Here is a 57,671-nt window from a genome sequence, read left to right on the forward strand (position 1 = left end):
AACCAGGAGTAGCGGTCGTAGTAGCGCCGCCCCTGCACCACGTCACCGGACGCGTCGAGGACCACCCGGTAGATGGCGGGGTACTCGACCGTCTTGCCGCCGATGACGGCCGTGTTGTGGGCCCCGTACATCACGGTGTCGCCGCCGGCCGCGAGACGCTGAGGGATGAACCCGAGCTGCGGCACCAGCCCGAGGGTGGCCGTGATGGAGCTCCTGATGTTCTCCTTGCCGTGGATGAGGGGGCTCGCGGCTTCCCAGAGCGTCGCGTCCTCGGCGAACATCACGGCGTACGCCTCGGCTCGCTGGGTGACGTCGCCGGTGGGCATGGAGCCGAACCGGGTCTGCCGGTCGATGAAGGTCCGCGCCTGAGGGGAGATCGAGCCCTCGATCACCGGTTCGTCCGCCTGCCGGGCCCAGGAGGGGCCGGCGAATGAGGTGAGAGCCAGGGCGGTCAGCAGGGCGGCGGCCAGGAGCCGCTTCTTGTTGGTCATGGTTGTCGTTTCTCTCGGGCGCCTGAGCTCAGGCGGCGGTCGTGACCGTGCCGGGTGGGTCCGCGTCCTCCGTCAGGAGGACGCGGAGCGGTGCCGGGCCGCTGCGGCCGGGCCGCTGGGGCCCGGCCGTCCAGGGCGGGGGCCGTTGGCCCGGCCCGCCCGTATCGCCTCAGGCCGCGGCCGGCACCCGGTCGAGGAAGCCGAGCACCTGGCTGATGAGGCCGTCGTCGATCACGACGACGTCGAAGCCGATGACGAGCGGCTCCGCGCCCTCGGCGCCGAGGTGCCAGGTGAAGCGGGCGATGTCGTGGTGGGCGTCGACGGACCCGCCCAGGCTGAAGCGCAGCCCCGCGAACTGCTGCTGCACCGCCGCGATGGTGGCGTCCAGGCTGTCGCGGCCCCGCACCGCCGCCATGGGGTCGGTGTAGGTGGCGTTCTCGGCGAACACCTGCGCGACGAGGTTCCGCCGCGCCTGCGCGTCGGTCTCGTTCCACGCCGCCAGATAGCGCTCGACCAGTTCCTTGACGTCACTCATTGACCTGTCTCCTTCATGATCACTTCCCGCGGCCCGTCCATGGCCTCAGACGGGTAAGGCGCGGGTGAATCGGGTGTTTCGGACGTCCATAAGCGTGGCCGTCCGGGGCCCGGGGAACAACGTCAAGTCCGGCACCATGGCATAACGTGGCGCTAATCAATCGAGGGGAAGCACCGCGGCCGGGCCCACCCGCCGGGCAGGAACCCGGTGCCGTACGAGGATCTCCCGGCGGCCCGAGACCTCCGCCCGGCCCGGTGATCGTTCCTGGTCACGGCGCCGGCGTGCCGGGACCAGGGCCTCGCCTCGCCGCGTCAGGAGAAATTGTCCACCCCGGTGAGCTCGCCGGACAGGGCCCACAGCCGGGACGCGGAACCGGGGTCGATCGCCCACGGCTTGACGCCGCCGACGAGCATGTCGTCGGTGGTCGCGGGCTCGGCGATGTCGCAGTCCTGGCAGTAGGCGCCGCCGTACTCGTCGAGCAGGGGTGAGGTGGCCGCCCACACAGCCGTCGCCGCGCCCTGCGCCGGGGTCTTGAAGCCGTAGGCCCGGCGGCCGTCCGGAGTGATCCACCCCTGGGCGATCTGCTGCTCGCGGGGAATGCGCCGTTGCAGCGGGGTGAGGATGCTGCCGGGATGCACCGCGAACGCGCGCACGCCATCGGCCGCGCCGAGGGCGTCGAGCCGGACGGCCAACAGGGCGTTGGCCGTCTTGGACTGCCCGTAGGCGAGCCAGTGGTCATAGCCGTGGCGGAAGTGCGGGTCGTCCCAGCGGATGTCCGACAGGAAGTGCCCGGAGGAGGCGACGGACACCACCCGCGCCCCGGTCGGGGCCAGGGCCGGGCGCAGCCGGTTGACCAGGGCGTAGTGCCCGAGGTGGTTGATGGCGAAGTGCGCTTCCCAGCCAGGGCCGATGGGGGTGTTCGGGTGGGCCATGACACCCGCGTTGGCGATGACGATGTCGAGGGGCCGGCCGGTCTCCAGGAACCGGTCGCTGAACGCCCGGATGTCGCCGGGGTCCGCCAGGTCGAGTTCCCGCACCTCCGTACGGGGAATGCCGCGCAGCGCCTCCGCCGCCACGTCGGGGCGGCGCGCGGGCACGATGACGTACGCCCCGGCCCGGGCCAGCGCGCGCGTGGCCTCCAGCCCGAGACCCGAGTAGCCGCCGGTGATCAGGACGTTCTTGCCGGACAGGTCGATGCCGGCCAGGACGTCGTCCGCGGTGCTGCGCGCGGTGAAACCGGAGCCGATCTTGTGTTGCGTGATTGCCATGCGCCCGACGTTAGAATCTAGAGTGTGATCTAGGTCAAGCTAGGGCGGTGCGGCATGGGCAGGGGCGCGGACGGCCTTTCCATCGGTGACGTCGCGAAGGCGACCGGCCTGGGCGTGCACGCCTTGCGCTTCTTCGAACGTGAGGAGCTCTTCCTCCGGGAGATTCCGCGTACGGCCGGAGGGCGGCGCGTCTACGGGCCGGCGGACGTGGAGTGGCTGCTGTTGTGCAACCGGCTGCGAGAGTCCGGCATGCCCATCGCCACCCTGAAGAGGTTCGCCCGGCTGGTCCGATCCGGCCCGGGCAACGAGGCGGAGCGGCTCGCGCTCCTGGAGGAGCACGAAAGAACCGTGCGGGACAGGATCGCCGAGCTGACGGCCAGCCTGGAGATCATCCATGGCAAGGTCGTCACCTATCGCAAGCACGTCGAGGAGGGAACCGCGGCCGGTCTCTGGTCACCGGCACCGACCGCGTGACCATGGCCGAGAGCCCGGGGCGGCGCGGCCTTCCGCCGGCCCGCCTCATGCAGATCACGTGTGATGAGCCGCAGGTGCCGCCAGCCGGGATGACGGGCGGCGCGTGGCCGGCGCGGCACTGACGGCCGGCCGCGCCACCGGGAGCAGCCGATGGCCACCCTTGATCGTCAGGCTCGCCACGACATCGTCTCGGTGATGACGCGCATGTACAGCGGCGTCGGCAGAGCCCAGGCTACGGCGCCGCGCAGGAACGAGGTCACCGGGTGGGCGGCCTGGGGGTCCAACCCCCCGGCCTGAGCGGAGACCCGGACCAGGCGCTGCGTGCGCGGGAGGCGCACCCCCGACCGAGCCGGCGTCGCGACCGTGCGACGGCCCGGCGGCGCTTTCGCCAGGGACAGGCACACCGGCCACCTCTCTTGTTCATAACCCCTGCGTTATCGGCAGGTCCGCGAAGTGTGCGTTGATCCGGACCGGCGCCGTCCACAAGGGTTGGTGCTGGCCACCGGCTGCCCGGGCACCGCGTTCGCGGATGCGGGCAGGCCGGTGTGAGCCGAACCTGCCGAATCTCCTCTCTGGAAGGAATCAGTCATGCGTGCACGAATGACCAACCCCGCCTACGTGCTGCCCGACGGCATGAAGGGCATCGGCGCGATCTTCAAGGCGGTCAACGAGGGCGGCATCTCCCATGAGGTGCAGGAGCTCGTGGGCCTGCGGGCCAGCCAGATCAACGGCTGCGGCGCCTGCGTGCACGCCCACAGCCAGGCCCTGGTCAAGGCCGGGGAGAGCGTCGAGCGGATCTCCGCCGTGGCCGCCTGGCGGGAGGCGCCGTTCTTCACCGACGCCGAGCGGGCCGCGCTGGAGCTGACCGAGGCGGTCACCCGGCTGGCGGACCGTTCCGGCGAGGCGGTGAACGACGAGCTGTGGGACCTGGTCGCCGACCACTACGACGAGAAGCAGATCTCCGCGCTGCTCCTGCTCATCGGCGTGACCAACCTGTTCAACCGGCTCAACGCCGCCATCAAGGAGCCCGCCGGCGCCACCTGGACGTGACCTGGACCGACGCGCCGGGCATGGCCGCGACGTTCGCCGCGCACGACAGGTTGCGCGGCGAACTGACCTACCTGGAACGCCTCACCGCCCGGGGCGATCGGAACCCGCCACGCCACGCCCTGGCCCACCGGACGGACAGGGCCCCCGCCGATCCCGACCATTGGAGCACCACACCATGACCACCATCGCACTGATCACCGGCGCCACCCGAGGCATCGGACGCGCCACCGCCGAGGTCCTCGCCGAGAACGGCGTCACCGCGATCATCGGCGCGCGCGACACCGTACGGGGCAAGGAGGCCGCCGGGCCGCTCGGCCTGCCGTACGTGCGGATCGACGTCACCGACGCCGACAGCGTCCGGGAGGCGGCCGCGTGGATCGAGCGGGAGTACGGCCGGCTCGACATCCTCATCAACAACGCCGGGATCACCATCCCCGACGGCCTGCCCAGCGTCACCACGACCGAGGAGGCCAGGAGGGTCTACGAGACCAACGTGTTCGGCGTCATCGAGGTCACCAACGCGATGCTGCCGCTGCTGCGCCGCTCGCCGGCCGGGCGGATCGTGAACGTCTCCAGCGAGCGCGGCTCGCTCGGCCGTGCCCTGGACCAGGGGCATCCGCTGTGGCCGATGCTCAACCTGGCCTACACCTCCGCCAAGGCCGCCCTCAACATGATCACCGTGTCCTACGCCAAGGAGCTGTGGGACACCCCGATCAAGGTCAACGCCGTCGACCCGGGCTGGGTCAGAACCGACATCAATCACAACACCGGCTTCAAGAGCCCCGAGGAGGGCGCCGCGCCGATCGTGGCCATGGCACTGGTCGGCCCGGACGGCCCCACCGCCGCCTTCGTCCGGCACGAGGGCCCTCTCCCCTGGTAGCGACCGGGTAGCGACTGCGGACACGGATCGCCGCCGCTCCCTCGCAGGCGGCAGGAACCCGGCGGCCATGGCTCGTGCCAGCCATCAGGTAGGCAGCCCAGGCAATGGGGCGCATCAAGTCAAAGAGAACGAAAGCCAGGACTGGGCCCTTGATCCCCACGTCAAGGCGCCTCGGGTCCACCCGGTGATCAATCGGGATGACGACCCGGGGATCGAACGGGGTGAGCGTCAAAGACGATGCGCCCCGGTCGGCCCGCGAGCGCGACATCGACCCCTCTTGCCTGGGCCACTCGACCAGCCACCAAGCGACACCCTTCGTGCTGTAGATCCAGTATCTCGAGCCGGGTTCTTCCGTTAACAAAAGGATCTTTACAGAAGGTCACTCCACATGTGATGATCACTCCGTTTTGCCACAACTGTTCGAAAGGCTCGAGTGAACCCATCACGAACGCCGTCCGGTTTATCCAGCCGGACGCGCCGCCACGCGGCCCTGATCGCGGCCCTGACCATGCCGCTCTCCCTCATGAGCGCACCCGCGACCGCCCAGGCCTCCACGCCACCCCCCACCACTCCCGCTCCCCCTCCCACGACGCAGCCGGGCACCCCCGCCACACCCACCGGCAAGGCGCTGGCGCAGGCCAAGAAGGAAAACCGACGCGTCGAGATCGAGTCCCTGCACTCAGAAACCACCACCTACTACGCCAACCCCGACGGCAAGACGCTCCGGATGGAGCTGAATCTGGAGCCGGTCCGGGTCAAGGACGGTGACGGTTTCACCCCGATCGACACCACGCTCGTCGAAACCGGCGGCGCCATCAAGCCCAAGGCGATCAAGGGCGATCTGACGCTGTCGGCAGGCGGCGACACCACGGCGATCACAACCAAGAACGCCAAGGCCACCGCCCGCGTCGAGGCCTCCGGCAAGCTGCCCAAGCCGGCCCTCAAGGGCAACACCGCCACCTACGCCTCGGCGTACGGCAAGGACACCGACCTGGTCGTCACCGCCACCCCCACCGGGTTCCGCCAGCAGATCGTCATCCGGCAGCGCCCGGCCGGGCCGGTGTCCTTCCGCATCCCCATGCAACCTCCCAAAGGCCTGTCTCTGGAGCGGAACGACAAGGGGCGGCCGGCGCTGAAGACCGAGGACGGCACGACGTTCCTCGACATCCGGCCGGCACCGCTGCTGGACGCGGTCGCCGCCGACCCCGCCGGTGACCTGGAGGCCGCCAAGGTCGGCAGGGCGGCCGTCGCGCTGGACGGATCGGACCTGGTGTACAGCCCGGACCCGGCCTTCCTCGCCGACCCGGCGACGACGTACCCGGTGACCATGGCCGCCGTCGACGACGACTGGTACGAGTGCGAGATCGACACGCCGTCCAGCACGTACTGCCCCGGCGGGGTGAGCGCGCCGTACGACGGCGAGCCGATGGACACCTTCGTCAACAACGCGGACTATCCCGACAGCTGGTCCAACTTCAACCTCGACCGGATCCTGGTCGGCAAGTCCAACAGCGGCAGCGTGCGCTGGCGCAGCTACATCCAGTTCCCGCTGCCCGCCAAGAGCGACCCGTTCTGGGGTTCGTCGATCCAGAACGCGGACCTGACGCTGTGGAACCACCTGTCCAACGACTGCGGACTGTACGTCGGATCGGGCATCACCGCCCGGCGCGTCATCTCCGACTGGGACGAGCTGGAGATGACGTGGTCCAACCAGCCGTCGGTCACCAGCCTGGGCGCGGACACCGAGTACGGCGGCTACAACAGCGCCAACTGCTCCGGCTCGTACGACTACGAGTGGGATCTCATCCATTCGGTCAACGGAATCGTGCAGGCATGGGCGGACGGCGAGCCGAACTACGGCATCCAGCTCACCGCTGGCAACGAATCCGACATCACGAACTGGCGCCGCTACCGCACCCGCGAGTCCACCTACCCCTACCCGGCACACGCCCCCCGACTCAGCGTGGACTTCGAGCCGCCGGTGCCGCCGCGCCAGGAGACGGTCGTCATCGCCGTGCCGGAGCCCTTGGACACCGTACCCACCGACTACGACCAGGCGGTCGCCATGTCGACCCGTGCGGGGACGACGGTGGAGGAGTTCGCGACGATCGACGTACCCGACGCGGCAGTCGACGGCACTCTCGCGAACCACAACGGGATGGCGGACACGGTCGGCACCGACAAGTTCACGCCGGACGACCCGAACGCTCCGGAGCCGGATGACACCAGCGGCGGTGACGGCGAGGACGTGCTGGCACCGCGGGTCCTGACCCACGAGCCCGCTGCCGGCGCGACCGAGGTCCCACTCGACGCGGTGGTGCGGGTGACGTTCACCGAGCCCGTAGGCAACGTGGAAGTCACCGTGCGGGCCGCCGATGGCACGACCGTCTCGGGTGCCCTGGCCTACAGCGAAGACGACAAGATCGTGACGTTCACTCCGGCTCAGCCGTTGGCGCCGGGGACTGCCTACTCGGCGGAGGTCGCCCAGGCGATCGACGACGCGGAGAACACGATGGAGCCGTACTCGTGGTCCTTCCGGACAGTCGACCAGGCAGCCGCCCGCTGGACGTTCGACGACGGAGACGGCCGTACGGCCGCCGACACCTCAGGCAAGGGCCACGACGCGAGCCTGAACGACACGGCGGCGTGGACCTCCGGCAAGAGCGGGAGCGCGATCTCCAACGTGCCGTCGCAGGCGCGCACCGCCGCCTCCGCGGCGGCGGTCAAGCAGGGCAAGGCGGTCGAGGTCGCTGGCGAGACGACCGCGACCAGCATCACCTACGCCCAGCCGGACGGGAAGACGTTCAAGACCGAGGTCGCAGCCGGCCCGGTACGGGCCAGGCAGGGCAGCGGCTGGGTGCCGATCGACACCACCCTGACAGACCAGGGCGGCAAGCTGCGGCCGAAGATCCTCGTCGAGGGCGCGGTCGTCGAGTTCTCCGCCGGTGGTACGGATCCGTTCGTGAAGATGACGGCGGACAGGATGTCGTACGCGCTGCGCTGGCCGACGCCACTGCCGAAGCCGACGGTCAAGGGCAGCGTGGCTACCTACACCGACGCCGCGGGCGTGGGTGCCGATCTGGTGGTGACAGCGGTGCCGGCCGGGTTCCGGCATGAGGTGGTGCTGCGCCAGCGGCCCGCCAAGCAGGTGGAGCTGCGGATCGGCGTCGAGAACGAGGGCCTGACCCTGACCGAGGGCAAGGGCGGCCGGCTGCTGCTGAAGGGCAAGGACAAGAAGCTGGTCGCCGCGGGGACGCGACCGATCGTCGCGGACGGCACCGCCAAGGGCAAGTTCCCGCTGGCCAAGCGCGGGGAGGCCGGCAGCGATGTGGTCTCCATGGGCGGCCGTACGGAGCTGGTGGTCAGGCCGGACCAGAAGTTCCTGGCCGATGCCGGCACCACCTATCCGGTGCGGGTGGCCGCGGCGGTCACGCTGCCGCTCAACGCCGACGTCGATGTCAGCACCTTGGACTCGGATGTCTCCCCCGCATACCCGGACAACCAGTACATGTTGGCTGGCACCATGACGGGCGGCACCAAGGCTCGGGTGCACCTGCACTTTGACACCACGGGCCTGCAAGGCAGCACGGTGACCGACGCCACGCTGTCGATGAACACCATCGACAGCCACAACTGCGGCGCCGCGCTCGCCAACGGCATCCAGGTCGCCCGCCTCACCGGCGCCTGGAACCCGGACAACATGTACTGGGCCAACAAGCCCGCCCTCACCACCGAGGACGCCTCCACCAACTTCAAGGGCGTCAACTCCGACTGCGCCACCTACCCGGACACCATGGACTGGAACGTCACCGGCATCGCCCAGGACTGGGCCGCCGGCGCCGCCAACCACGGCCTGGTGCTCAAGTCGCCCGGCGAGGCGAACATCAACAACTACCGGGTGTTCACCTCCTCCGAGGACACCGACTTCAACGTTCCGCCGAAGCTGACCATCACCACCAGCGGACCGACCTCGCAACCGGCCGTCTCCGCCCCGGCCATCACACCGGCACAGACGGTGGACGGCGTCACGGTGACCAACTCACTCACCCCCCAGCTGGCCGCAACCGTCGCCGACCCCGCAGGCGGCAACCTGACCGGCGAGTTCGAGGTCGAGCACGACCCGGCCGCCACCGGGCAGGGCAGCGGCCAGATCTGGACCGGCGCCTCGCAAGCGGTCACCTCCGGCGGCCAGGCCACCATCAGCGTGCCTGCCGGGAAGCTGACCGACGCCTGGAAGATTCGCTGGCGGGCCCGCGCGGCCTCATCCACCGCCGCCTCGGCGTGGACGGACTGGCAGGCCGCCACCGTGGACGTGCCCAACCCGACCGTCGACGCTTTCCAGGTCACCCCCTCCCAGATAATCAACGGTGCCACCGTGGCCAGCAGCCTGACCCCGGCCCTGCGCGCCACGGTCACCGACCCCACCGCGCAGCCGCTGCGGGCCGAGTTCGAGCTCGAGCACGATCCGGCCGCTCCCTCGGGGCAGGGCACCGGCCAGATCTGGACGGGCGGCCTCGACAACGTCGCCTCCGGCACCCAGGCCACGGCCACCATTCCCGCCGGGAAGCTCGCCGACGGGTGGAAGGTGCGCTGGCGCGTCCGCGCGGTGAACACCGTCACCACGGTCGGCTCGCCGTGGTCGGACTGGCAGGCCGTGACCGTGGAAGTGCCGGACCCGGTCTCCGAACCGGCTGTGGGCGCGCTGCAGGTCAGCCCGTCCGAGCAGGTGGACGGCACCACCGTCACCCTCACCCGCACCCCAACGCTGCTCACCCAGGTGAGCGACCCGGCCGGCACGCCGCTGCGCGCCGAGGCCGAGATCGAGCACGACCCGGCCGCACCCGACGGCCAGGGCACCGGCCAGATCTGGTCCGGGGCCGCGGACAACGTCCCGGCCGGCACCCGGGCGAGCATCGCCGTCCCGGCGAACACTCTCACCGACGGCTGGAAGGTGCGCTGGCGGGCCCGCGCGGTCTCCGCCACCACCGCCTCCCCCTGGTCGGACTGGCAAACCTTCACCGTCAGCCTGCCCAAGCCCACCGCCACCGGCCTGACCATCACCCCATCGAAGGTGGTGGACGGCGTGACGGTGACCGACACGCTCACCCCCACGCTGCAGGCCACCCTCACCCACCCCACCGGCCAGGTGCTGCGGGCCGAGGCTGAGATCGAACACGACCCGGCCGCAACCGGGCACGGCCCCGGCCAGATCTGGACCGGCGCCGTGGACAACGTCGCCTCCGGCAGCCAAGCCTTGGTCACCGTCCCCGACGACAAGCTGGCCGACGGCTGGAAGGTCCGCTGGCGGCTGCGCGCGGTCGCCGGCGACACCTCCTCGGCCTGGTCGGACTGGCAGCACGTGACCGTGGACCTCGTCCAGCCGGGCGAGGAGCCCCTGGCCCAGACGGCCGGCGCGGTGATCCGCACCGACCAGAGCTTCACCACCGCCGCCTGGCTGCGCTGGAGCGACAAGGACGGCGACTACACCGTCCTCGAACAGAAGGGCACCCACCAGGCACCCTTCCGGCTCGGCAACACCGCCGAACACGGTCTGGCGTTCACCTTCACCAACTCCGACACCGCGGACGCGAGGGTCGAGGGAGTCCGGTCGGGGGTGGAGCCGCCGGTCGATGAGTGGTTCCACCTGGTGGGCGTGCACGACGCCGCCACCCGGACGGCCACCTTGTACCTGAACGGAGCACAGGTCGGGACCGCGCAGCTGTCCTTCCCCGCCTGGGACGCCCAGACCCCGTTGCGGATCGGCGCGGCGATGGCCGGAAGCATCGACGAGGTCGAACTCTATCAGAGGCCACTTTCGGCAGCCGGAGTCGCCGGCCTGGTCGCCCAGCCCCAGACGACCCAGGCGCCGGCTGCGCCATCCGCGAAGGCGAGTCCGGCCCGTACCACTCCCGCCACGACCACGGGCACCTCGTCCGTCGCCAGCGACGACGGCTTCTACAGGCGGGTCAAGCTGGAGGACTGTCTGGCCCTGGACGACAACTACGACGGGGACACGGCCGACACCTACGTAACCTGGATGAAGGGAGAGTACGCTTTCGGCCAGTCCCGGATCCATGAATCTACCTACAACTATTGCTGGTCGTCCTATATCTACGTCCTGGAGTTCGCCGAAAACCCGTTCACGGGCGGAATGGTGAGGTCCGCGAAGCGGTCGTTGCTCAAGAAGGCGAAGACGAGGAACGGGCAGGCGGTCGAGATCGAGGACGACGACGCGTTCCGGTTCCGCGCCACCTGGGTCATGCACACCTATCTCGGTGGCACCGGAGGAAAGGAGTTCTCCCAGGGGCAGCTGTCGGCGACGTCGTTCAAGGTGTTCACCCGGCTCGACCAGTTCGCGGTCGTCGGCAGCGACGGTGGCGTGAAGGTGCCGTCGGGTGACCTGAGCGGGATCGAGATCGCGTCCCACCCCGGCCAGGGCATGGGCGCATGCCGTTACCAGAGCGGGCCGAGAAAGGAGCGGGACGTCTCCGCATGGCATGACGCCCCCGATGCTGAATTCCTGTTCGGGTGGCCGGACGGGATCGCCAAGGACCAGGTCCACCGATGCGAGGTCGGCGTCGTCGCCTTCATCCCGGGCGAGGACGCGGGAACGGGCCTGGCCATTCCGCTCTGGAACCGGAAACTCGTCGACACCCGCTACATTCTCGAACAGGACAAGATTCTCCGGCACGGCTCGGGAATTCCCGTCAGCGACTGGGACGGTTATCCCTACACAGAGCTGGTACCTGAGGTCCAGTGCGACTGGCAAAAGCTCGGAGGGCCCAGAACCCCCACCCGAATCGGGGGCTGCATCATCCCCTCTGTCCCCCGGGTGCTCGTGATGTCCAAGAGCAGGAACGCGGACTTCGTCGAAGTCATCAATCACATCGAGAAGGCGCTCAAGCAGCACAGCAATGCGGGCACCTCCCCGCCGAAACGACCCGGCCACGACTGGACCAAGCCCGAGCTGCCGCCCGCGAAGATCAGCATCGTGACTCCCGTGAACAAGGTGATCCCCGGAGACTGGTCAAATATCTCCAGCAAGCCGCTGACCAAGGTGAATACGAACGACGCGGGTATCAACCGAAGGCAGTTCTCCGGACTCCGGTTCATCACGGACAAGGGCGCCACCAACCAGAAACGCTGGCCGGACGTCGATGACGACGTCGAGGTGCCGGCACGAGAGCTCAGAGGAGTGAATTACTGCAAGTACTACTTTTTCGACACGTACGCGGTAACGACGAGATGGCTCCACGGGGTTCCGCAGGCGGGCTGGATTCATTGTGACGAATATCCGTTCGCGTCGACCAAGGAAGGCGCCGGCAAGCAGGACGGCAACTACTCCATTCAAGCGGTTGCTAAAGACGACAATCTCCTCCACGGGGACGCTCTCAATAGATTCTATTCCGACTACCGGGTCGTGCCCGGGGAAGAGTTCTGGGTCAAAGTCGTGAGCTAGTTAGGCCCGCGGGGTGGGGGGTGATCGTATGATCGTCCCCACCCCATGCCGTTGAGAAAGCCAAAGGAGCAAGACGATGGACATGACGCGGGCACTGCCCACCGAGAGCCAGTGGGACCTGCTGGACGAGTACGCCTTGAACGCCCGCTTCGATGCGGCATGGATCGACACGGAGGACATCGAGGAGATCGCCGGGCGTTTCCGTGCAGATCCGAGCTCCGGAATTCCTTGCGATCTCAGCACAGCATTCCAACTGGCCTACGAGAACCAGCAAGACAGTCTCGTGTGGATCGGGACGCACTCCCCGGGCTGGTCCGTCGCGATCACCATGGACGGTAGTTTCACACTCCGGGAGGGGGCGAGCTCGCAAGGAAGACTCATCATCAGTTATTGGCACATGGCCGAACTGGGTGAGACCGGCGATGAGGGAATGATCTATTACCACGATGGAGAGTTCCTGGGCATGGTCGGGGTGCAGGGGTTCCAGGAATACGCGCGCGATCTGGACTCGTACACCGGCTTCCAGGAGGAGGTGGAGAATTACCTCATACTCGCAGGGCGGATCACGGGCCGTTTCCTTGACCGGGACTGGTTCGCGGCGCAGCGGGTCCTCTACCGCATTCCGAAGGGCGCCTGGCCTCGCTGGTGAGTCTTTCCCACATGTACATGTAGCCTGGTTTAGACGAAGGGTCCGAACGCAGCACGTGGCCGACGGAATTGGTAACAGAGATGAGGCGCCGAGCCAGGACCCCGCAGACTCGGCGACGAATAGGGCGACCAAGAAGACGTCGCGCGGACTCGTGGGCGCCACGCCGGCCAATGGTTGCTCGACGGTTGCTCGTACCGTTCAATCTGCCATTGAACTGGGCCGCGTCACGGATTCTGATTCTATATCGCCGTACTGAAATCGGCGCAAGTGGCACATCATGGCAATAGTCAAGGACGCATGGCCGCTCGACGCTGGCTCTGTCTCCGTCCTGGCGCGCGGCCCACAAGTCGGCCTTGAGCTGCAGATAGCGCAGCCGAACCTGCATCTGCTCAATTTCCTGCGCCACCCGCTCGGCGTTCCTCAGGAACAGGAACAGATCCCGCATCTCGGCCGCGTTATCCTCAGCACCATCCAGGTAGCGGAGGTAGGCGCGCATGTCCTGCACGCTCATCCCGGCAGCTCGCAGGCAGCTCAGTGTCTCGATCGTCTCGACGGCCCTGCTGTCATAGCGCCGGTGGCCGCTGCTCTCGTCCCGGGGTACTGGCCCGATCAGGGCCGATCTTCTCGTAGTAACGCAGCGTCGGTTCCGACAGGCCACTCACCCGAGAAACGTCCTGAATCGACACCGCGGAGACGGTTGCGTTCTTCCCCGTCGTTGCCATGTCCACAGCCTGCATCACCTCAAGCGCTTCAAGTCAAACGCCCCGTCCGGCGCGTGGGGGTCACTCCTGGAGTGATGCGCCCGGCGGGCTGGACCGGCGACAGCCACCGTTGAACGTGGCCGGGGATAGCCGTGTCATTCGGCGGCGAGGAGGAGGGCCTGCTGGGGAGCGAGCCGGACGTAGCCGGTCCGGGGCCGGTCGGGAGTAACGGACGGGTCGTCCGTGTCGAACACCGCCGGGGCCGGCAGGTCCAGCCCGGCCACCGGGGTGTCGCGCAGGTTCACCACGGCCCAGAGCGTTCCCCGGCGGTAGGCGGTCACCGGTGCGGCGAGCCTGGCTCTGCTCACGTCGTCGGTGGCGGCCGGCACGTGCGTCAGCCGGCGTCTGGTGGCCAGCAGCCGGGCGAGGGTGTTCAGGTGGGATGCGGGGTCGTCCTGCTGGGCCGCCACGGTCTCGTCGTCACCGCGTGCGCCGTCGGGAAGCCAGGGGTGCCCTGTGGTGAAGCCCAGCCCCGGGCCGGGGCGCCAGGGCATGGGGGTGCGCGCGGCGTCGCGGCTCTCCTCCGGCTGCGCGGCGCCCAGCGGGTCGGCGCCGGCGCCGGGGGGCACGTACCCGTCGCCCAGGCCGAGCTCCTCGCCCTGGTAGAGCCAGAAGGTCCCCGGCAGCAACGCCATCAGGACGTGCAGCGCGAGGGAGCGGCGCCGCCCTCGTGGCCCGCCGCCGAACCGGGTGACGGCGCGGGAACGATCGTGGTTGCCCTGCACCCAGGACAGCCGCGGCGACGCCAGCACAGCGGCTTCGATCATGGTGTCGATGCGGTCGGGGTCCCAGTCGGTCTCCACCAGCCCGAACCAGAACGACGAGTGCAGCCGCTCGCCCTGCACGAAGCGCGCGAGTGCCTGGGGATCGAGCTCGTAGACCTCGCCGACCAGGAAGGCGTCGTGCCGGTCGGCGATCCGCCGCCACCGCTCGTGCACGACGTGCACCTCCGGCTGGTGGATGTCATGGCGATGCTCCTGGCGGCGCCAGTCCAGGGTCACCCCTCGCGCCGGCAGGATCCGGCCTGCGGGCAGCGGCGGGTTGTCCCGCAGGTCCGCGTCCTTGACGAGGTAGCCGGCGGTGTCGATGCGGAAGCCGTCCAGCCCGCGGCTCAGCCAGTGCTCGGCGATCGCGTCGATCTCGGCCGCCAGCGCCGGGTTGCGCCAGTTCAGGTCGGGCTGTTCGGGACGGAACAGGTGCAGGTAGTACTGGCCGGTCGCCGGGCTGAACGTCCAGGCCGGCCCGCCGAAATGGGACAGCCAGTTGTTGGGCGGGCCGCCGTCCGGGGCCGGGTCGCGCCAGATGTAGTAGTCGCGGTACGGGTCATCCACGCCGGAGGAGGCGGCGACGAACCACGGGTGGGCGTCGCTGGTGTGGTTGACCACCAGGTCGCCGATCACCCGCATCCCCCGCCGGTGCGCCTGCGCCAGCAGCCCGTCGAGGGCCGCCTGACCGCCGAACGACGGATCCACTTCCCGGTAGTCGGCGACGTCGTAGCCGTGATCGCGCATCGGTGACCGGAAGAACGGGGTCAGCCACACCACCTCCACCCCGAGCCGCTCCAGGTGATCCAGCCGCGCGCTCACTCCGGCCAGGTCCCCCCAGCCGTCGCCGTCGCCGTCGGCGAACGACGGAAGGTACACCTGGTAACCCACGGCGTCGCGCCACCACGGCCGCACCCGCGAGCGCTGGAGCAGGTGGGCCAGCCGGTCGAGGCCGGGCAGGGACAGGTCGCCGTCCAGCCCCCGCAGTGCCACGGCCGGCATGCCCGCCGCCCGGCCGGCGGCCAGGCCCGGCTCGGAGTCCTCCACCACCAGGCAGGCGGGCGGTGCGACGCGCAGGCGGCGCGCGGCCTCCAGGTAGCCTTCGGGATCGGGTTTGCCCGCCCGCACGTCGTCGATCGTCAGCAGGACGGGCGGATCGATCCCCGCCGCGTGCAGGCGTGCCTTGGCCAGCCGGCCGTCGGCGCTGGTCACCACGGCCCACGGCAGCCCGAGCCGGTCCAGCGTGGCGAGCAGGAGGTGCGCGCCGGGCGCGGCCGTGACGTCCGCCAGGTCCTCGTACTGCAGGGCGTGCTGCCGCCGGGCCGCCGCCCTGACGGCCTCGTCGTCCAGGGCGGGAAACAGCCGCCGCACCGTATGAGCGGCCGGGCTGCCGTGGGCGATGGCCAGCACCGGGCCGGGGTCGAGGCCGTACTCCCCGGCCCAGACCGTCCAGGCCCGCTCCACTGCGGCGTCGGAGTCCACAAGAGTGCCGTCCATGTCCAGCAGGACCGCCCCGATCGCCGCGAGATCCGTTCGCACAGCGCCCCCTTCGATTAAACTCGTCCACCGAGCATAAACGAAGGGGGACGACACATGGCAACCCCCCTGACCGGACCGGATCGGCGCGTGCCACCCATCTCCGCCGGCGCGGCGCCCTGGCCGTGCTGCGGGAGATGCGCCGCGAACCGGGCGTGACCAGGGCGGCCGGCACGCGGTACCTCGGCCGAGCGCCTCGCCGTCTCCCCGGCGGGACCGGCCCGGACCGTACCGGACTGTGGTCAGCGGGGTGGGTCGGTGATCGCGTCGCCCAGGCTGGCGCGCTTGAGGTCCAGCGTGCTCAGGTCACATCCGCGCAGGTCGACAGCGGCCAGGTCGCACTCGCGGAAGGAGGTGTGGCGGAGGAGCGCGCCGGTGAAGGCCGCGCCGGTCAAGGTCGCCGGCTGGATCATCGCACTGCCGAGCCGGGTGAAGGCGATGGCGCCGTTGACCATCTCGCTGTAGCCGAACCCCGCCTCGGTGAGGTCGGCGCCGGCCAGGTTGGCGCCGGTCAGGTCGGCGCCGGAGAAGACGGCGCCTCGTGCGGAGACGCGCGACAGATCCGCGCCCGCCAGGTTGGCACCGGCGAAGACCATCTTGTCCAGGTTCAGCCCGCGCAGATCGGCGCCGGAAAGATCGAGTTCCTCCTCCGCGTTGTCGGCGCGCCACTGGTTGAAGACGAACGGCCCCTGCCTCAGGAGGCCGATGACGTCCGCCGCTCCCTCCGCCGCCGCCACGCCGGCCTCACCGTCGAGACGCCCTCTTCGCCCGGAGGCTTCGGTGGTTCCGGCGTCGAGGGCGGCGACGTCCCGCCTCGCCCCGGCGAGCTCCGCCGCGAGTCGCTCGTCGTACGGATACATCTCCGCCAGCGCCTCCGTCATCGCGAGGCGAGTGCCCAGCAGCCTGCGCGCGTTGTCCAGATCGCCGTCGCTCTCGGCCAGGCCCGCCAGGCGCCGGAAGGCCAAGCCGGCGTCCACGGCCGTTTCCGGGGTCAGGTTCGCCTGGAAGAGCCGCGTACGGATCGCCAGGCACTCGGCCCAGATGTCGTACTCCTTGTCCTTGTGCTCCGGCAGGCCGAGCGCGCGGTACACCTCGCCGAGGTGCTGCAGCGAGCCGGCGAGCCGCTGGTCCGCCTCCATGAGGGTCGGGTGCTCGGCCGCGAGCTCACGGTAGATGTCCACGGCGATCGTGAGCACGGCCTCGGCCGCCTCCGGACGGCCGTCGGCGAACCGGGCCCGGCCGCACGTGTCGTGCGCGGCGCCGAGGCAGAACCTGGCCTCGTCGCGCTGGGGGTGGGTGGCGGCCCATTCCCGTACGGCGGGCAACGATCGTTCGGCCACCTGCCGCGCGGCGCGCGGGAAGCCGTGCCGGATCAGCATGTCGACCAGGAGATCGCGAATGTCACGTTCGTAGGCGGCCGGCACCTGCGGCGCGATCTCTCCCAGGAGCGCCATCCCCGCGTACTCGAAGTCCGGCTCCAGGCTCCTGGCGACGGCGAGGGCGAAGTCCAGCAGGTCGCCCAGCCCGTTCACCGCCACCAGGTGCCGGCAGACCGCGACGTAGTCCTCGAACGTGCCATCGCCGCGTGTCCGGCTGTAGTGCATGTTCATGGCGCGTTCGTGGCGGCCGGCGATCTCCGCGCCCTGGTGCGGTGCCAGCATCTCCGCGATCCAGCGATCGGCGAAGTAGACGGTCTCCCCGTCCCACCCCTCCCATGCGGTGAGCAGTCCGAGCCGGGCCAGCCGGGCGGCGTCGGCCTGCACGCTCTTGAGCGCCGACCGCCTGGGCTCCGGGCGCTCCCTGCGGCTCGGTTCGCGGGTGTCGCAGGCGACGGCCAGGTCGTACGCGGTGACGGGGACGGTGGAGATCGCGGCCTGCAGCAGGGTCTCCCGCTGTCGCCCGGTCAGCTCCGCCATGATCAGATCGAGCGGTACGGCCCCCTGCGTCACGGCCGCGAGCCGCGCTCTCGCGCCCTCGGGGTCCGCCGACAGCCAGGCGTCGACGAGCTGCAGGGACCGTGGACGCGCCCCGGTCGCGCGGACCACCCGCGCGCGGGTGGCCGGGTCCACCCTGGACAGGAAGGGCAGTCCGGCCGCCGGCTCGGCTCCCGCGGCGAGGTCCGGGAGGTCGAGCCGCAGGACACCGAGCCGGTTGCCCGTGGCCGGCGGCGGCAGCGGCGTCCGGCTGGTCACCAGCACCCGGCCCCGATCGGCGGCCTGGCACAGCCGCTCGAACGCCTCGCCGAAGCCGGGATCGAGGTAGCCGGTGCCGTCGAGGTTCTGGCTCAGGTCGTCGAAGAGCAGCACGAGGGGGTAGCTGTTCAGCAGCCGGCAGATCATCTCGAACGTGGCATCGTCCGACGGGGCCAGGTCAAGAGCCTCCAGCATGCGCGCGTGCTCCGGGGCGAGGTCTCCGCCCCCGTCCGACAAGGCGTCCGTGACACCCCGGAACAGCGTGCGCGGAGACCATCTGCCCACCATGGCGGCCACCGCCCAGCCGTCGGCCCGCAGCCGCCCGAGCACCTGGCGGGCCAGGGCGCTCTTGCCCATCCCCGCTTCCCCGGTGATGACGATCCCGGCCGGGCCTGCGGCCAGCAGGGTCAGCGCGGCGCGCAGGTCCGGCTCTCTGACCAGCGCAGGCGATCCGAGGCGCCGCACCTCCGGGCTCATGTCCGCTTTCGTATTCACCATCGTCCTCCTGCGGGCACGACGAAATTCGACCGATCAAGCCCCCGAATCCGGGCGAGCGTACTTGATCGTCAGCGGTTCTCCGGGGCGATGTCCGAAATCAGCCGAGGCGAGGGCCGAGGCCGCCGGCCGGTGCGGAGGAGGCCCGGCTGTCCGGCGTCGATCGCGGCACGCGGCCGCCGGTGCCGGTGGCCGGCGAGGTTGCATCCAGCTCCCCCGTACGCCATAGTTGGGTTTGCCCAACCAACCTTCAGGAAATGGTGTGCGGATGGAACACGTGCCGGCCGGCAACGACGTCCCGGCTCGCCGGCAGCGCGAGGCCGTCGACGAAGTGGCGGCGGCGCTGGCCACGGTGGGCAACTGGATGTTCTCCCCGGCCACGCGGCGCAGGATCATGGCGTCCTCGGGGCTGGAGCTGTCCTTGGGCGACTACACCCTGCTGGCCCAGGTGTCGCTGCACGCGCCGGTGCGGCTGTCGGTCCTGGCGGAGCTGATGGAGGTGGACAAGTCCACCCTGTCGCCTCCGGCCAAACGTCTGGAGGCACGCGGCTTCATCGAGCGGCGGCCCGATCCGGCCGACGCCCGGGCCCAGCTGGTGAGCGTCACGCGAGCCGGGAAGCTCGCCATCGGCAAGCTCTGGAAGGCTCGCGCGACCGCCATCGCCGGCCTGCTGGCCGGCTGGGAGGCGGCCGACATCGAGCAACTGGCCGCGAGCCTCGGCGCGCTCAGCGAAGCGATCAAGAACGGGCCATGAGCCCATCACGGTGATGGGTCACGCGCCCATCACCGTGATGTCGTCCATCCTCGCCGGGACGTGGCACCGCGGCCGCGGACAGCCCCGGCCCCGGTCCACTCCCGCGTCGTGCCATGCCGTCCCCGGCGCAGTGCCGTGCCCGGCGCAGTGCCGCACGCCCAGGTCGTCGCGCGTACCCAACGCCGCTCTTCAGCAAGGAAGTGATGTCACATGCGTGCCGTTGTGCTGCACGAATTCGGGCCGCCGGCCCACCTGCGCGTCGCCGACGTACCCACGCCGAGGCCGGCGGCGGGTGAGGTCGCGGTGCGGGTGGCCGCGGCCGGCGTCCAGTTTCTGGAGACGCAGGTCCGCGCGGGGACGATGCGCGGCGCGCTCGGCGGCGCGCCGTTGCCGGTGATCCTCGGCAAGGAGATCGCCGGAGTGGTCGCCGAGGTCGGTCCCGAGGGCGATCCCGCCCTGCTCGGCGCGCGGGTCCTGGGCAGCACCACGGGCTTGGGCGGGTACGCCGAGACCGCCATCGCCCCGGCCGGCTCCCTCATTCCGGTCGGCGACGCCGTCGGACTGCCCGAGGCCGTCGCACTCTACCGGTACGGCGCCACGGCCCAGGGCCTGGTCAGGGCGGCTCGTGTGGCTGCCGGTGACCGGGTCTTGGTGCTGGCGGCCGCGGGCGCCGTCGGCACGGTCCTGGTGCAGTTGCTCAAGCGGTCCGGGGCGACGGTCGTCGCGGCGGCGCGCGGCGAGCACAAGCTCGCCCTGCTCGGCAGGCTGGGCGCCGACCACGTGGTGGACTACTCGCTTTCCGGCTGGACGGGCCGGGCCCGTGACGCCGCGGGCGGCTCGGTGGACGTCGTCCTCGACCATGTCGGCGGAGCGCTCGGCCGCGAATCGTTCGAGCTGCTCACCCCGGGCTCCGGGCGCCAGATCGTGTTCGGCCTCTCCAGCGGTACGCCGCTGCAGGTCCAGCCCATGGAGCTCATCGGCCGGGGCCTGACCTTGACCGGGTTCAGCACGGGTCACCTCTGGAGCAGGCCCGCCCTCGCCCGTGACCTGGTCACCGAGGTCCTGGAACTGGCCGCGGCGGGACGGCTCACACCGGTGATCGGCCAACGCTTCCCGCTGGAACGGGCGGCCGACGCGCACGCCGCCATCGAGGCGCGCGACACGGTCGGCAAGACCCTGCTCATCCCCTGACCGAACTGCTCGTGACCCCGCTACCCGTTGGCGGGAAGCGCCGAGCGCAAGCGCCCGATCGTCCGCGAGATCTCGGCACAGCCGATGAGGTCGTACCCGTACTTCCGTTCGCGCCGATCTCGGAACCGCTCACCGGGATCCGATGCACTCCCCGTCACGTGATCAGCCTGCCAGAGCCCGTCCCGGACCGGAACCGACACCCGTCTCACCCGACCCGAGCTATCGGGGAAGGGCGGGCTCATCCTCCGTCCAGCCCGAGTCCACGATCGACCAGTAGTCCAGCATCCTGCCGGGGGTCTGCCACTTCTCGCTGGCCGGGCCCGGTTCGAGCTGGATGTCGCGGCTGCCCAGCAGCTTTCCGGTGCGCTGGTCGAAGAGCACCTGCCGCTCGATCGTGCCGCGCCGTCGGCGCTCTCGAACGGGGCCGCGAGGGCGACCGCGGCGCGTCCGAGCGGGTCTGTGACGGCGCCCAGGCGCTGCACGCCGGGATGGTCGGTGATCAGGCGCATGAGACCGGCTCGTACCTTGGGCGGGACGGGTGTGTTCGCGAGCAGGGAGAAGACCTGGTCGAGCACGCTCTTGGGCTCCTCGCAGCGCTTCGGCGCGCCGGTGCGGCCGAGCGAGAGCGCCGCGAAGGCGGTGCGCTGGTGCGTGTACCAGTAGCGGCCCTCCTGTTGCAGCGCCGCCTGGGCGGCGGGCAGGGCGGCGATGGCCTTGCGGTCGTGGGGACGTCGGTCACCTGTTGTTGTCCGGAACCCGGCGCCGCCTTCCCCCGAATTCTCGCGCAGCCCGTACGGAAGCGATCAGCGCGGCCCGGATCTCCACCGGACGAATCGGGCCAGGGCTGGTGAGCCTGCGCATCCGGCGCCAAGCACTGCGGGCGGATGCGGACCGGAAACACCAGCGGACGGCACAGCCGTCCGCCTCCTCCGGGCCGGCGAATCCCGCGACAGGTCCTAGGACCAAGGACGCCGCCGGCCTCGGCCGGGAGCCCGATGAGCGCCCGGGGCATCGGCGCGAGCATGGTGTCTCTTGAAGTGAGCGGTGGAGGCATCATGGGCGTGGAACAGGTGGACTGGGTCGAGATCCCGGCCGGAGTGCTGCAGCGGGGCACACCCGCCGAGGAGGTGGCGGCGGTCGCGCGGCGGTACGCGGCCACCGGGGTGCCGGTGGAGTGGTACCGGAAGGAGGCCCCGCGCACCGCGATCCACGTCCCGGCGTTCCGGATCGCCCGCACCCCGGTCACCGCCGGCCAGTGGGCGCTCTTCGCCCGGGCCACCGGCAGGCCGGCGCCACAGGCGCCGGCGGACCATCCCGTCATCGGTGTCGCCTGGCAGGATGCGGCGGACTATTGCCGGTGGCTGGGCGAACGACTCGGCGACCCCGGCGTGCGCCTGCCTGCCGAGGACGAGTGGGAGCGAGCCGCCCGTGGTGACGACGACCGGGAGTTCCCCTGGGGTGATGAGTATCGGACCGGGCTGGCCAATCTGGTGGATCTGGGCATCGGCACCACCACGCCGGTCGGCTCGTTCCCCGAGGGCGCCAGCCCCTTCGGCGTGCTGGACATGGCGGGAAACGCCGACGAATGGACCTCCACCCTGTACGCCCCTTACCCGGGTGCTCCCGCTGACGTTCCGGGCACGGAGGACTGGGCGTTCGACCCGCACATCACCCGGGGCGGCGCGTTCCCCCACGACCGCGACCTGGCCCGCTGCGCCCGCCGGCACGGCGCGTACGAGGAGGACCTGGCCGCGATCGGCGTGGGCTTTCGCCTGGCGGCGTCCGCCGTACCGCGATGAACAATCCCTTCAGGCTTCGTGAGCCGGCGCGCACTGTGGCATGATCCCGGACCTCCCGGTGTCCGTGGACCGCCCCATGGCGCCGGCGGCACGAGCTCGGCCGGCTCGCGGGTCCTCCCCCGGCCGCCTCCGCCAGATCTCCCCGCCCGAGGCCCGCCGGAAGACCGCCTCCCCTGCTCGTCGAGCCGGAGCTCTTCAGTCCGGCTGATCCACGTTCCAGATTCCGGGCAGCGGCGCCTGGCAGATGTCGGGCAATAGCCGGCGGACTATCGCTGATCCCCAGCCAGTCGGCGAGATCGTCCTGGCCGGAGATGACGTGCCCCGGGCTTCCCGTACGCAGCTGGTCGCGGATCTCGGCAGGGCCGGCATAGTGGTATCGCCGGTTCACCTGAACAGTGTGCCGGTTCTCACGATCGACGCCGGCGTGGGCGTCAGCCATGAGGATCCCGGCCGCCGAGGATGAAGTCGGCCACGGCGGCGGCGACGGCCGCGGGCTGCTCATCCGGGATGAAGTGGCCGGCGTCGGGCACGACGACTCCGGTGACGTCGTCGGCCCACGGGCTGATGGAGGCCGCCATGTCCGGGATGGAGCCGTGGCTGCTGGAGATGCCGAGGATGGGCACGGTGAGGCGCTGCCGCTTGAGCGCCTCGCGGTTCTTGCGCGCCGACTCGGCGGCGTCCCGGTAGTAGGCGAGGGAGGCGCGCAGGCCGCCGTCGGCGGCGATGGCCGCCGCGTAGTGGTCGAGCTCGGCGTCGTCGAACGTGCCGGGAGAGAGGGCCTTCATGTTCAGGAACCAGCCGACGTAGTCCCGTTCGCGACCGGCGAGCAGCGTCTCGGGCAGGTCGGGCACGAGGTGGAACGCGAAAATGCCAGGTCTTCCAGGCCCGGTCCGGGTCCGTGGGGATCGCGTCCGGGAGGGTGATGCCGGGAATTCCGGCGTCGAGCAGGGCGAGCCCGCGCAGTCGGCTGTCGAATCGAAGCGCGAGGGAGAAAGCGACCCAGGCGCCGATGTCGTGGGCGGCCAGCCAGTACGCCGGCACTTCGAGAGCCTGCACGGCGGCGTGGACGTGCGCGGCGACCGTGTGCGTGTCGTAGCCGCGCTCCGGACGTTCGGAGTGCCCCTGACCCGGCAGGTCGATCGCGATGACGCGGAACCGGCTGGCGAGGCCGGGCATCACCTTTCGCCAAGCCCACCAGGTTTGCGGGAATCCGGCGAGCAGGACGACGGCCGGGCCGGTCGGCCGTACGATGCCGCCCTGTCGCGTGCGGCCTCGGAGCCTCTTGCGGCCGTTCGTGCGTTCTTCGACGTCACCCTCGAACGCATCGCCGATCCCGAACTGCCGGATGGATGCCTGATCGCCCAGACGGCCATGGCGATCCCGGTGCTGAGCCCGAGCGTCGCGGCGCAGGCGAAGGAGGCGCTGGGCCTCCAGCGCTCGCGTCTGCGCGCCGCGCTGAAGGCCGGCCCCTTGACCGGCCAGGCCGCCGAGACCTTCGCCGAACACGTGGTGGCCGTGAACCAGTCTCTCGCCGTCATGAGCAGAGCCGGGGCGAGCGCGGCGCAACTCCTGGCCGTGGTGGAGGTGACCGTCGACGCGCTCTCACAGGCGTTGCGCACGCGCGTCGTACCCCACGGGCCTGACGCGCCCGCGACATAGGCGAACCCCTAAGGAGATCAATCTCACCGGGATCGCCGGTACCTCAACTCCTCACACCCCGGGCCCGCCGGTCGCGAGCCGGCTGGAGACGCCGCTGCCGACCGACGACCCCGGCCGGCACACCAGGCCCGGATCATCTCAACGAACCTGCCCGGACAGGGCCGGTGAGCCACTGGCCGGCAAGGCGGCGCGGGCGATGGCGGCGCGTTCGGCCTCCTCGCGTTCGGCGGCCTCCCGCTCCGCCGCGGCGCGGCGGTCGTAGGCGGCGCGGGCCGCGGCGATGGCGTTCTGGTGTTCCTCGGTCCAGACGACCAGGGCGTGGATGGTGGCGTGCAGGGTCGCGCCCATCGGCGTCAGCGCGTAGTCCACGCGCGGCGGGACGGTCGGGTGCACGGTCCGGCTCACCAGCCCGTCGCGTTCCAGATGCCGCAGGGTGCGGGCCAGCATCCGCTGACTGACCCCGTCGATCGCGCGGCGCAGCTCGGTGAAACGCAGGCTGCGCTTGTCCAGCAGCGCGATCACCAGGAGCGACCACTTGTCGGCGACACGGTCGAGGATCTGCCGCACCTCGCAGTCGGCGCGCTGGTCCCACTGGAGAACGTCCTCGTCGACACCGGTATCACCGCAGTAACCGAGGGACTTGAAAGTGCCGTCTTCCATGGTCACCGATAGTGCCCGACGATGCTGTCGGTTACAAGAGGGAACCGGCAGGCATTTGGGGAACCACCCCCGAAGCGGTTCCCACGACATGAGGAGGTCGGGGAGCGATGTCCATTTCCGTCGCTGGATCCGCCGGTGGGCCGGCCCGCCTGTCAGGGCGGGCGTGGGGCGTGCTGCTGGTGCTGTGCGGTGCGATCTTCCTGGAGGGGATCGACGTGGCGATGCTGAACGTGGCACTGCCGTCGATCCGTGCCGATCTGGGCTTGTCCACCGGGATGCTCAGCGGGGTGGTCAGCGCCTACGTGCTGGGCTATGGCGGGTTCATGCTGCTGGGCGGACGTGCCGCCGATCTGCTGGGCCACCGCCGGATGTTCGTGTTGTGGCTGGCGGTCTTCCTGGTCTTCTCCGGGGTCGGCGGGCTTGCCACGGAGGGCTGGATGCTGCTGGTCGCCCGGTTCGTCACGGGGGTCGCGGCCGCGTTCATGGCTCCGGCCGGGCTGGCGCTGGTCACGTCCAACTTCCCGGAGGGGCCCGCGCGCACCAAGGCGCTCGGTGTGTACGCGGGCACGGCGGCGGGCGGGTTCTCGCTCGGCGTGGTGGCGGGCGGCGTGCTCGCCTCGTTCGGCTGGCGATGGGTGTTCTTCGCGCCGGTCATCCTGTCGGCGCTGATCCTGGTGGCGGCCCTGGCCTTCGTCCGCGACACAGGCCGCGACACCGGCCGCGACACGGGCCGCGACACGGGCGGCGGGCGTCGCTCGGGCGGCTTTGACCTGGCGGGAGCGTTCACCATCACGGGAGCGATGCTGCTGCTGGTGTACGGGGTGGTCCGGCTGGAGCACGCCGGGGACGGCCCCGCTCTGACCGCCGCCGTGTTCGCCGCGGGCCTGGCGCTGCTGGGACTGTTCGTCGCGATCGAGCGGCGCGCTTCGTCCCCGCTGCTGCGGCTGGGCATCCTGCGATCCGCGCCGCTGGTGCGCGTGAACGTGGCCGCGCTGCTGTTCCTGGCCGCGTTCGCGGGCTTCCAGTTCCTGGCCACCCTGTACTTCCAGGAACTGCGCGGCTGGAACACGATGCAGACGGGCCTGGCCATGCTGGTGATCGGCATCGACACCGTCCTCGCCCCCGTCCTGACGCCGCGTCTGGTGAACCGCTTCGGCAACACCCGCGTGCTGTTCGGCGGCATCGTGCTCGCGGCAACCGCGTACGCGCTGTTCCTTCCCGTCGGGATGGACTGGGCCTACACCGCCATGCTGCCGGCGCTGGTCCTGCTCGGGCTGGCCTTCTCGCTGGCGTACGGCCCGCTGACCATGGCCGCCACCGACGGCGTCGCCGAGGACGAACACGGCCTGGCGGGCGGCCTGCTCTACACCTCCATCCAGTTCGGCACGGCGCTCGGGCTGTCGGCCGTCACCGCCGTGAGCGTCGCCGCGGGCTCGGGCCTGGACGCCCTGCGCACCGCACTGATCGTTCCCGTGGCGGCGGCGGCGCTCGGCGCGATCGTCATCGCGTTCGGCCTGCGTACGCCCGCCGTGCCCGGCGACACCGCACCGGACGCGGCCACGCCGGCCGAGTCCGCCACGACCGCCGCCTGAGAAGAGGAGAGAAACCGATGGCCACTCGAGTTGAGTCCTTCGCCGAGATCTCTGACCAGTTCGACGCCTACATCGGCGACATCGTGTACGCGACCATGACCACCGTCGACGCCAAGGGACGGCCGCGCGCACGGGTGCTGATCCCGGTCTGGGAGACCGTCGAGGGAGCCCCGCTGGGCTGGCTGGCCACGTACAAGACGCCGGTCAAGGCCGCCCACCTGGCGGGCAACCCACACACCACCTTCTCCTACTGGACGCCACGGCAGAACGCGGTGAGCGTCGACGCCGTCGCCGCCTGGGTCGACGACCTGGAGACCAAGCGGCACGTGTGGGACCTGTACCGGCGGACGAGCCCGAAGGGAGCCGGATACGACCTGGGCAACTTCTGGCGCGGCGGACCCGGCGATCCGGAGCTGCACGTCCTCCGGCTGGAGCCCTGGCGCATCCAGGTGATCAGAGGGGCGGACCTGCACAGCAGAATCTGGTACGCCCCAAGGCGCTGATCGGGGTACGACGACGTCTCCATCGAACCTGGCTTCGCCACCCCTGAGACACGATCGACCCGCACCCCAACGAATGGCCCGCGCCTCGCGTCGGGCCATTCGCCCGTTCGGGAGCACCCCCATGGTGGCCGCGCGGGCTCGCGGAGGTGCTGGTGGCAAGCCGACCATCGGCGCGATCCCGGCGACCTACGGCGCGGACCTGAGCGACCAGGTCCGCGCCATGGCACCCGGCAGCGGGGACGCCGTCCTGGACGACGCGGCGGCGACGCCCCTCGCACCTCAGCCGACCTGGCCCGGGACAGGAACCGCACCCGGACCATGATCGAGGATGAGCTCGCAGCGGAGCTCGGCATTCCGGCCCTGCCCCCCAAGCACTCCACTGAGCAGCTCGAGGGGCCGGGAAGTTACGCGCAAGGCAAGATCACGCTGCACCACGCGGACGAGCGGTGGTCGTGGCGAGGGCTGCGGCCAGGACGGCCAGCACCGCGGTGACCAGGCCGAGGCGGGATATCGCAGTCATGGTCATGCCTTCGTGCAGATGGTGTCGTTGAGAGTGAAGGCCGCCGGAACGCCGTTGCCGCCCTGGGGGGAAGAGCCGTTCAGACCGAAGCTCACCGTGCCGCCCGCCGGGATGTTCGCCGTCCACGACTCACTGGTCACCGTCACCTGCCGGCCCGACTGCGTCGCCCTCGCATTCCAGACACTGTTGATCGTCTGCGCCGAAGGGAAGGCGAACCCCAACGTCCAGCCGCCGATCGCGACGGCACCGTTGTTACGGATGCTCACCTCGGCGTTGAAACTCGACCCCCATTCCGACAACCGATAGGACACCGAGCAGCCACCCACCGGAGGCGACGGGCTCGTGGTCGGGGTGACCGTCGGAGTGACGGTCGGTGTCGGGCTCGTGGTCGGGCCAGGGCCGTTCCTGGCGGCCTGACGATCGGAGTGGGCGCGGAAGGCCGCCAGTTCGGGCGCGCCCTGGGAGACGCCGAACTTGCCGTCGATCTGCCGGTCCTGGTACCACCAGAACCCGGTGCCGTCGCCGCCCTCTTCCTCGAAGGTCTGGAAGATGGCGGTCCACCATTGCGTGCGGTCGACGTTGTGGACGTTGAACTCGCCCATGTAGAACGGCTTGCCGATGATGTCGTGCGACTCGCGGATCCACGTGCGGACCAGTTCCTGGGTCTCCTGGATGCTGAGGTCCGCCCAGTGCTCGGTGGGGTACGGGTGGGCCGAGGTGAAGTCGATGAAGGGCGACCGGTGGATGTGGACGAACGGGTTGCCCTCGTCGCCGCCGAAGCCGAACCGGGTCTCGTGGGCTTCGAGGCCGGTGCCGAGCATGTGGTCGGGGTCGATGCCCTTGATGAAGGCGCCCATCTCGTCGACCCACTTGCGCAGCGTGGTGCCCGAGGTGTTCTCCTCGGGGCTGACGTCCTGGTAACGCGGCTCGTTCATGAGCTCCCAGGCGAAGATGGCCGGCTCGTCCTTGTACTTCACGCCGCTGTAGTGGTTGGTGCGGTTGAGTACGTAGCTGACGTAGTTCTTGTAGGAGGTGAAGCAGCCGGCGCACCGGGTCTTGTCGAAGAAGGCCGCGCGGGCGGGGTGGCCGCCGGACAGGCCTTCCCAGCGCAGGCGGGCGTCGATGCCGCCGTAGGCCTCCCAGTAGTTCTCGAAGACCGGCAGGAGCTTGACGCCGTGCCGCTTGGCCGACTCGATGACGTAGTCGAAGAGCGCGAACTGCTGCTCGTTGTAGACGCCCTTCTCGGTCTCGAAGCCGTGCCAGCTCTCGTGGTTGAACAGCCAGGTGCGCAGCACGCTGACCTTGTCGGCCTTGAGCCGGGCGAAGTGGGCGTCGATGCGCGCCTTGTCCATGTACTGCGTCTCGGTGTCACCCGAGGCGCTGCCGTAGGTGAACAGGTCGTAGGTGTTGGCGCCGGCGAAGAAGAACGTCCTGCCGTCGAGGCAGAAGTGCACGCCGCAGCGGTGGACGAAGCCGGCCCGGGCGGTGGCCGCCGTGGACGGCCGGCTCGCGAGAGCTGCTGTTCCCGCGAGAACCAGAGCGAGGACCGCGGCCCAGATTGCGGGGCCGCGTAACACAGGGGGGTGCGCTTTCATGCCTCTCAGTCAAATACTTAACCAGTTAAGTTTCAAGAGTTTCATAACTGTTTACTACATGTTTCTCAGCCGAAAATGGATCGTTCCAACACAATTCAATCAGGCAAGAAGAAATGTTCCCTCGTTCACTCGATTCCCTGGCCCGGCGTCGCTAGCTGGGGCTATTCGGCGCGGACATGGTCGAGGGAGAAGGAACCGGGACCGAGCCAGGCGAAGGGGCCGCGGACGGCTGCGACGCCGGTGGAAGTGGCGGCCGCGCCGGGGCCTGGCTTGGCCACCACGGTGATACCGGCCCGGCGGGAGGCGTGCCGCCAGGTGCCCCCGACGGCGTATCCGGCCGAGACCCGGCCACCGAAGCCTTCGCCGGCGTGAACGTCACCAAGCCCGAGAAGGACGCGGTGAACGTGCCGCCGATGACGATCGTGCCGGCGCGGCGAAACTCATGGTGTCCTCCCGGGGAGGTGCGGGACGAGAGCGGCGGCGCCGGACCGACGCCGGAAGCTTCGAGGGGCCGCCGATGTCCGGAGACAAGGGTCCTGGCGGTGACGGTGACAGCCGGGCCTCCGAAGTCCGGCTCCACACCCGTCCCGTAGCCGGCCGCCGGGAAGGCGACCTCCGGGTCCCCGGCGCGGCCTGACGCTTGGACAGCCACGGTGGCCGTGCGGCGCTTGTTCACGATGTCCTCCTGAGGGGGAGGTGTGAACTTAACCGAATAATTAGCCCCACGGTAAGATGGCCCGGGCAACGTTGTCAACGACCCGACCTGAAATGCGTGCTGACAAATCCGGGCACGACCGCCGGCGGCTCCCGTGCGAATGCGCCAGCCCCGAGGCTCTAGTTAGTTCAATCGACAGATCAGAAGGATGAGGACCGGCCATGCCGGCGCGGACACCACTCTTCCGCCATCGGTCCGGTTGCGCCGCCGACCGCGCCGCGACGACGCCGGAGGTGTCCGGCGCCGCCCTGGCCACGCCTTCGCAGGACACGAGGCAGGAGGGCCGCCGTGCCGAACAGATCCCTCTTGCCGGAAGCATGCCGGGGCCACCTGGAAGACGACGCCGGCGTCCTGTGCCTGGACTGGCAGGGCCCCTCCCGCGAAGACCGCCACGCGCACGCCTGGACTGAGGCCTGACCCCGCCCGGCGAAGGCAGCCGGCATGGACGCGCTGAGACGGGAAGCGAGGCGAGCACGTTCGACATTGACACCATTTGCCCCTTGCTGGGGTTATTGGCGTGTTCGGCGCGGGCAGGCCATCAGAAGCAATCGAGCGAGGACAACCGGGAGGAGTCGCCGTGCTCACGCTGACCGCCGACGCGGTCGCGGCAATACGCGATCTGACCACACAACCGGAGACCCCGCCGGACACGGGGCTGCGCATCGCGGCCTCCTCCACCAACGGCGCCGGCAGATCCCTTGAGCTGTCGGTCTCGGGCGGCCCGCATCCCAACGATCACATACTCGAGGCAGAGGGTGTACGGGTCTACCTCGAACCGAGCGCCGCCTCATTCCTGGACGACAAAACCCTCGACGCGGAGGTCGAGGACGACCGGCCATCCTTCAAGATCATTCCTCAGCCCTGAGGCACGCTGCTTCGACGGGTTCGATCGACGTCGCCGGCCTCCAGGCCGTCTCCGAGGGCCGGCCCGCCGGCGTTCGGGCAAGGATGCGACCCGGACGTCGTCACCGGCGGCCTGGCGGCCGATCCCGGGCCCCGCGGCGCGGTGAGCGCGGCGGTCAGGAGCGGGGTGAGGCGCGTGCCGGCCGGCTCAGGGCCGGCGCGCCGCTCGCCGCCGTACCGGCTCGTGACCTCCCCGGGAACGGCGCTTGGCGCTGCGCGAGCGGGGTAGCGGAGCGGCCATGGCAGACGACGTCATCACCCTCATCAAGGCCGACCACCGCAAGATCGAGGAGCTCTTCGCCAAGCTGACCCACGGCAAGGGCGATCGGCGGGCCATCGTGGCCACCCTGTACGCCCTGCTCACCGCCCACGTCCGCGCCGAGGAGGACGTGGTCTATCCCCGCCTCGACGCCCACCACGGCCTCGAGGAGCACAAAAAGGCCGAGGTACTGCTGGACACCCTGAAACGGGCCCGGCCCGGCAGCACGGAGTTCACCAGTGCCCATGCCCTGCTCGCGCTTTCGGTGAGCCACCACGTCCAGGAGGAGGAGAGCACCCTCCTGCCCCTGCTTGCCCGCACGACAGGCGAACGGGAGCTGCGCGACCTCGCCAAGACGTTCCGGCAACGCCGGCAACAGGAACTGCGCGCGCTGACCATCCCGCGCGAGGCCCGCGCGACCTCCACCGGCGGCGAGCCCACCAAGACGGAGCTGTACGAACGGGCACGCAAGGCCGACATCCCCGGACGGTCGCGCATGAGCAAGAAGGAGCTCGGAAAGGCCCTGGCCAAGACCCGCTCCTGACCGGCGGCCCGCCGCAGGGGCGCGCCCGGACCCCGCCGCGCAACCATCGGCAGGCGGACCGTGACCGTGCAGGCGCGGCCCGCCTGCGACCCCGCTCCCAGCGGCCGGCGACACAGGACGCCACCAGGGCATGCCCCGATCTCAGGCACGGCGGCGGCGTGCTGGTCCTCGGCAGTGCCGTGGAGCTTTCGCGCCGACCGGGCAGCACGCGGTCACGGGCCATGTCCAGGTCGACGACGGTGATGGGTACGACCGTCATGGGCGGCGCTATTAGTGCCTCATCGACGGAATTCGCCAGGTTCGCTCCGAGAAGCCGGGCGTGACCCCTGTCTGCACTCCCGGATCCATGTCCCGGACCCGGGTGCTTGCCCGCCGCGTACGACTACCGCTTCTCCGATTCGCCGGGCATGTCACTGTCACCCAGCGCCTTGGCGGCCCTGTAGTCCTCGACAGATACTCCCAGTTCGGCGGCGATCGCCTCCGGTCGCTGGGCCCGCGTGGTGTGGCCGCCTTGGTGAAGGGCGATGCGGGCCGCGAGGCTTTCCAGCTGATCGGACCGGCTACGAGGCTCGCGGTCGATGATCTCGCGCAGGCGGCGGGCGATCTCCGCGACCACCGCATCGGCCGGGCAGGCCATGCCGCACATGTAGGAGTCGATGACCGGGACGGCCACGTCCGGCAGGCCCGTGCGGACCAGCGCCTGGGCGAAGTGGTGCACGAGGTCCGGCACGACCCGCACCGGGCTGCCCGGGATCCGTACGGCGAACAGCTCGCGCAGCCGCAGCAGGCAGGAATGCCAGGTGGCGGATCGCGTGACTGGCCACTTTCGTGATGTCGATCCGCTCGGGCGCAGGCGCTGCCGGAGCGCCACCCTGGGCGATTTCCAGGGCGGCCAGCTCTTCGGCCGGGCCGCGGTCGGGACAACGCACCCGCCGCCACGGACGTACCGACGGCATGCCTGCGATCACCGGCCGTTTCGCAGGTAGGCGACCAGTGTCGCCACCGAGTCGAGCTCGTGGGGGCCTACCAGCCAGTTGCCGGACGAACGCACCTCGACCGTGATGTCGGCGTGATGCTCGCTGATGCGGTATCCGGCGCGCTCCACTGCACGTCCGGTCCAGGCCAGCAGGTCGGCCGGGCAGTCGTGCGGCGCCGTGATACGAGCGGTGGCCGAGTGGCCGGTGTCCCAGGTGAAGGTGCCGGTTCGCGGGTCGAAGGTGGCGGCGCCGTTGAGCATGCGCTGCAGGTGCCCGGCCAGCCCGATCTCTTCCGGCGCGCCGCTGATCAGCTCGCGTTCGGGGGTGATCAGCCAGAGCGAGTCGGCGTGCCGCAGCATGTGCTCGACGTCGTGGGTGGACATCAGGACGGCGAGGCCGTGCTCGTGCGTCAGGGAGAGCAGCAGCTTGATGAGCTCCAGCCGGGCGGTCACGTCGAGGAACGCGGTGGGTTCGTCCAGCAGCAGCACGGACGGCTGCTGGGCGAGCGCCCGTGCGATCATCAGGCGCTGCCGCTCGCCGTCGCTGAGCTCCGACACCGGCCGGCCGGCCAGGTGCCCGGCGTTGGTGGTGTCCAGTGCCTGCTCGATCACCCGCCGGTCGGTGCCGTCGAGCCTGCCGAACCATCCGGTGTGGGGGGCGCGTCCGAGGGCGACGAGGTCGTAGCCGTGCAGTTGCCCGGCGGCGACCCTGTCGGTGAGGACGATGGCCAGTTCGGCGGCGAGCTCGCGTGGGGAGAGGTCGGTGATGGGCCGCCCGCGAAGCTCGATCTGGCCGGTGAGCTGTGGTTGGGCGCGGGCGAGGGTGCGCATGAGGGTGGATTTGCCGATGCCGTTCGCGCCGATCAGGCAGGCCAGTTCCCCGGCGTGCAAGGTGACGTCGATGTCCGAGAGCACGGCGCGGCGGCGATAGCCCACCGTGAGATCCGTGGTGGCCAGCCTTTCGTCAGACACTGAAACCTCCTCCGGTACGGTTGATCCGCAGGAGTACGTGGAGCACGACGGGCGCGCCGAGCAGCGCGAGGGCGGCGTTGAGCGGCAGCGTGAGCCCAGTGCCGGGCAGTTGCGCGAAGATCCCGGCGGCCAGTGCGATCAACGCGCCGAGCAGTGCCGAGCCGGGGATCAGCAGCCGATGGTCGGCCGTGCCGAGCAGGCCCCGCGCCAGGTGCGGGGCGGCGATGCCGAGGAAGGCAATCGGCCCGGTGTAGGCGGTGACCGCACCGGACAGCAAGGCTGTGGCGGCGATGGCGACGATCCGCACCCGCCGCGGGGACAGGCCCATGCTCTGGGCGTACCGCTCGCCCAGCAGCGACACGTTCAGCTGCTTGACGAAGACGGCCAGCAGCAACGTGCCCGCGGACACCACCGAGGCGAGCACGGGCAGCTGCGCCGAACGCACGCCCTCGAAGCTGCCGAACTGCCACTGTGTGAAGGCCACCACCGCCTCGGGCCGGGCGAAAAATACCAGCACGTTGGTGATCGCGCCGAGGAAGGCACCGACCATGATGCCCGCCACCAGGACGATGACCATATTGCGCACCCGTCCGGCGACGGCCAGCATCAGCAGCAGGACGGCGAACGCTCCCAGGGCGGCCGCGCCGACGACGCCGAGCCCATGCAGCGGGGCGAGTCCCGCCAGCAGCGAGGCGCCCACGCCGGTCGTCGCGCCCTGCGGCAGCAGGAGCAGGCCCACACCCAGGCCCGCCCCCGAGGTGACGCCGAGGACATACGGCTCGGCGAGGGCGTTGCGGAACAGCGTCTGCATGGCGAGCCCGGCCAGGGCCATCGCCGTCCCGGCGAGGATCGCCGTCGTCGCGCGGGGCAGGCGCAGGTCGAGGACGATGGCCCGCCAGGTCCTGCGGGCCGGGTCATGGCCGCGCAGGATGGCGATGACCTCGTCCAGCGGCACGCTGACCGACCCCCAGGCCAGCGTGGCCAGGAACGCGGCCAGCACGCCGGCTGCGAGCATGGCCAGGACGATGGCGCGGCGCAGGCTACTTGGCCGGAACACGCTTGACGAACTGGAGCTCATCGCCGCTCCTCAGGAGTTCCGGGTGCAGGAGGTTCACCATGTCGCGCAGGATCAGGTCGGCCTCCAGCGCGCCGTTGAGGAAGTAGTCGGCCCCTCGCGTCCCGACGCGGTGGAACGTCCTGCCGTTCTCGAGGGCGGGCAGGCGGGCGAGCCGGTCGTCGCCGGCGATGTAGTCGGCTCCTGTCTTGTGCTTGGGGAAGAACACCAGGTCCATCCAGTAGCCGGCGTCGGCTCCCGCGTCGAGGAACTTCTCCAGCGACAGGGTCGCGATGCCGCCACCGGGCAGGTCGGGCACCGGCTCGGCGCCGGCCTCACGGATGAGCTGAGGCTCGAACCGCTCCCGTTGCCTGGTGGTCACCGACCCCGACTCGCCGACGGTGCCGATCAGCACCTTGGGCTTCTTCTTGCCGGCGACATGTGCGTCTATCTGGGCGCGCAGCTTCAGGTAACGCTCTTCGATCGGATCGAACACCTGCTGGGCCTGCTGTTCGGCGTTGAAGAAGAGCGACAGGAACTTGATCTGCTCGGCCGCTCCGAGCGGCGTCTCGGAGTAGGGGAAGTAGAAGACGATGGGGATGCCGAGCTCTTCGATCTTGCTGAAGGTCTGGTCGTCTCCGGCGTAGTTGGTGTAGAAGTCGGGGTCGGCGTCGGCCAGCGCTTCGTAGTTGACCTCGTACCCGATCTCGGCGACCTTGCCTGCCTTGATCCGCTCGGCGATCTTGGGCAGGTAGGGTGCCTCGACGTCGCCGATGAACGGTTCGGCGTGGCCGACCAGCGCGTCGGCCTTTCCCAGCTTCTCCAGCGACGCGTACAGGACGCTGCCCCCATCGGCCATCGTCCTGACGGGGACCTCGATGACGGTGGCGCCCGCCAGTTCGCCGGTCAGCTCCGGTCGCGGAGCACCGCACTGGAGCAGCACGTAGGTGCTGTCGATCTCGCGGCTGCCGGCCTTGGCGTGCCCGCCGGCCGCCTGCACCGTCGTCTTCAGCACCTTGTACGAGCGCTCGTAGCGGACCTGCCAGCCCTTGGCGTACTCGGCGTCGACTCGGTGGGGAAAGTAGTTCGTCTGGGGCGCGAACTTGGTCACACAGCCGGGCCGCTCTGGAGCCGCCCGCGGTGGCGGACCGGCGGCTCCGCATGCGGTGAGCCCGGCGGCTAGGAGCGCGCAGAATAAGCGTTTCATCCTTTTTCTCCTCTGCTGTTGCATACCTGCGGGCGCCGAGTTAGCGTCCTTGAACATGACAACGGTTATCAAACCCGCGTCGTCTCGGCAACGGGTTGCCCCCTTGACTCCACGGCTGTTACGGCTGGCCGCCGGCGCGCGCGGGTGGCTGGCGCTCGGCACGGCGGTGACGTTCGCCATCACCGCCACCCATGTGGGGCAGGGCATCGCGATCGCGCAGGCCCTGGCCGTCGTATTCGCCGGCAGGCCGTGGCAGGGCGTGCTCGTTCCGCTTGCCGTGGTCTCGGGCATGCTGGTGACCAGGGCGGCCCTGATCTGGGCGCGCGAGCTGGTCGTCGCCGCCACGGGACGGGCGGTGAAGGACTCCCTTCGCAGGCGCCTGTACGCCAAGCTCTTCGAGCTGGGGCCCGGCTACACCGCGGCCAACCGGACGGGCGCCACCCAGGCGACGGTGGTCGACGGCGTCGAGAAGATCGACGTGTACGTCAGCCGCTTCCTGTCCCAGCTGCTGGGCGCCGCCCTGGGCGCTCTGGCGATCCTGGCCGGGCTCGTCCTCGTCGATCCGCTGATCGGCGGTGTCCTGTTCGCCGGAGCGCTCGCGATCACCGCGACTCCCCTGCTCGCCCGGCGCCTGCAGGCCGAGCGGGCCGGCTGGTTCTGGGGGCTGTGGCGCCGGCTCGGCGCCGACTATCTCGACGTGCTGCAAGGCATGACGACGCTGAAGGCGTTCGGCGTCAGCCGCGAGCGCGGCCGTGAGCTGGCGCGCGAATCCCACGAGTTCTACCGGGCCTCGATCGGGTTCGTGGCGGTGGCCAACCTCCGGACCGGCGCGATGGGGTTACTGTCGGTCGCGGGTGTCTCCCTCGCGATCGGGCTGGGAGCCGTGCGGCTGGCCATCGGGCAGCTCGACGTGCTGGGCTTGCTGCTGGTTCTCCTCCTGGCCCGCGAGGCGTTCCGGCCCCTGGAGGAGCTTCAGAAGGCCTACCACTCCGCCTACCCGGCGATCTCCGCCGCCGCCGGGATCTTCGAGCTGCTGGACGCCTCGCCGGCCGTCACCGAGACGCGGCATCCGCAGCCGCCGCCGGCGTCCTCGTCGATCTCGTTCGACGGCGTGTCCTTCGGCTACCGCGGCGGGCAGGACGTCGTCTCGGACCTGTCGTTCGAGGTGGAGGAAGGCCGGACGGTGGCGATCGTCGGCCGGTCGGGCGCGGGCAAGAGCACGATCGTCTCGCTGCTGCTGCGCTTCTTCGACCCAGGGGCGGGCCGCGTCCTGCTCGGCGGGCGGGACATCCGGGAGCTGTCCCTGGCGCGGTTACGCGGCCTGATCTCCGTGGTGGCCCAGGACACCTACCTCTTTCACGGCACGGTCCGCGACAACCTGCTGCTCGGCCGGCCCGGCGCCGATGCCGGGCAGGTGGAGGCGGCTGCGGTCGCCGCCGGTGCCCACGACTTCATCACCAGGCTGCCTGAGGGGTACGACACCGTGGTCGGCGAGCGCGGCGCCACCTTGTCGGGCGGGGAGCGGCAGCGCATCGCCATCGCCCGCGCCCTGCTCAAGAACGCGCCGATCCTCGTCCTCGACGAGGCGACCTCCAGCATCGACTCGGCCCATGAGGCGGAGATCCAGCACGCTCTCGATCGACTGGCCGCCGGCCGGACGACGCTGGTCATCGCCCACCGGCTGTCGACCGTGCGGGACGCCGACCGCATCCTGCTGCTCGACCAGGGCCGGGTCGCCGCTGCCGGCACCCATGCCGAGTTGCTCGAACGGTCGGCCGGCTACCAGCGGCTCGTGGCGGCGCAGGCGGTGAGCCGATGATCTCCGGCCTGCGCCCCCTGCTCGCCGTCGTGCGACCCTACCGGCTGCACCTGACCGGCGCGATCGGCAGCGGCGTGCTCGACCAGGCGCTCACCGTGGCGATCGCCGCGGTCGGCGCCTGGGTGGCCGGTGCCGCGATCACCGGCGCGGGCGTGGCCCAGCTGCGTCCCGGGCTGATCGTGCTGGCCTGCTTGGTGATCCCCCGCGCGGTGCTGGCCTTCGTGGAGTCGCACATCGCCCACGACATGGCCTTCCGCATCCTGGTCGACATCCGCGAGCGGCTCTACGCGGGCTTCGAGCGGATCGCGCCCGCGCACCCGAAGGGGCACCGCTCCGGCGACCTGGCCTCGACGGTCATGGACGACGTCGAGCGGCTGGAAGTGTTCTTCGCCCACACCCTGAGCCCGCTGTGCGTCGCGGTCGTGGTGCCGACCGGGTCGGTGGCCGCCCTGTGGTTCATCCATCCGGTGCTCGCCCTCGTCATCCTGCCGATCGCCGCCCTGGTGGCCTTCGTCCCCACCTGGCTGCGCAAGCGGGCAACCGTCCAGGGCCGGGCGTGGCGGCTGCATCTCGGCCGGCTCAACGCCACCGCCGTGGACGGCGTGCAGGGGCTTCGCGAGATCGCGACCTTCGGCCAGGAGGAGCGCTTCCTGACCCGGCTCGGCGAGCACGGCCGCGACCTGAACCAGGCGCAACTGGCCCACGGCAGCCGGGTCGGCGTCGAACGTGCCGCGACCGACCTGCTGATCGGGCTGGGCGTCGTCGGCGTGCTCGCCGGATCGGCCATCCTGGTCGCCACCGGCGTCATGCCGGTGGCGCTCTACCCGACCGCGGTCGTGCTGGCCGCCGCCGCGCTGGCACCCGTCACCAAGCTCAGCGACGCCGCCCGCGAGCTCGGCGTGGTCGCCGCCGCCGGCGAACGCATCTTCGCAGTCGTCGACGCGCCGGCCATGGCCCCCGAACCGGCCTCGCCGCCGCCGCTGCCCGCCCTGCCGACGGCGCTCGACGTCTCCTTCCGCGACGTCTCCTTCCGGTACGGCCCCGACCTCCCGCCGGCCGTGTCCGGCGTCACCTTCGATATCGCCGCCGGCGAGACGGTCGCGCTGGTGGGACACTCCGGCGCAGGCAAGTCGACGATCACCAATCTGCTGCTGCGCTTCTGGGACCCGGAGTCGGGCTCGGTCCGGATCGCCGGTAACGACCTGCGTGACCTGGCCGACCAGGAGCTGCGCAAGCTGATCTCCGTGGTGCCGCAGGAGATCTACCTGCTCAACCGGACGGTCGCCGAGAACATCGCGCTGGGCAGACCTGGCGCGAACCAGGAGCAGATCGAGACCGCCGCCAGGGCCGCGCTGGCCCACGACTTCATCGTCGAGGAGCTGCCCGACGGTTATGACACCGTCGTCGGCGAGTGGGGCGCGCGGGTCTCGGGCGGCCAGCGTCAGCGCATCGCCATCGCCCGCGCGCTGCTGCGCGACGCGCCCATCCTCATCCTGGACGAGCCCGTCTCCAATGTGGACGCGGAGAGCGAGCGGCTGCTGGGCCTGGCCATGGCCCGAGTCCGCGCCGGCCGGACCACCCTGCTGGTCGCGCACCGGCTCTCCACGATCCGCACCGCCGACCGCTTGATCGTGCTCGATCACGGCAAGGTCGCCGAGATCGGCACGCACGCGGAGCTGGTGGCAGCCGGCGGCACCTATGCCCGGCTGGTCCGCCACCAGCTGCAATAACCACCCACAGGAAGGAGGTCAGCGCATGATCCGCGAAATCAGCACCGAACGGCGCCGCGACACCGTCGCGCCGCACAACCACAGCACGGGCTTCCGCGCCTTCCGCTGGAGCTGACGAGGTGACACCCGTGGGGCCGGGCCGCACCCGGCCCCACGGGCCCCGACGCGACAAGGATACGATCTTGAAACATATTCCGAGAGTCAACGTGGACGTGCGTCCCCTGGGCGAGGACGCAGCCGTGCTCATCACACCGGACGGCCGGATGTTCGAGATCGAGCGGCCCGCGGCGGACGTCGTCCGTGCCCTGGAGGACCTCTCCGCGACGCCGCCGGACAGGTCGCCGCCGTGGCCGGAACTGGCCGGCCTGCTCGCCTCGACCGGCTCCCTCATCGAGACCCCGCAGACTCCGGTACTTCTCACCGATGCCGCCCTGTATCCCATCGTCACGAGCCTCGCCGCGCCAGGCGAGGAGACACACCTGCTCGACGGTGACGTGCCGCTCGACCGGCCGCTGGCACTGCTGAGCACGCGGTTCGACCCCGAACTGTTGTTACAGGTGGACGACCGGCGCACCGGACCGTGGACCTGCTTCTTCCTGGACCAGGGCAGGTGCTACTTCGGTCCGGCCATCGAGCCCGGCCACACCGCGCCGTACCGGGATCTGCTGACCCGCCGGGCCTGCGTGACGCAGCGGCCGGACCTCGCCGACGCGCTCCTCCAGCCCTCGCTGACCGGCGGCCTGCGACCGCCTCCCCCGGACGTGCTGACCTACCTCGTGTCGATATTCCTGGTCGAGCTGCGCCGCTGGCTGGCCGCCGAGCCCTGTGCCCTGGCCGGCAACGAGATCGAGGTGGACCCCGCCGGCCCGCAAATCCGGCTCCATCCGTTCCTGCCCCTCCCGCGAAGCCCGCTTCCGGAGGTGATCAACCATCGCATCACCGGCACCGACCTGCTCCTCGACGACCGGATCGGCATCGTGGCGGCCACCAGGGTCATCGAGCACGACCCGTCGATCCCCCGCGGTCTGACCACCGTGCAAGCCGACGTCGCCGACATGAACCGGCGCTTCCCCTGGGCCACCAACGTCCTGTGCGGCGCCAGCACCTTCGGCGACGTGGCCGGGGCGCGGGCAGCGGCGATCGGCGAGAGCGTGGAACGCTACTGCGCCAACTGGATCCAGTCCGAGCTGTTACGCAAGGCTTCCTACGCCGAGCTGTGCCGGGCCGGCGAGAACGCCCTCGCACCGGAATCGATCGTCCTGTTCTCCGAATCCCAGTACGCGGCGGACGGCTTCCCCTTCGTCCGCTTCGACACCAACCTGCCGGTGCACTGGATCGCGGGCCGCTCCCTCACCCATGACCGGCCAGTCTGGGTGCCCGCCAGCCTGGCCTACTGCAATTACTACGTCGGGCCCTACTACCACGAGCCCACCACCAATCCCCTGTACTACGCCGGGGTAGCAGCCGGGGAGTCCTTCGAGGACGCCGTGCGGTCCGGCCTCGAAGAGGTGATCGAGCGGGACGCCACCATGGTCTGGTGGGCCAACCTCCCCACCCTGCCGTCCCTGAAGCCGACGCCACGCCTGGCCGCGCTCTTCGACGGCACGCCCAGCCAGCGCGCGTGGCTGATCCCGCTGCCCAACGAGTTCGACGTCCCCGTGATCGCCGGCGTCGTCGAGCACATCGAAGAGCAGATCCTGACGATCGGTTTCGGCTGCCGCGACACCGTCGAGCCGGCGGCGGAGAAGGCCTGGGCCGAAGCGCTGACGCTCCAGGAGATCGCCCGCGACCTGCAGGATCCCGCCGGCCTGTACTGGGAGGCCGTGCACGCCGGGCGCAAGGCCCGGCACTTCATGCACGAGTGGCGAGCCGACCGCGCCTACCTCGACAGCTTCCGCCCGGACTTCCGTGACGTCGGCGACCTGGAATGCCAGCTACAGGTCAACCTCGACCCTCGCGCCGTCAAGCGGGTCCGAAGCCGGCTGGACTCTGGGGCCGCCATCCCGGCCTCGTCCGTCCCCGCGATGCCGGACCGCTCCCTGAGCACCTACCGGCAGCGGGTCGAGCAGGCCGGCTACGAGGTGATCGCCGTCGACCTCACCACACCGGACGTCGCCGCCGCCGGGCTCCACGTCACCAGGACGCTCGTCCCCGGGCTGGTCGGCAACTTCGCCGCCGCCTTCCCCTACCTCGGCGCGGACCGGCTGCGCAACGCGGCGGTCAAGCTCGGCTGGCCCGCCAGGACAGAGCTGAACTTCTTCCCCCTTCCCCACGCGTGAAAGGAAGCCCACGATGAAAGACGCCGACGCTCTCAACGCCGTCGCCTACGGACCGGAATGGTCGGCCCGCTGGGAGGCGGAGTTCGGCGATCAGCCCGACACCCAGGACGCGGCCGACTACCTCGCCGGGCTGGCGAACGGGCGAGCCGTACTGGAGCTCGGCATCGGCACCGGCCGGCTCGCCCTCCCGCTGCTCGACCGAGGGCTGGCCGTGACCGGCGTGGACAACTCCCCCTGGATGATCGAACAGCTACGCGCCAAACCGCGCGGCGACGAGATCCACGTCGTGGAGGGCGACTTCGCCGACGTAAAAGTCGACGGCGAGTTCGGCCTGGCCTTCATCTCCCGTTTCGCGCTGTCGGCCCTGACCACGCAGGAGGCGCAGGTGCAGTGCTTCGAGAACGTCGCCGCGCACCTGGCACCCGGCGGCTTCTTCGTCGTCGAGCTGCTGGCGCCGGCCAGCGGCGTCCTGGAGAACGGCCGGGCCTGGACCTCCAACGTCAAGCCCGACGCGGTCTCGTTGTTCGTCTCGACCGCCAATCACGTGACGCAGGAGATGCGTACCTGCCACATCAGGCTCAGCGAAACGGAGGGAGTACAGCTGCGTCCCGGCGCGGTCCGCTACGTCTGGCCGTCCGAGCTCGACCTGATGGCCAGGATCGCCGGGATGCGGCTGCACGAGCGCTGGTCGAGCTGGGACAAGGCGCCCTTCACGACCACCTCGACCCGCAACATCACGGCGTACCGGAAAGCGTGATCCGCCGTGACCTCCCTTCCCATCACCTCACCCGGATCATGGGTCTTCTCCGGCGACGTCCCCGCGGTGTTCGTCGATCACGCCCGCCACTCCGTGCCGCTCTACGACGCCGGGCACGACCTCGTCTGCGACCTGTCCACGTGCTTCCTCGGCGGTGACCAGCCCCGTGTCGGCTACGAGCTCGGCTCGGCCACCGGCCAGCTCCTGCACCGCCTGGCCACCCACAGCCCGGCCAACAGCGCCACCCACTGGATCGGAGTCGACCGCGAGGCCGCGATGGTCAAGGCCGCCCGCGAGCACTGCGCCGGTCTTGACAACGTCGAGGTCGTGGAGGGCGACCTCACCGCGATCGCCTTCCAGCAGTGCGATTTCGTGGTCGCGTACCTGACCATGCACTTCCTGCCGCCGGGGCTCCGGCGGGAGGTGCTCCGCCGGATCTGCCAGGCGCTCCGTCCTGGTGGGGCCTTCTTCATGTTCGACAAGGTCCTGGCTCCGGGCGCGCAGCTCGAGGACCTGATCACGACGCTGCACTACCGGTTCAAGCGCAACGCGGGACTGAGCCCGGAGGAGATCCTGAACAAGAAGGAGAGCCTGCTCGGCGTGCTGCAGCCGGTCTCCACCGACGACAACCTCGTCCTCCTCGGGGAGGCCGGCTTCGCGAGCTACGGAACGATCCTGAAATATCTCGCCTTTGAAGGGTTCATCGCGATCAAGTAGCTGCGGCAAGTCGGCCAAGTCGCGAGTCAGCGGGCGTCGGCGCTACACGCAGTCAGGATCCGGACGAGACGCTCCCCGCGCCCGTCGCGGCCAGTCGGACCTGCTGGTGACGCGGGCGATCCGCGCAGCCATGCACTGCGACTTCCCCCCTGCCGAGGTCGGCACCGACCCGACAGTGTCCCGGCCGTTCTACGAACCGTGTCCCGACGAGTTCTCATGAAAGCCATCGGGCGGAGTGGAGGAGATCGTCCCGAACGTCTGCCTGCCGGTCATCTCTCGATCCTCACAGCCCGCGAACGACGTACAGCAGATGCAGCGTGAGACGACCCCACGACCCGGCCCGCTCCAGCAACGCGGCGATCCGCGCCAGCAGGCGCGACCCGCCGATGCGCGGCCGCCCGGGGCGGGGCAGCCCGTGCGCCGGCAACAGGACCATCATCGCCCGCGGGGCTTGCCGCCGCTGGCCGCGCAGGTGCTCGATCGAGGCTTCAGGACCGTTGGCGAACACGCTGACCGGGCGCATACTGACCACGCCCTCGCCGGGTGGTTGGGCGTTGCGGGCAACTTCGATCCAACCCCCGGCGAGGGCTCTGTCAATGCCCGTCCGCGTCGGCGATCTCACGCCCCGTTACGCGCAGGACTTCGGGAATCGCGCTTAGGTGACGTCGATGACCGCGGTGACCTGGCCCAGCGCCGTCGTCCCGACGATGAGGACCTCACCGGGGGTGTCGGTTGCCCCGTCCGGCAGCGCCTGCCAGTGAACAGGGATCGTGGTGATCGCGTTGTTCGCGGTGGTGAGCTTGCGGACGTGGGAGGGGAGTGCCGGAGTCCTGCCCACCCCGGTGGTGATGTAGACGGTGTCTTCGAGGATGTGCCTGGCCTGGCTCGCGTTGAACACGTCGATCGACGCGTGCGGCTCCCAGGTGTTGGGCAGCTCGGGCACGGCACGGAACATCGGCTGGTAGCCCGCAGGCTCCCAGACCAGCACGCCGGCACCCTGGTTGCCGACCACGTCGTTGGCGGCCTGGAAGACCCGCTGGATGGCGTCTGCCTGGCCCTGGACGGTACGCGGGAAGGGCGAGTTGGGCAAGGGCGAGCCGTCGCCGCCGGACGCGGGGTAGGCGGTCTCGGCGATGTCGATCTCGTAGCCGGGGTAGGTCGTCGCGATCGTGTGCAGGTTGACGTCCAGCGCGTCGGGCGAACCGTGCCACTCCGGATAGTACGAGATCGCGAGCACGTCAGGGTTCTGGCCTTTTGCCTTGACCCGGGTGAGGAACTGGCTCCAGAACTCCATGGTCTTGGCGAGCCGCCCGGCGTCGACGATCACATGGATCTCCACCTTGGACTTCGGCGACGTGTCGCGCACGGCCTTGATCCCGGCCGCGGCCAAGGTGGTGAACCGGTCCCATGCCTCGTCGTAGAGCTGCTGCTCGGCCGGGTCGGCCGACTTCCAGTAGCGCCACAGCAGGCCGCCGCCGGGCTTCGACTGGTAGATGTCGGCTTGGTTGACGAAGTACGGCGGGTTGGTCGTGCCGATGAGGGCCGCCTCGCTGCCGTACAGGAAGCCGTTGATGATCTCGTTTCCGACGGCGACCTTGTCCGGCGTGGTGCCCTGCTTGATCAGTTGGCGGAGGTAGTCGCCGGTGAAGTCGTACACCGCCCGCGTCAGATCGTCGAACTCCAGCTCGGCCCAGGCGCGCGGTTTCGGTTGCTTGGCCGGGTCCGCCCAGGAGTCCGCGTAGTGGAAGTCGATGCCGAGCCCCATGCTCCGGTCCTTGATCCATCGTGCCGACTGCAGTGAACGTTCCGGCCCCTGGCGCGGGATCGGGGTCGGGTCACCGGTGCTTTCGTCCCTCGGCTCGTTGAAGATCCGCAGCCGGGCGTACTTCATGCCGCGGTCCTTGGCCACGTCGAGGAGGCGCGGTCCGGCGCCCCGGTCGGCGGCCAGGGGGTTGACCCAGTACTCCCGGGTCTGGACGTCGTCCGCCCAGGACAGGTCGGCGCCGAGAATGAGGTCGTCGCGCAGATAGTTGAAGACCTGGAGCTCGCTCACCCCGAGCTTGGGATGGCCTGACGCTCCGGTGACCGTGAGCCGGACGAAGCGTGTGCCCGGCCGGGTGAACAAGTGCACCGCTCCCCGTGACGCGGCCCGGTTGCGGGATTCGTCGGCGATCCTGGCCCACCTGCGACCGTCAGGCGAGGCCTCGATGACGTACCGGTACACCACGCCACGGTCAGCGAAGATCACCTTGACCTTCCGCAGATTGTCGTAGGCGCCGCCGAGGTCGACGGTCAGCCGCTGCCGGGCCCTGGAGCCGTCCGCGTACCAGGAGGTCGTCGGGTCTCCGTCGATGGCCAGTCGTGCGGTGGACAAGCCGCTGCTTGCCGTGGCGGAGGCCCAGAACTTGGCGGCGATGTTGCTTTCGATTGGCTTGATGTCCGCGGTGCCGAAGGTGGCGTGCGCCGGCGTGGGCGCCGTGAACATCCCGGCCACCAGCGCGGTCACGAGCACGGTGAGTGCCGCGGTGACGCGCCTCCAGGATTTATTGGTCATGATTCCTCTCGTGGTGTGCGTCTACGCGTTGGTCAGGCGGTCGGTGCTGCTCAGCCGGAAGGCTGCGGCGAATGGCGCACGCCTTTCGGGCGCGACATCTCGGTGTGGACGGATACCGTTCCGTCTTGAATCGCATCCCTGAGAAAGGGCCAGGCGTTCGTGCGCGAAGTTCACGCGTTTGTTCTGTGCACGTTCACAGAACCGGAGACTCGCGAGCCATCCGGAGGGAGGGGGAAGCAGCCGCTCTCGGTCACGGCGTCGGAGGCCCCCTGCGCCCCTTCCGAACCGTGCGTAGTGAGGTGCCAGCCGGCTGTGGCGTCGAGGTCGAGGTGGTCGATGTTGGGCAGTCCGGCCGTGGTGGGGTCCACTCGGATGGTGTTGCCGCCGGTGTTCGGCGGGACGGTCATGGTCTTGGTGTCTGCGGCATCCAGCCGGTGTCCGCGCCTTTGACGAAGGAGGCGGCCTCTGCCTGTGGTGCCCGGATGGCGCTGGCGTCCCAGCGCCGGTGCGCCGCCCGCCGCGCCGAGCAGGACGGTACGCCGCCGCATGCCGCCGGGTGTGCCTCTTTCGTTGTCGATCATGGCACGGGATCCCTTCGATGGGGAAATGTCCGCTGTGGACTTCGACATGACAGTGGGCAACCGCCGAACCGCCGGTTCGCGAAGTGCACCTGATCGCGCGGGCGGTCGATCGAACGAGGAGACGGTCCTGGGCGACGGGCACGACTCGGCGGAGAGGGCGTGCCCCAGCGGGCCGAGCCGGGCCACAGCCGCCGGCGGGCTTAAGGAGTGCCGTGGGGAGAGCGAGGCGATCGCCCGACCCTCGCGGCAGGCGCCGAAGCCGGCACCCGCTCTGCCGCCCGCTCCCCGTTCCGGTCACCTTGATATCCAGGAAAGGGCGGCACAGGGTTATGTCACCAGGTGTTGTCGTGGCGACGGAAGACGGCCGAGGCGTTCCATCCCGTGCGTGGTCCGGCCGCCGGGGGGCGTGGCCGGGAGCACGCGCACACGACGGGGTCATCGATCGTTGGGGCTGATCGAGTGGGGCGCATGGGAGCTCCTAGGGGGGTCGGAGCAGTTAAACCGATATAACGGCGCAAGCGTAGGAGCGTTGCCTCGGCTCGTCAAGGCTTCGGGACAGGCAGCTCACCGCCGACGTGCTGGGATCAGCCTGCCGGTACGGTCGACGGCCGCCCCGGCGGGACCCCAGCGGCATGGCCGGGCGTAACCGGTTACTACAGGACATCGATCGTCGCCGCCACGACTCCTGAGGTCATCCGGTTCGCTGTGCCATGCCTACGCGGCCGTCCGGCTTCTCCACGTGCCCGACGGAGGGACGCATGAAACTTTCACGTCCACACTCCCGGATATCGCACTCTCTGGGAGCGTGCACAGAGAGGAAGATGGCCTATTCGCCAACGATTACAGCGGCCTGCTTGCCGGCAGCGCCCTCACCTCGGATTTCGAGCAAGCTCTTTCAGTACGCCACGCTCTGCATTACTGTGCACGTTCACATAGCCTCATCCCGTTTGTGAGGAGGACATGTGGTCGCATCCCCCACCCCACTCGCGGCTTCACGCCCGCCCGATCCCCCGCCGCCGTAGAACAGGCGGTGAAACGACATCCGCCTAACGGCGACCGTCGACACCGGCCCGCTCATGTGAACTGTCCGCCCAGCCGCGTCCCAGGACGCGGGCGCCACTGGGCCGGCCCACCGTGTCCGCAGCCAGCGACGAAGCTGGACAACCACAGGCCCTCACGGAAAAGCACGAATCATCATGGGTTCATCTCGGTCAGGCCATCGCGTAACAGGACCGCCGGTTTCCACGAGACTCGCCGTCCCCGCCCTCCTCGTCCTCCCGACGGATCTGCTCGCCGTGCCGCTCGCGACCCCGGCCGCGCTCTACCTGACGCAGGTGAGCGACAGGGTGAGCGACAGGGTGAGCGACAGGGTGAGCGACAGGGTGAGCGACAGGGTGAGCGACAACACGCCCTTCACCTCCGATGGAGTGAAAGAGATGGCCAAGCTCGTCCTGCGGCGCGTGCGCGAGCCGAACCTGTCGCTGGTGCCGTACCGGCGACAACCATCCCCGACCTACCTGCTGGAGTTCCCTCATGTCCTTACGTAGACCACGCGCCGCCCTGCTGTCGGCCGGCGTCGCGCTGACGGTGGCCACCACAGGTGTCGTCATTTCCGCGGAAGCCTCGGCAGCGGCGACCCGTTACGAGGCGGAGACCGCGCCGGCCACGTGCGACGGCGTCATCGAGTCCAACCACGCCGGCTTCTCCGGCAGCGGATTCTGCAACGGCGACAACGCGGCCGGCGCGGCGGCGCAGTTCACCGTGACCGCGGCCGCGGCCGGCGAGGCCACCATCTCGATCCGGTACGCCAACGGCGCGACCGCGGGCCGTCCCGCGGATGTGCTGGTCAACGGCGCGGTCGCACATGCCGCCAGCGCGTTCGACCCGACCGGCGCCTGGACGACGTGGGTCACCAGAACGCTGACCGTGTCGCTGAACGCGGGCGACAACATCATCCGGTTGAGCCCGACCGCCGCCGACGGCCTGCCCAACGTGGACTATCTGGAGGCCGACGCGGGCGCTCAAAACCCGACCGGCCGGCAAATGGAGGATCTCAACCGTGGCCTCATCAGCGTGCGGTCGGGCAGCGGAAACCTGGTGTCCTGGCGATTGCTGGGCACCGAGAGCATGAGCACCGGATTCAACCTCTACCGAGACTCGACCAAGCTGAACCCCTCACCGCTCACCGGCGCCACCAACTACCTCGACAACGGCGCGCCGGCGAACGCCTCCTACACCGTTCGCGCGGTCGTGGACGGGGCCGAACAGCCCGCGTCCGAGCCGTCGCTGCGCTTCACCGGCGGCAACTATCTCGACGTGCCGATCTCCCGTCCGGGGAGCAACTACACCGCCGGAGACGCGAGCGTCGGCGACGCGGACGGCGACGGTCAGTACGAGATCTTCCTCAAGTGGGACCCCAGCGACCAGAAGGACAACTCTCAGTCCGGGGTCACCAGCAACGTCTACATCGATGCCTACCGGCTCAACGGCCAGCGGCTGTGGCGCATTGACCTGGGCCGTAACATCCGGGCCGGCGCGCACTACACGCAGTTCCAGGTCTATGACTACGACGGCGACGGCCGGGCCGAACTGGCGGTCAAGACCGGCGACGGCACCGTCTCCGGCACCGGCCAGACGATCGGCAACGCAGTCGCTGACCACCGCAACTCCTCCGGTTACATCATCACGGGACCGGAGTACCTGACCATGTTCAACGGGCTCACCGGCGCCGCCATGTCCACGGTCGCCTTCGACCCGGCCCGCGGCAATATCAACGACTGGGGCGACAACTACGGCAACCGCGGCGACCGGTTCCTGGCCGGCACGGCCTACCTCGACGGCCGGCGGCCCAGCCTGATCATGGGCCGCGGCTACTACGCCAAGAGCACGATCGCGGCCTGGGACTTCCGCGACGGCCGGCTCACCCGGCGCTGGAAGTTCGACTCCAGCAGCGCCGGCAGCCAGTGGACCGGCCGCGGCGCGCACTCGCTGTCCATCGCCGACGTCGACGGCAACGGCACGGACGAGATCATCTACGGCGGCATGACCATCAACGCCAATGGCACCGGCCGCTACACCACCAGCTTCTACGCCCACGGCGACGCCCTGCACGTGGGCGACTTCGTGCCCGGCCGGGCCGGCAAGGAGATCTGGATGATCCACGAGCAGAGCTCCGGCGCCGCCGCCACTCTGCGTGACGCGGGCAACGGCTCCGTCATCATGCAGAAGAACAACAGCTGCGGCTGCGAGGGTCCGGCACGCGGCGTGGCCGGCGACATTCACGCCGGTAACGCCGGCGGCGAGTTCTGGGGCACGGGCACCGGCCTGGGCAACCTCTTCAACGCCTCCGGCGGCAGCGTCGGGCGCAACCCCGGCAGCTACAACTTCCTGGCCTGGTGGGACGGCGACCCGGTGCGGGAACTGCTGGACGGCAACCACGTCGACAAGTACGGCACCGGCGGCGACACCCGCCTGCTCACCGCCTCCGGCGCGCACTCGATCAACGGCACCAAGGCGACCCCGTCCCTGTCGGGGGACCTGTTCGGCGACTGGCGCGAGGAGATCATCCTGCCCCGCGACGACAACGCCGCGCTGCGCGTCTACGCCACTCCCAGCCAGACCGACCGGCGCATCTACACCCTGATGCACGACGCGCAGTACCGCGTCGCCATCGCCTGGCAGAACACCGCCTACAACCAGCCGCCCCACCCGAGCTTCTTCCTCGGCGACGGCATGAGCACCCCGCCTCAACCGGACATCTACGTCCGCTGATCGCGTGACCGGCCTTGGCCATTCGAGGAGATCCGACCACTGCGACCGGACTGCCCACCGCCGACTGCCTCGACGTCAGCGGGTGAGAGCGCCGGCGCCACGATGAACGAAGGGCAGCACCATGATCGGTACCTTACGCCGAACGCTGGAGCGGGGAGGGCTCGTCGCCGCGGCATGGCTGGTCATGTCAGCGGCGGCATCCGGTGCCCCCGCCGCGGCGGCTGAACCCCTGGCGGCCAGCGACGGCCACGTCTCCCACTATTTCGCCGCGGACTACACCGCCGGCTCGTGGGCGGCCTTCTCCTCGGTCAGGAACTCACTCACTGAACGAGGAGGCGACGACGACGCCACCGCCCGCGAGAAACTCGAAAGGGCCGCTGATGGCCTGGTCATGGTTCGTGGCCTGAAGAGCCTGGTCGCGGACTACAAGACTCGCCCCGCCGGCAAGTACACGAGCGACTCCTGGGCGCCCTTCGCCAAGGCGTTGGCCGATGCGGACGGCGTCGTCGCCGACACCTCGGCGACCGCTTCGGAAGTCGCCGCCGCGAAGACGGCGCTGACGACTGCCGCCGGCGACCTCGTGGCCGCCGACGAGGGGACGTTCCAGACCATCACCAACGATGTCTTCTGGAACGACACGAGCGGCAACCCCATCTATTCGCAAGGCGGCGGTGTCTTCAGGTTCGGCGACACCTACTACTGGTACGGCGTGCACTACACGGGCGCCGAACTCTACCGGGCCAACCCGACGAGAAAGTACGACGGCGACGTCTCGTTCGTCTCGATCCCCGTGTACTCGTCGAAGGATCTGGTGAACTGGAAGTTCGAGAACCGCGTCGCCACCCGCTCCACGAGCCTCGGTAGCGGGGCCACCCTCGGACAGGCGGGCTGGGTAGGACGGCTGGGCGTCTCCTACAACGAGAACACCGGAAAGTACGTGCTGGTCGTGCAGGCGTATCTCCCGGCGATGGGTGGCGACGGGGTTCTGTTCCTCCGGGGCGACTCCCCCACCGACACCTTCGACTACGCCTACTTCCAGACCCAGGTCGTCAACTCTCCCACGACGGGAACCGGAGACCAGACCGTCTTCACCGACGAGGGCGGGGAAGACTACCTGATCTTCTCCAACCGATCAGGGCGCTCCCGTGCTTTTGTCTCCAAGCTGAGAGAGTCCGACTCGCTACGGATCGAGCCCGCCGTGCAAATCGGCTACAACTCCGCCGGGCGCGAGGGCAACGCCATGTTCAAGCTCGACGGCAAGTACTATCACGCCGCCTCGGACCTGCACGGCTGGAACACCTCGGTCACCCACGTCATCGAGTCGACCGGCAGCAACGTTCAAGGCTCCTACACCGGTGAGTACACCCTCGCCGGCACCGAGATGGACTACAGCCACGTGACCCAGACCGGGTTCTTCGTGACCGTCAAGGGCACCAAGCAGAACACGGTCATCTACGCCGGCGACCGCTGGGCCGACTTCGCCTGGAACGGCATCGGCTACAACCAGTGGATGCCGGTGACCAAGACCGGCGCCCGGCCCCAGTTCCATTCCGTGAGCCAATGGCAGTTCAACGTCACGACCGGAGAATGGCGGGTCGGTCCGGCGAACAACTACGCTCTCAACCCCAATTTCCAGGCCGACCGCATCATCGTCTCCCAGGTTCAGGGGTGGACGAACTTCCGCGAGTCGGGGCCGGCCTCCCTCGTGACCAACGTCGACGGCGGCGCCAACGGGTCCCGCTTCGCGCTGCGGATCGGGGCCACGCAGTCCTACGCGGGTGGCGTGCGGCAGCAGATCACTGTGCCGGCCGGCGTCTACAGGCTGTCCGCGTTCGCCAGGACCACCGGTTCGCTCAGCGCCGCGCAGATGACGATCACGGACGCCGGCGGCGCCTCGCGCACGCTCAACATCCCGGCATCCAGCGGCTGGACCCGCCGCGAGCTCACGGAGATCCCGGTGTCCGCGGGCACGGCCACCATCACGATCCGGGCGGCGTCCGGCAACGGATACCTGTTCGTCGACGACCTCGAACTCGTCAGGACGTCCGGGGACACGCCGCCGCCGGGGCAGCGTTACGAGGCGGAGACCGCGCCGGCGGTGTGCCAGGGCACGATCGATGCGAATTGGGCCGGCTTCTCCGGGACCGGTTTCTGTAACGGAGACAACGCCGCCGGCGCCTATGCCCAGTTCACGGTGAACCCGCCGGCGGCCGGACCGGCGACGCTCGGCATCCGGTACGCCAACGGCGCCGGCAGCGCCAGGACCGCCAACCTGATCGTCAACGGCTCCCCGGCGGCGACGGTGTCGTTCGAACCCACCGGCGCCTGGACGACGTGGGCCACCAAGACCATGACCGTCCCGCTGAACACCGGCGGCAACACCATCCGAGTGGACCCCACCACCACAGCCGGACTGCCCAACATCGACCACCTCGACCTCGACGCCACAGCCGGCTGATACCTCACTGCGCACGGTCAGGAGGAGGTCCGCGGCGCCGCAGCGTGCCGGCCCGCCCAGGACGCCGCACTGGGCAACGGCTGGAACCCGGCCGGCATCGACAACTCCGGCAACGGCCGGGAGAACCAGGCCGTCTTCCACCAGAACGGCCGCATCCGACCCCAGCCTCCGCGGGCTCCCCCGACCAACGGACACGACCGAACTCCCCTCGCTACAGCCACCCCCGCACCCAAGGAGCCACCCATGACCATGCAACGGCGGACATTCCTCAGCGTGAGCGCGGCCGGAGCGGCGGGCCTCGGCCTGTCCCTGCTCGGCGCGGGGCAGGCGCTCTCCGCCGTCAGGCCGCTGGACACGGCGCCGACCACACCGTTCGCGGTCGGCGTGCGCCGGTATGACTGGACCCGCGGCAGCCGGCCGTGCACCACCTACGTCTACTACCCCGCCACCGGCACCCCCGGCGGCAACCCGGTGACGAACGCCCCAGTCGCCGACGGCGTCTTCCCCGTCTACAACTTCACCCACGGCTACGGCAGCAGCCCGCAGAACTCACTGTTCATCATCCGGGCCCTGACCGCGGCCGGCTTCATCGTCCCCGCCCCGCACTTCAGCCACAACGTCAACGACGTCAACAATGGCAACACCGCCAAGGACGTCTCACAGATCCTCACCCAGACCCTCGCCCTCAACACCAGCGGAGCGCTCGCCGGGCACATCAACACCAGCATCGGCGTCGGAGTGTCAGGCCACTCCCTGGGCGGCATGACCACCCACGGCCTGCTGACCTCCTGGCCCGACAGCCGGATCATCTCCGCCAACCCGCAGTCCTGCGTAGACATGGGCAACCCAGCCGGCTCGGTCTCCGCCAAGGTCCTGTTCGTCCACGGCGACCGCGACTCGACCACGCAGTACTCCTCGGCACGGCAGGCGTACACGGAGATGACCTGGCCCAAGGCGTTCCTCACCTTCGTCGGCGGCAGCCACACCAGCTTCTGGAGTGACAACCGCTTCCCGAACACCGTCGTCGACTGGGCCCGCTGGACCATGTACGGCGACACCGCCGCGCGGGACCGCCTCCCCGCCGACGCGGCCGGGCCCAACACCAGGTGGGAGGCCCAGCTGGGTGACTCTCCCGGCGGCCCGGCCGCCTACACCCTGGTGGCCCAGCACAGCGGCAAGGCCGCCGACATCAGCGAGGCCTCCACCGCCGCCGGCGCACGGCTCATCCAGTACACCGCCAACAGTCGCCTTAACCAGCAGTTCGAGTTCGTGGACTCGGGCGACGGCCACGTCCGCGTCAAGGCCAGGCACAGCGGCCTGTTCCTCCAGCCCACGGGCACCGCGAACGGCGCGGACGTCGTCCAGCAGCCCGACACCGGTGCCGCCGGCCAGCAGTGGCGCGTGGTCGACCACGGCGGTGACGTGATCAGCCTCGTCAACCGTGAGTCCGGCCTGGCCATGGACGTCTGGCAGTACTCCACCGCCGACGGAGCCCGCATCTCCCCGTACACCTACAACGGCAGCCCCAACCAGCGCTTCACCCGCCGCCGCGTCTGACGCGAGACCTGACGGGGCACCGCTCGGGCACGGGGGCGAGCGGCACCCGGCACAGCGCCGACATTCCTTCGCCATCACACACTGGACGGGTTCCATGACACAGCCTCTCCACGATCCGACCTCACCGCGACGTCCGCGCAGACGCCGCATCACCTTCGTCCTCGTCGGCGCACTGATCGCGAGCTGCGTCGCCGCACCGGTCACGGGATCGCCGGCGAACGCGGCCGTGATCGACCCGACGGCGTACTACCAGATCGTGTCGCGGCACAGCGGCAAAGCCGTCGACATCGCCGACCAATCGACCGCCGACGGCGCCGCCGTCCAGCAACGGACCCGCGCCGACCAGACGAGCCAGCAGTTCCAGTTCGTCGACGCCGGCAGCGGCCACTACAAGCTCCGAGCCCGGCACAGCGGCAAGGTGCTGGACGTCGCCTCGGCGTCCACGGCGAACGGTGCGAACGTCGTCCAGTGGACCGACAACGGCGGCGCCAACCAGCAGTTCCGCGTCGTGGACACCGACGGCGGATACGTCAAGCTCATCAACCGCAACAGCGGCAAGGCCCTCGACGTCTGGGAGCGGTCCACCGCCGACGGCGCGCGGATCTCCCAGTACACCGACACAGGCGGCGCCAACCAGCAGTGGCAACTGGTCCGTGCCGGCACGCCACCGGCCGCGACGTACGCCGGCTATCTGTTCACGTACTTCACCGGCGAGAGCACCTCCGCCGGCGAGCAGGTCTATTTCGCGCTCAGCCAGGGCAACGACCCGACCCGGTGGCGTCAGCTCAACGGTGGGCGGCCCGTGCTGACCTCGACCCTGGGTACCCGCGGCGTCCGCGACCCGTTCATCATCCGTTCGCCGCGGGGCGACAGGTTCTACCAGATCGCCACCGACCTGCGGATGTACGGCAACGGCAACTGGGACCAGGTCCAGCGGACGGGCAGCAAGTCCATCGTGGTCTGGGAGTCGGCCGACCTGGTGAACTGGAGCGCGCCGCGCCTGGTACGCGTCTCACCGGACACGGCCGGCAACACATGGGCCCCGGAGGCGTATTACGACGAGGGACTCGGCCAGTACGTCGTGTTCTGGGCGTCGAAGCTGTACTCCGCCGGCGACCCCGACCACACCGGTGACACCTACAACCGGATGATGTACGCCACGACATCCGACTTCCGGACCTTCAGCGCCGCGCAGGTCTGGGTCGACAAGGGCTACTCGACGATCGACTCGACGATCGTCAAGCACGATGGGACCTACTACCGCTTCACGAAGGACGAGCGGAGCTCGTCGCAGACCGCGTGCGGCAAGTTCATCCTCGCGGAGAGGTCTGCGACCATGCTCAACCGCACCTACTCGTTCGTCGCAGACTGCCTCGGGAACAACGCGATCAGCCACGGCGAGGGTCCGCTGGTCTTCAAAGCGAACACCGGCGAGCGCTGGTACATGTTCATCGACGAGTACGGAGGCCGGGGCTACGTACCGTTCACGACCACCGACCTGAACACCCGGCAATGGTCACCCGTCTCCAGCTACACCATGCCCGGCCGGCCGCGCCACGGCACCGTCCTGCCGATCACGCAGGCCGAGTACGACCGGCTACTGCACCACTGGGGCTGAGCCGTCGGCCGCTCGGCCTGCGCGGTGGCGCGGTCGCCGATCCCCATGACGGTGCCCGACCTAGCCGGATGCCAAGCGACTCTCCAACCAAGGCTAAGAGCGCTAACGTCGTTGGCGCTCGGAAAGAGGCACGCATGACGGTGAGCAGAGGGGCGGCCGCCACGGCCGCGCTCGTTCTGGCCTGCTTCGACCTGGGGGCCACGGCCGCTCCGGCGCTGGCGGCGACGCTGCCGACCGGCGCCCGGTCCTTGGAGTCGGTCAACTACCCCGGCCGATATGTCCGGCACGCCGACGCGCTCGGCCGCCTCGACCCGGTCACCTCGGCCGCCGCGCCCCAAACCAAGCTCGACGCGACCTTCACGATCGTCAACGGCCTGGCCACGCCCTCCTGCTACTCCTTCCAGACCAAGGACGGACGATTTCTGCGGCACCGCGACTGGCGGCTGCGTGTGGACGCCAACACCGGCGACGCGGCATTCCGGGCCGACGCCACGTACTGCGCCGTCGACGATCCCGTCGCCGGATCGACGTCGCTGATCTCCTACAACCATCCGAGCCGGCGGATCAGGCACCGCGACTTCGAGCTCTGGCTGGACCCGTACCAGGACACCGCGGCCTTCCGCGCGGACAGCTCGTTCCGGATCACCGCGCCGTGGGCACCCAAGACGAACCGGAACCCGGTGATTCCCGGCCTGTTCGCCGACCCGCACGTCACCGCGATCAACGGCCGCTACTACCTGTACGCGACGACCGACGGCTACACGGGCTGGCGCGGCACGTACTACAAGGCGTTCTCCTCCCCCGACCTGGTGACCTGGACCGACCACGGCGTTGTCCTGGACCACGGCCCCGACGTGTCCTGGGCGGACGACTCGGCCTGGGCCCCGGCGATCGCGGCGGCCAATGGCCGCTACTACCTGTACTTCAGCGGCGGCGCCGCCACGGGAAACACCGCCAAGCAGCTTGGCGTCGCGGTCTCCGACTCGCCGATGGGCCCGTTCCGGGACGCGCTCGGACGGCCGCTCATCGCCGCCGGCCAGTACTCCGGCCAGGCGATCGATCCCATGGTCTTCACCGACGACGACGGCCGCTCCTACCTCTACTGGGGGCAGGGCGTCGCCCGCGTCGTGCCGCTGAACGGCGACATGACCTCCTTCAACCCTTCGCACGTGCGGACGATCACCCCATCGGGCTACAACGAAGCACCGTTCGTGTTCAAACGCGGCGGAATCTACTACTTCATGTGGTCGGAGAACGACACCCGTAGCGAGGACTACCGAGTGGCGTATGCGACCGGGTCGAGCCCGCTGGGACCGTGGACCAAGCGGGGCGTGGTGCTGCAGAAGCGGCTGGAGGCCGGAATCAAGGGCACCGGACACCATTCGGTCGTCCGCGTGCCCGGCACCGACACGTGGTACATCGCCTACCACCGCTTCGCCGTGCCGGCGGGGAACGGGACCAACAGGGAGGTGGCCGTCGACCGGATGGAGTTCGCCGCGGACGGAACCATCCGTCCGATCGCGCCGGCCCTCTGAGCCGGCGGCATCGACCGGCACAGCATCGACCGGCACGGCATGGACCGGCACAGCATCGACCGGCACGATGTCTGCAAGTGAGGTTGGACCATGGATTCAGTTCTAGTGATTGGACATGTCATGACACTGTTCACGGCGTCGGATGGTCACGTATCCGGACCGTCGCGGAGCACCTGGTCGTTACGCCGGTTGCTGACCTCCCTCGTGGTGACCGCGCTCACCGCGGCGGCAGGCCTCGTCGTCTCCGCGGCGCCGGCCCATGCCGCCACCAGCCAATTCCGAGGCATGAACTGGGCCGTGCTGGGTGACAACTTCAGCACCGGCACGCTCGTCCTGCACGGCCTGAGCCAGTCCGACAGCAACGCGACAGTACGGGCCAAGGCCAACGCCCTCTACGACGACATGGCCTCCACCATGGGCGTCAACACCGTCCGGCTGCCCATCAACACGCACACAGTGGCCAACACGACCTGGTGGAACGCCTACCGCGGCGCCATTGACGCCGCCACCGCCCGTGGATTCAAGGTCATCCTCGCGTATTGGGAGGACGGCGCCGCCTCCGGCGGCAGGATCACGAACCTCGCCGCCTGGAACACGATGTGGTCCAGCGTGACCAACACGTACGGCTCGAACAGCAACGTCTACTTCGAGCCGATGAACGAGCCGCACGGCTACAGCTCGGCCGAGTGGCGTGACGTCGCCGCCGAGTGGCTCGGCCACCACTACTCGGCTCCGGCGAACCGGGTGCTCATCGGTGGCACCGGCTACAGCCAGGACCTGCGGGACATCTGCAACGACAGCCGCTTCAACTCGACGCTGCTGTCCTTCCACCACTACG

General features: G+C 69.8%; 42 protein-coding genes and 1 pseudogene (1 of these 43 running past the window's edge). 26 read left to right on the forward strand and 17 right to left on the reverse strand.

Annotated elements, in window-relative coordinates; all coding sequences use genetic code 11:
• From IO39_RS26325 to IO39_RS26335, 3 genes are all read right to left on the reverse strand, one after another.
• Positions 1-491: nuclear transport factor 2 family protein (locus IO39_RS26325; RefSeq protein ID WP_169789117.1), on the reverse strand; the 491-nt coding region annotated here is incomplete at its 3' end.
• 169 nt (positions 492-660) lie between these two features.
• The gene (locus IO39_RS26330) at positions 661-1,026 is read right to left on the reverse strand and encodes a nuclear transport factor 2 family protein (RefSeq protein ID WP_043628401.1); all 366 of its coding nucleotides are present in this window, start codon (positions 1,024-1,026) and stop codon (positions 661-663) included.
• 311 nt (positions 1,027-1,337) lie between these two features.
• The gene (locus tag IO39_RS26335; protein ID WP_043628402.1) at positions 1,338-2,294 is read right to left on the reverse strand and encodes an SDR family NAD(P)-dependent oxidoreductase; all 957 of its coding nucleotides are present in this window, start codon (positions 2,292-2,294) and stop codon (positions 1,338-1,340) included.
• A gap of 54 nt (positions 2,295-2,348) precedes the next feature.
• On the opposite strand from IO39_RS26335, the gene IO39_RS26340 reads away from it, so the two are divergent.
• The 6 genes from IO39_RS26340 (at position 2,349) to IO39_RS26370 (ending at position 12,806) form a co-directional block, all read left to right on the forward strand.
• On the forward strand, positions 2,349-2,768 hold the full coding sequence (locus IO39_RS26340) for a MerR family transcriptional regulator (RefSeq protein ID WP_043628404.1): 420 nt from the start codon (positions 2,349-2,351) through the stop codon (positions 2,766-2,768).
• Between the two features lie 588 nt (positions 2,769-3,356).
• Positions 3,357-3,818 carry a carboxymuconolactone decarboxylase family protein gene (locus tag IO39_RS26350; protein WP_043628407.1) on the forward strand — a complete coding sequence of 154 codons (462 nt, stop codon included), beginning with the start codon at positions 3,357-3,359 and terminating at the stop codon, positions 3,816-3,818.
• On the forward strand, positions 3,815-3,997 hold the full coding sequence (locus IO39_RS26355; RefSeq protein ID WP_043628410.1) for a hypothetical protein: 183 nt from the start codon (positions 3,815-3,817) through the stop codon (positions 3,995-3,997). Before IO39_RS26350 ends, IO39_RS26355 begins: the two co-directional genes overlap by 4 nt.
• Positions 3,994-4,698: an SDR family oxidoreductase gene (locus IO39_RS26360; protein WP_043628412.1), complete on the forward strand. Its 705-nt coding sequence runs from the start codon at positions 3,994-3,996 to the stop codon at positions 4,696-4,698. The genes IO39_RS26355 and IO39_RS26360 overlap by 4 nt, the downstream gene beginning before the upstream one ends.
• 523 nt (positions 4,699-5,221) lie before the next feature.
• Entirely contained in the window at positions 5,222-12,157 is a 6,936-nt protein-coding gene (locus IO39_RS26365) for a DNRLRE domain-containing protein (protein ID WP_169789118.1), read from the forward strand.
• A gap of 76 nt (positions 12,158-12,233) precedes the next feature.
• A complete protein-coding gene (locus tag IO39_RS26370; protein ID WP_043628416.1) occupies positions 12,234-12,806 on the forward strand; it encodes a hypothetical protein in 573 nt (190 codons plus the stop codon).
• On the opposite strand, the gene IO39_RS59670 is transcribed toward IO39_RS26370, so the two are convergent.
• The 3 genes from IO39_RS59670 to IO39_RS50970 all read right to left on the reverse strand — a co-directional run bounded on the left by IO39_RS59670 (position 12,721) and on the right by IO39_RS50970 (position 18,536).
• Positions 12,721-13,464: a MerR family transcriptional regulator gene (locus IO39_RS59670; RefSeq protein WP_369332890.1), complete on the reverse strand. Its 744-nt coding sequence runs from the start codon at positions 13,462-13,464 to the stop codon at positions 12,721-12,723. The two genes, IO39_RS26370 and IO39_RS59670, sit on opposite strands and share 86 nt — an antisense overlap.
• A gap of 198 nt (positions 13,465-13,662) precedes the next feature.
• A complete protein-coding gene (locus tag IO39_RS26375; RefSeq protein ID WP_052423391.1) occupies positions 13,663-15,870 on the reverse strand; it encodes an HAD-IA family hydrolase in 2,208 nt (735 codons plus the stop codon).
• Positions 15,871-16,109: 239 nt separating this feature from the next.
• Positions 16,110-18,536 carry a pentapeptide repeat-containing protein gene (locus tag IO39_RS50970; protein ID WP_052423392.1) on the reverse strand — a complete coding sequence of 809 codons (2,427 nt, stop codon included), beginning with the start codon at positions 18,534-18,536 and terminating at the stop codon, positions 16,110-16,112.
• 286 nt (positions 18,537-18,822) lie between these two features.
• Between IO39_RS50970 and IO39_RS26385 the strand changes: the two genes are divergently transcribed.
• On the forward strand, positions 18,823-19,308 hold the full coding sequence (locus IO39_RS26385) for a MarR family winged helix-turn-helix transcriptional regulator (protein ID WP_052423393.1): 486 nt from the start codon (positions 18,823-18,825) through the stop codon (positions 19,306-19,308).
• Positions 19,309-19,518: 210 nt separating this feature from the next.
• A complete protein-coding gene (locus IO39_RS26390; RefSeq protein WP_043628419.1) occupies positions 19,519-20,499 on the forward strand; it encodes a zinc-binding dehydrogenase in 981 nt (326 codons plus the stop codon).
• A 219-nt stretch (positions 20,500-20,718) separates the two neighbouring features.
• Here IO39_RS26390 and IO39_RS54805 read toward each other — a convergent pair whose 3' ends face one another.
• The gene (locus tag IO39_RS54805) at positions 20,719-20,880 is read right to left on the reverse strand and encodes a hypothetical protein (protein ID WP_157548921.1); all 162 of its coding nucleotides are present in this window, start codon (positions 20,878-20,880) and stop codon (positions 20,719-20,721) included.
• A gap of 126 nt (positions 20,881-21,006) precedes the next feature.
• On the opposite strand from IO39_RS54805, the gene IO39_RS54810 reads away from it, so the two are divergent.
• Positions 21,007-21,162, forward strand: a complete 156-nt coding sequence (locus IO39_RS54810) for a hypothetical protein (RefSeq protein WP_157548923.1) — start codon at positions 21,007-21,009, stop codon at positions 21,160-21,162.
• Positions 21,163-21,554: 392 nt separating this feature from the next.
• Positions 21,555-22,298: a formylglycine-generating enzyme family protein gene (locus IO39_RS26395; protein WP_043628421.1), complete on the forward strand. Its 744-nt coding sequence runs from the start codon at positions 21,555-21,557 to the stop codon at positions 22,296-22,298.
• Between the two features lie 498 nt (positions 22,299-22,796).
• Here the strand turns inward: IO39_RS26395 and IO39_RS59675 are convergent, their stop codons facing one another.
• Positions 22,797-23,474 carry an alpha/beta fold hydrolase gene (locus tag IO39_RS59675; protein WP_369332891.1) on the reverse strand — a complete coding sequence of 226 codons (678 nt, stop codon included), beginning with the start codon at positions 23,472-23,474 and terminating at the stop codon, positions 22,797-22,799.
• Here IO39_RS59675 and IO39_RS58005 point away from each other — a divergent pair.
• Positions 23,415-23,957 carry a TetR family transcriptional regulator C-terminal domain-containing protein gene (locus IO39_RS58005; protein ID WP_439331486.1) on the forward strand — a complete coding sequence of 181 codons (543 nt, stop codon included), beginning with the start codon at positions 23,415-23,417 and terminating at the stop codon, positions 23,955-23,957. The two genes, IO39_RS59675 and IO39_RS58005, sit on opposite strands and share 60 nt — an antisense overlap.
• Positions 23,958-24,095: 138 nt before the next feature.
• On the opposite strand, the gene IO39_RS26410 is transcribed toward IO39_RS58005, so the two are convergent.
• Entirely contained in the window at positions 24,096-24,617 is a 522-nt protein-coding gene (locus IO39_RS26410; RefSeq protein ID WP_052423394.1) for a winged helix-turn-helix transcriptional regulator, read from the reverse strand.
• Between the two features lie 107 nt (positions 24,618-24,724).
• On the opposite strand from IO39_RS26410, the gene IO39_RS26415 reads away from it, so the two are divergent.
• Together IO39_RS26415 and IO39_RS26420 are read left to right on the forward strand one after the other, a co-directional pair.
• Entirely contained in the window at positions 24,725-26,209 is a 1,485-nt protein-coding gene (locus IO39_RS26415; protein ID WP_043628424.1) for an MFS transporter, read from the forward strand.
• A 17-nt stretch (positions 26,210-26,226) separates the two neighbouring features.
• Complete coding sequence (locus IO39_RS26420; RefSeq protein WP_043628426.1) at positions 26,227-26,712, forward strand: pyridoxamine 5'-phosphate oxidase family protein; 486 nt, start codon at positions 26,227-26,229, stop codon at positions 26,710-26,712.
• Between the two features lie 522 nt (positions 26,713-27,234).
• Here IO39_RS26420 and IO39_RS56870 read toward each other — a convergent pair.
• The gene (locus tag IO39_RS56870; protein ID WP_500690336.1) at positions 27,235-28,827 is read right to left on the reverse strand and encodes a cellulose binding domain-containing protein; all 1,593 of its coding nucleotides are present in this window, start codon (positions 28,825-28,827) and stop codon (positions 27,235-27,237) included.
• A gap of 1,292 nt (positions 28,828-30,119) precedes the next feature.
• Here IO39_RS56870 and IO39_RS26430 point away from each other — a divergent pair.
• Together IO39_RS26430 and IO39_RS50975 are read left to right on the forward strand one after the other, a co-directional pair.
• A complete protein-coding gene (locus IO39_RS26430; protein ID WP_043628428.1) occupies positions 30,120-30,407 on the forward strand; it encodes a HesB/IscA family protein in 288 nt (95 codons plus the stop codon).
• Positions 30,408-30,684: 277 nt separating this feature from the next.
• Complete coding sequence (locus tag IO39_RS50975) at positions 30,685-31,248, forward strand: hemerythrin domain-containing protein (RefSeq protein ID WP_052423396.1); 564 nt, start codon at positions 30,685-30,687, stop codon at positions 31,246-31,248.
• A 382-nt stretch (positions 31,249-31,630) separates the two neighbouring features.
• Here IO39_RS50975 and IO39_RS26440 read toward each other — a convergent pair whose 3' ends face one another.
• From IO39_RS26440 to IO39_RS26455, 4 genes are all read right to left on the reverse strand, one after another.
• A complete protein-coding gene (locus IO39_RS26440; RefSeq protein WP_157548926.1) occupies positions 31,631-32,119 on the reverse strand; it encodes a hypothetical protein in 489 nt (162 codons plus the stop codon).
• Between the two features lie 93 nt (positions 32,120-32,212).
• On the reverse strand, positions 32,213-33,196 hold the full coding sequence (locus tag IO39_RS26445) for an ABC transporter ATP-binding protein (protein WP_043628433.1): 984 nt from the start codon (positions 33,194-33,196) through the stop codon (positions 32,213-32,215).
• Positions 33,189-34,274, reverse strand: coding sequence for a FecCD family ABC transporter permease (locus IO39_RS26450; protein ID WP_052423397.1), 1,086 nt, complete (start codon positions 34,272-34,274; stop codon positions 33,189-33,191). Before IO39_RS26450 ends, IO39_RS26445 begins: the two co-directional genes overlap by 8 nt.
• On the reverse strand, positions 34,237-35,361 hold the full coding sequence (locus IO39_RS26455; RefSeq protein ID WP_043628435.1) for an ABC transporter substrate-binding protein: 1,125 nt from the start codon (positions 35,359-35,361) through the stop codon (positions 34,237-34,239). Before IO39_RS26455 ends, IO39_RS26450 begins: the two co-directional genes overlap by 38 nt.
• A gap of 199 nt (positions 35,362-35,560) precedes the next feature.
• Between IO39_RS26455 and IO39_RS26460 the strand changes: the two genes are divergently transcribed.
• From IO39_RS26460 to IO39_RS26480, 5 genes are all read left to right on the forward strand, one after another.
• On the forward strand, positions 35,561-37,276 hold the full coding sequence (locus IO39_RS26460; RefSeq protein ID WP_043628437.1) for an ABC transporter ATP-binding protein/permease: 1,716 nt from the start codon (positions 35,561-35,563) through the stop codon (positions 37,274-37,276).
• The gene (gene cydC / locus IO39_RS26465; protein ID WP_043628439.1) at positions 37,273-39,006 is read left to right on the forward strand and encodes a thiol reductant ABC exporter subunit CydC; all 1,734 of its coding nucleotides are present in this window, start codon (positions 37,273-37,275) and stop codon (positions 39,004-39,006) included. The genes IO39_RS26460 and cydC overlap by 4 nt, the downstream gene beginning before the upstream one ends.
• A gap of 182 nt (positions 39,007-39,188) precedes the next feature.
• Positions 39,189-41,285, forward strand: a complete 2,097-nt coding sequence (locus IO39_RS50980) for a YcaO-like family protein (protein ID WP_157548928.1) — start codon at positions 39,189-39,191, stop codon at positions 41,283-41,285.
• A 13-nt stretch (positions 41,286-41,298) separates the two neighbouring features.
• Positions 41,299-42,042 carry a class I SAM-dependent DNA methyltransferase gene (locus IO39_RS26475; protein ID WP_043628441.1) on the forward strand — a complete coding sequence of 248 codons (744 nt, stop codon included), beginning with the start codon at positions 41,299-41,301 and terminating at the stop codon, positions 42,040-42,042.
• Positions 42,043-42,048: 6 nt separating this feature from the next.
• A complete protein-coding gene (locus tag IO39_RS26480) occupies positions 42,049-42,759 on the forward strand; it encodes a methyltransferase domain-containing protein (protein ID WP_043628443.1) in 711 nt (236 codons plus the stop codon).
• Between the two features lie 328 nt (positions 42,760-43,087).
• Here IO39_RS26480 and IO39_RS26485 read toward each other — a convergent pair.
• From IO39_RS26485 to IO39_RS54820, 3 genes and pseudogenes are all read right to left on the reverse strand, one after another.
• A pseudogene (locus IO39_RS26485) lies at positions 43,088-43,282 on the reverse strand (IS630 family transposase); the annotation flags it as partial.
• 132 nt (positions 43,283-43,414) lie between these two features.
• Positions 43,415-45,313, reverse strand: coding sequence for a glycosyl hydrolase 53 family protein (locus IO39_RS26490; protein WP_084773535.1), 1,899 nt, complete (start codon positions 45,311-45,313; stop codon positions 43,415-43,417).
• 170 nt (positions 45,314-45,483) lie between these two features.
• Positions 45,484-45,894 carry a carbohydrate-binding protein gene (locus IO39_RS54820; protein WP_157548932.1) on the reverse strand — a complete coding sequence of 137 codons (411 nt, stop codon included), beginning with the start codon at positions 45,892-45,894 and terminating at the stop codon, positions 45,484-45,486.
• A 1,533-nt stretch (positions 45,895-47,427) separates the two neighbouring features.
• Between IO39_RS54820 and IO39_RS26500 the strand changes: the two genes are divergently transcribed.
• The 6 genes from IO39_RS26500 to IO39_RS26525 form a co-directional block, all read left to right on the forward strand.
• Complete coding sequence (locus IO39_RS26500; RefSeq protein WP_043628451.1) at positions 47,428-49,665, forward strand: rhamnogalacturonan lyase family protein; 2,238 nt, start codon at positions 47,428-47,430, stop codon at positions 49,663-49,665.
• Positions 49,666-49,786: 121 nt separating this feature from the next.
• Positions 49,787-52,123, forward strand: coding sequence for a carbohydrate-binding protein (locus IO39_RS26505; RefSeq protein WP_211267174.1), 2,337 nt, complete (start codon positions 49,787-49,789; stop codon positions 52,121-52,123).
• Positions 52,124-52,366: 243 nt separating this feature from the next.
• Positions 52,367-53,680, forward strand: coding sequence for an RICIN domain-containing protein (locus IO39_RS26510; protein WP_052423399.1), 1,314 nt, complete (start codon positions 52,367-52,369; stop codon positions 53,678-53,680).
• Positions 53,681-53,774: 94 nt separating this feature from the next.
• Complete coding sequence (locus tag IO39_RS26515; RefSeq protein ID WP_084773537.1) at positions 53,775-55,298, forward strand: RICIN domain-containing protein; 1,524 nt, start codon at positions 53,775-53,777, stop codon at positions 55,296-55,298.
• A gap of 134 nt (positions 55,299-55,432) precedes the next feature.
• Positions 55,433-56,833 (forward strand): family 43 glycosylhydrolase, encoded by a 1,401-nt coding sequence (locus IO39_RS50985; protein WP_052423401.1) that lies wholly within the window; start codon positions 55,433-55,435, stop codon positions 56,831-56,833.
• A gap of 285 nt (positions 56,834-57,118) precedes the next feature.
• On the forward strand, positions 57,119-57,671 hold the 5' end (the start) of the coding sequence (locus IO39_RS26525; RefSeq protein WP_211267175.1) for an RICIN domain-containing protein. 794 nt of this gene lie beyond the right edge of the window; 553 of the gene's 1,347 nt are visible here — the first part of the coding sequence; its start codon is at positions 57,119-57,121; the stop codon falls past the right edge of the window.

The organism is Nonomuraea candida, assembly GCF_000725485.1.
Classification (GTDB): domain Bacteria; phylum Actinomycetota; class Actinomycetes; order Streptosporangiales; family Streptosporangiaceae; genus Nonomuraea; species Nonomuraea candida.

Bases quoted from the DNA above. Each gene is read 5' to 3' on its own strand.
- IO39_RS26330 (WP_043628401.1), bottom strand. From the start codon at position 1,026: ATGAGTGACGTCAAGGAACTGGTCGAGCGCTATCTGGCGGCGTGGAAC.
- IO39_RS26335 (WP_043628402.1), bottom strand. From the start codon at position 2,294: ATGGCAATCACGCAACACAAGATCGGCTCCGGTTTCACCGCGCGCAGC.
- IO39_RS26340 (WP_043628404.1), top strand. From the start codon at position 2,349: ATGGGCAGGGGCGCGGACGGCCTTTCCATCGGTGACGTCGCGAAGGCG.
- IO39_RS26350 (WP_043628407.1), top strand. From the start codon at position 3,357: ATGCGTGCACGAATGACCAACCCCGCCTACGTGCTGCCCGACGGCATG.
- IO39_RS26360 (WP_043628412.1), top strand. From the start codon at position 3,994: ATGACCACCATCGCACTGATCACCGGCGCCACCCGAGGCATCGGACGC.
- IO39_RS26365 (WP_169789118.1), top strand. From the start codon at position 5,222: ATGAGCGCACCCGCGACCGCCCAGGCCTCCACGCCACCCCCCACCACT.
- IO39_RS26370 (WP_043628416.1), top strand. From the start codon at position 12,234: ATGGACATGACGCGGGCACTGCCCACCGAGAGCCAGTGGGACCTGCTG.
- IO39_RS50970 (WP_052423392.1), bottom strand. From the start codon at position 18,536: ATGAGCCCGGAGGTGCGGCGCCTCGGATCGCCTGCGCTGGTCAGAGAG.
- IO39_RS26385 (WP_052423393.1), top strand. From the start codon at position 18,823: ATGGAACACGTGCCGGCCGGCAACGACGTCCCGGCTCGCCGGCAGCGC.
- IO39_RS26390 (WP_043628419.1), top strand. From the start codon at position 19,519: ATGCGTGCCGTTGTGCTGCACGAATTCGGGCCGCCGGCCCACCTGCGC.
- IO39_RS54810 (WP_157548923.1), top strand. From the start codon at position 21,007: ATGAGACCGGCTCGTACCTTGGGCGGGACGGGTGTGTTCGCGAGCAGG.
- IO39_RS26395 (WP_043628421.1), top strand. From the start codon at position 21,555: ATGGGCGTGGAACAGGTGGACTGGGTCGAGATCCCGGCCGGAGTGCTG.
- IO39_RS59675 (WP_369332891.1), bottom strand. From the start codon at position 23,474: ATGCCCGGCCTCGCCAGCCGGTTCCGCGTCATCGCGATCGACCTGCCG.
- IO39_RS26410 (WP_052423394.1), bottom strand. From the start codon at position 24,617: ATGGAAGACGGCACTTTCAAGTCCCTCGGTTACTGCGGTGATACCGGT.
- IO39_RS26415 (WP_043628424.1), top strand. From the start codon at position 24,725: ATGTCCATTTCCGTCGCTGGATCCGCCGGTGGGCCGGCCCGCCTGTCA.
- IO39_RS26420 (WP_043628426.1), top strand. From the start codon at position 26,227: ATGGCCACTCGAGTTGAGTCCTTCGCCGAGATCTCTGACCAGTTCGAC.
- IO39_RS56870 (WP_500690336.1), bottom strand. From the start codon at position 28,827: ATGAAAGCGCACCCCCCTGTGTTACGCGGCCCCGCAATCTGGGCCGCG.
- IO39_RS50975 (WP_052423396.1), top strand. From the start codon at position 30,685: ATGGCAGACGACGTCATCACCCTCATCAAGGCCGACCACCGCAAGATC.
- IO39_RS26450 (WP_052423397.1), bottom strand. From the start codon at position 34,274: ATGAGCTCCAGTTCGTCAAGCGTGTTCCGGCCAAGTAGCCTGCGCCGC.
- cydC (WP_043628439.1), top strand. From the start codon at position 37,273: ATGATCTCCGGCCTGCGCCCCCTGCTCGCCGTCGTGCGACCCTACCGG.
- IO39_RS26475 (WP_043628441.1), top strand. From the start codon at position 41,299: ATGAAAGACGCCGACGCTCTCAACGCCGTCGCCTACGGACCGGAATGG.
- IO39_RS26490 (WP_084773535.1), bottom strand. From the start codon at position 45,313: ATGACCAATAAATCCTGGAGGCGCGTCACCGCGGCACTCACCGTGCTC.
- IO39_RS54820 (WP_157548932.1), bottom strand. From the start codon at position 45,894: ATGATCGACAACGAAAGAGGCACACCCGGCGGCATGCGGCGGCGTACC.
- IO39_RS26500 (WP_043628451.1), top strand. From the start codon at position 47,428: ATGTCCTTACGTAGACCACGCGCCGCCCTGCTGTCGGCCGGCGTCGCG.
- IO39_RS26505 (WP_211267174.1), top strand. From the start codon at position 49,787: ATGATCGGTACCTTACGCCGAACGCTGGAGCGGGGAGGGCTCGTCGCC.
- IO39_RS26510 (WP_052423399.1), top strand. From the start codon at position 52,367: ATGACCATGCAACGGCGGACATTCCTCAGCGTGAGCGCGGCCGGAGCG.
- IO39_RS26515 (WP_084773537.1), top strand. From the start codon at position 53,775: ATGACACAGCCTCTCCACGATCCGACCTCACCGCGACGTCCGCGCAGA.
- IO39_RS50985 (WP_052423401.1), top strand. From the start codon at position 55,433: ATGACGGTGAGCAGAGGGGCGGCCGCCACGGCCGCGCTCGTTCTGGCC.